Here is a 54495-nt window from a genome sequence, read left to right on the forward strand (position 1 = left end):
GTAATCTCAGTCGCAGCCACGGCACTCTCCTTGTTCAAGGTCAATGTGCCCTGTCCGCCAGCCTGCCAGCTTGTCAACTGCGGCAATGTGCGCCAACGCAATTGAAGTGACCGCGCCGGCCCCGGCGCAAGGGTCGGGATCTGGAACGAACTGGATGAATTCGCCCGCATTTCCGCCAAGCCAGCCGGCCGGCACCCCGCTTCCCGATGACATGGCGATGCTGCGCGCCGCCGCCGAGCTGACTCGCGACATTTCCACCGCCAGGCCCGCGCTCTACTGGCCCGATATGCTGGGCTCGGCCAGCGTGGGCTATGGCGCGCTGGCCGGAGCGATCCTGCTGACCGGCTGGCAGGCCGCCGCCTGCGCCGTGCTGGCCGTGCTGGCGCTCTACCGGGCGCTGCTGTTCATCCATGAACTCACCCACATCCACCGCGATGCCCTGCCCGGCTTCCGGTTCGCGTGGAACAGCCTCGTCGGCATTCCACTGCTTACCCCCTCGTTCATGTATGAAGGCGTCCACACCCTCCACCACGCGCGCACCCGCTATGGCACGGCCGACGATCCGGAATACCTGCCGCTGGCCCTGATGACCCCGCTCTCGCTGCCCGGCTTCATCCTGATCGCCCTGGCCCTGCCCTTCGCACTGCTCTTCCGCTTTGCCGTGCTGGTGCCGCTGGGCGTGGTCATTGCGCCGCTGCGCCGGCTGATCTGGGCGCGGGCCTCGGCGCTCTCGATCAACCCGGCCTTCCGCCGCCGCCCGCCGGAAGGTCTATTCGCCCGCATGGTGTTCTGGCAGGAACTGGGCGGCGCGGCCTGGGCGCTGGCACTGCTGGCCCTGTCCGCCAGCTATGGCTGGCGCCCGCTGCTGACCGGCCTGTGCGTGGTTTCCGCCGTCGCCCTGTTCAACCAGCTCCGCACCCTGGTCGCCCACCTGTGGCAGAACGAAGGCGAGCAGATGACTGTGACCGCGCAATACCTCGATTCGGTCAACGTGCCCCCGCCTGGCATCTGGGCCGAACTGTGGGCGCCGGTCGGCCTGCGCTACCACGCCACCCACCACCTCCTCCCCAGCCTGCCCTACCACGCCCTCCCCGAAGCCCACCGCCGCCTGAGCCAACGCTTCGGCGAAGGCTCCACCTATGCCGGCGCGACCTATCCCGGCCTGTGGATGCTGATCGGCCGGATTGCCCGCAGCACCATGCGCCGGCGCGAGGCGCGGACGATCGCGTGGACGCCGGGCGAGGCTTGAGCGGGGCACCCTTGTTCGGCGCAGTCCGGTTAGCTATATAGTTAGCCAAGGAGGCGCCCATGGCCCAGTTCTCGGTTCACGATGCCAAGACGAATCTGTCCCGCCTGATCGCCGATGCGCTCGCGGGCGGCGATGTGGTGATCGCGCGCGGCAATGTGCCGGCGGTGCGGCTGGTTCCGGTAAACCCGCGCGGACGCCGCCAGTTCGGCGCGCTCAAGGACAAGATCGCCATGGACGCCCGGTTCGACGAGCCGCTGCCCGAGGATGAACTGGCCGGCTGGAGCCTGGGTTGAGGCTGCTGCTCGATACCCATGCGCTGATCTGGTGGCTGGCGGGCGACGCTGCGCTGAGCCCCCGCGCCCGCGAGGCCATCGCGGACGAGGCCAACCCGGTCTTGGTCAGCGCCGCCTCGGCCATGGAAGTCGCCACCAAGCACCGCATCGGCAAGCTGCCCGGCGCGGCCCTGCTGGCGCGGGATTTCGAGAGCATCATCGCGCAGCAGGGCTTCGCCGAACTCCCCATCACCGTCCATCACGCCCGCCTCGCCGGCGGCATGGCCGTTCCCCACAAGGACCCCTTCGACCGCCTCCTGATCGCCCAGGCCCAGGCCGAGGACATGGTGCTGGTCTCGAACGAAGCGCTGTTCGATGGGTTTGCAGTGAAGCGGTTGTGGTAGAGGCGTGCCGCCTGTTTGGGCAGTTTCATCCCGTCAACACAATTTAGCGCAGGCCTCGCAAGAGGTAGCCTTTCCGCGCCCGCCACCGCAACCCAAAAGCAGTCGCAACAACCCAATTTTCACAATCGAGAGGTTCGATCTTAACTTATCGGGCCTAAGTCGAGGACAAGGATTTCAACCGGGTCGACCGGAAGGCGCAATGAATGAAACATACGCTCGCAGCATTTATGTCGGCACTATCCGTCCTGATCGGGCTCTTCGTGGCCTTAATGTACCTTGTCTCACTGCCAACCTTCCGCCCATTCGATTGGTTTGGTGCGGCACCCTACATAATTGGGTCAGTCGTTCTTGCTGTCGGCGCGCAGGAACTGCGCCGCCGCTAAGCATCATTCCTCGGTCCTGATCAGCACCGCCTCGCCAATGCACGCGAACAGCAGGAACGGTGCCCAGGCCGCCACCAGCGGGGGGTAGCCGCCGAAATTGCCGATCGCCAGCGCGGCATTGTCGATCACGAAATAGGCGAAGCCCAGCGCCATGCCGATCACCGAGCGGATCAGGAGCTGGCCTGAGCGGGCGAGGCCGAAGGCGGCGATCGCGCCGAGCAGGGGCATCAGGATCGCGGCCAGCGGGCCGGAGAAGCGGTGCCACCACTTGCCGTCCAGCTCATCGGTATTGCGGCCCGAGGCTTTGAGCGAGGCGATGGTCTTGGCCAGTTGGCGGAAGTCCTGGCCTTCCGGGTCGATCCGGCTCAGCTCCACCTCGCGCGGGGTGATCGTGGGGGCAACGGTGAGCGCGGGAATGGGCCGGCTGGTGGTGGAGGCGACATCGAAGCGCGTGGGCTGTTCCAGCTTCCAGCCATTGCCCACGTGCGAGGCGCCGGGGGAGTGGATGACGGCGGTGATGGTCATCCGCGGGTCGCGTTCGTACCAGGTGATCCCGGTCATCCGCATGGCCGCGCCGGTGCCGGCGATCTTGCGGGCCAGCAGGATATCGCGCCCGTCCTTCAGGTAGACGTTGAGCGCCACCCCGGTGTCCCTGGGGATCGGCCCCCACTGGTTGGCTTGCCAGGCTTTCAGCGTGGCATTGGCGCGGGTCACGAAGGCCTCGTTGAAGACGAAGCTGACCGCGGAAATGCCCATGGCGGTGACCAGCAGCGGCGCCAGCACCTGGTGCGCCGACAGCCCCGAGGCCTTCATCGCGATGACCTCGCTGTTCTGGTTGAGCGTGGCGAGGGTGAGGATCGTGGCCAGCAGCACCGAATAGGGCAGGAACCGCGCAATGAGTTGCGGCGTGCGGAGCGAGACATAGGTCCACAGCTGCGCCTCGCCATTGCCCGGATAGGCCAGGATGTCGCCGCTTTCCGACAAGAGGTCCAGCATCTGGAGCACCAGGACCAGCATGAACAGGATGCCGACGATGCGGGTCGCGAACTGGCGGATCAGGTAGAGCGTGAGCGTGCGCGAAGGGAAGAATTCAAGCTGCATCGCGCAACCCCGCCAGCTTGCGCGCACCCGGATGGCGTCGCCAGAACCGCTTGAGCCACTTGCCCACATTGCCGGCGAACCGCTCCAGCCCGGCGATCGGCTGACCGCCCGGCACATAGGCGAGGCGCCAGTACATCCAGCCGATGATGCCGGCGAAGGCCAGGAACGGCCCCCACAGCGCCAGCAGCGGGTCCATCCGGCCAAGGGCGGCGACCGACTGGCCGTATTCGTTGACCTTGTGATAGGCTACCACCATCACGATCGCCACGAAGACGCCCAGCGGCGAGGACGAGCGCTTGGGCGGCACGGCGAGCGCCACGGCCAGCAGCGGCATCATCAGCATCATCACCACCTCGACCATGCGGTAATTGAAGCTGGCCTGGGTGGAATTACGAAGCGATTGGGAAACCTGCGAATTCCAGCCGATGCGGAGCAATTCGGGCAGGATGTATTCGCGCTCCTTGCCGCCGCGCTTGCGGAAGGCTTCCACTGAGGGAAGATCGATCGGCAGGTCGTGGCGCGAGAAGCTGAGCACGCGGGGCATCTGGCCCGGCATTTCCTGGATGATCTGGCCGTCCGACAGCCGCAGGACCACGGTATCGGGGTTTTCCTTGAGCGCGAGGAAGCGCCCCTCGCGCGCCGAGACCGACAGGACCTGGCCCTGCTTGTCGGCCACGCGAGCGAAGATGCCGAGCAATTGCCGGCCATCCTCGCGGCTCTGCTCGATCCTCAGCGCCATGCGGTCCGCCAGGGTGGTGAACTCGCCCACCTTGATCGAGGCGCCCAGCGCGCCGCTTTGCAGCTCGAAGGTGAGCTGCTCGTAGTAATAGCGCGAAAGCGGCTGGAAATAGCCGACAATCCCGAAATTCAGCACGGCCAGCGCGATCGCGAAGGCATAGGGCATCCGCAGCAGGCGGGTGTAGGACAGGCCCACCGCGCGCATGGTATCGAGTTCGCTGGAGGTGGCGAGCTTGCGGAAGGCCAGCAGGGTGCCGAGCAGCAGGCCGAGCGGAATGGCGAGGCTGGCATATTCGGGCAGCATATTGGCGAGCATCCGGAACACCACGCTCACCGGGCCGCCCATCGAAGCGACGAAATCGAACAGCTTCAGCATCTTGTCGAGCATCAGCAGCATGGCGGCGATCAGGAACACCGCCAGCATGGGCATCAGCACCAGCCGGAAGATATATCGATCAATGGCGGGGATGAATTTCAAACCGGCGGCTCGCCAGACAGTGGCCTCAAAGGCCGTGCCTAGGCCAGCCCCGGCCCCGAGGCAAGGCGCACCGGGCGACATTTCGCCGCGCCCCGCGCAAGGCGCCTGCATGGCACCTGCAACGACAATGCAAAGGGGCTGGGCAAAGGGGCTGGAAATGCGTCGCGGCTCGCGTATCATGCCCTCGGGCGCCGGGATAAAAGAAAAGGCCCGGAAGGATGCATATGGATACAACAATGATCGAGCGGCACGCCGTCCATCGGACGGGGTGGCTGCGCGCGGCCGTGATGGGCGCCAACGACGGGATCGTCTCGACCGCCAGCCTGATCATCGGCGTGGCGGCGGCGGCGGGAAGCGAGGGGCAGGTGCTCCTGGCCGGCCTTGCCGCGCTGGTCGCGGGGGCCATGTCGATGGCGGCGGGCGAATATGTCTCGGTCTCCAGCCAGGCCGACACCGAAGCCGCCGACCTGGCGCGCGAACGCGACGAGCTGGCGCGCCATCCCGAGGCGGAACTGGACGAGCTGGCCGCGATCTACCGGGGGCGCGGGCTCTCCTCCGATCTCGCGCATGAGGTTGCCCATGCGCTGACCATGCACGATGCCCTGGCCACCCATGCCCGCGACGAGCTGGGCATGGCCGATTTCCAGCGCGCCCGGCCGGTCCAGGCGGCCTGCTGTTCGGCGATCTGCTTTGGCGCAGGAGCATCACTGCCGCTGGCGATCGCCTCGGCCCTGCCGCTGGAATCGATGACCCGGGGCGTGGCCCTGTCCTCGCTGCTGTTCCTGATGATGCTGGGCGCGCTGGGCGCAAGGGCCGGGCGGGCCAGCGTGGGCCGCGCGGTGGCGCGGGTCGCCTTCTGGGGCGTGGCCGCGATGGGCGCGACCTGGGCGATCGGCAGCCTGTTCGGCACGGGGATCGGCTAGCGAGGCTAGCCTCGTCCTGACGTCAGGCGCCGTGGCAACGGGCCGGGACGGCCGGGTTGGAGCGCCCCGGACGGTCAGTCACGAGCGGTCAGAACGGAAGGGTCAGGCCTTTTCCAGCGTGCATTGCAGCGGGTGCTGGTGCTTGCGGGCGAAGTCCATCACCTGGTTCACCTTGGTTTCGGCGATCTCGTAGGGGAAGACCCCGCAGACGCCGACGCCCTTTTGGTGGACGTGGAGCATGACCCGAGTGGCCTGTTCGAGGTCCATCTGGAAGAAGCGCTTGAGCACGATGACGACGAATTCCATCGGCGTGTAATCATCATTCAGCATCAGCACGCGGAACTGGCTGGGCTTCTTGGGCCTGGCCCTGGTCCGCGTGGCAAGGCCGACATCGGCGCCGGGGCCAGCCTGGTTGGTGCGCCCGCCATCATCGCCCGGCGGGCCGGCGCGCGACGGGAGCGGCGCGCCCAGCCGGGTTCCCGACGGAATGCCCGACAGGGTGCCCGTCTGGACGCCGGACGGGGCGCCGGACAGGTCAGGCGTGCCGCGAGCGGCGGCGGGGAGATGGGGATGGCCGGGAATCATGTCGGCCCAGAATATCGTATCTCGCGGCCGACACACAAGATGCACCGGCGTCTTTCCTGAAACACGAAAGGCCGGGCGGCGCAATTGCCGCCCGGCCCGTCATGATGGCCGGTCTGGATAGACCCCCTTGTGCCGGGCCGGGAACCGCTGCCCCCGGCCGATGGCCAGGGCGCGCGAGGCCGGCCTGGCAGCCCGTCAGGCGGCCTTGCTGACCTTTTCGACCGCGATCGTCACGCGGCTCGACAGCGGCGCCACGGTTTCGTTGGCGAGCTTGAGGAAGGCTTCGGTGTTCTTCGAGGCCTGGGCAACCAGGCCATCGAACTGCTTGCGGACGAAAGCGCTCTGCAGCTGGAAGAACTCGGTCGGCGACTTGGCGGCGGCGAGTTCCTTGGCGTCGGCGGTCAGGCCTTCGAAGGCGCCGCGGGTTTCGGCCACCAGGGTGGCGCCGAGATCCTGCAGGCCGGCCGAGAGGATCTTGCCCGAAGCGACGACCGCCTCGACGTTGCCCTTGGCGAACTCGCTGGCATCGCCGAGCGCGGCGGTGTTCTTCTCGATGGCGGCCTTGGCCTTGCCCTGGAGATCGGAGAAAGTGGTCTGGATCGCGGAAAGATCGAACGGATTAGCCATGAACGTGTCCTTGAACTGAGCGAACTTCGGCTTGCCCGTGCCGAGCTTCGGGGAGGTGCGGGGCTTGGATTGGGCGCCGTCAACGATCGGGCGCCTGGCAGTGGCCCGGCGAACGGGCTTTGCGGCAGCTTGCGGGGCAAGTGGGGCTGCCGGAATGGGAGCAAGGGCGGGCTTGCGCGCCGCGACGCGCGGCTTGCCTGCCTTGGTCGGGGCCTTCGCGCGGGGCTTGGCCACCTTGGCGGCGACCTTGGCCGGGACGACCTTGGCGGCTTCAGGCTGGACGGCAGCGACCTTGGCTACTTCGGGCTTGGCTGCTTCTGGCTTGCTGGCCACCGGGGCGGCCGGCGCCTTGGCGACCGCAACCGCGGCCGGCGTGACCGCAGGGGCCGCGACGGGGGTTGCAGCCGGGGCGGGGGCGTTGGCGCCAGCCGGCTGGACGGCCGGGATCCCGGCGGCCGGAGCCTGGACTTCGGTCTGAACCTTGGCGTCGTCGGCCATCGCGTGCAATCCTTGACTGGCAAGCCCGGCGAGTCGCACCGCAGCTTCATGTTGCAGTGCACAAATGCCGCACCGCCGCGCGTCTGTCAAGGATTATTGTGCACTGCACAAACAGCCAGGCCCGGCCAGGAACCGGCCGGCCTACGGCGTTTTCACATAGCGGCCGGGCGCATCCTCGATCACCTTGTCGCCCCGCCCGCCGGGCGCGCGCTTGCCCTTGGCTGCGACCTGCCGTTCGCCGAGATCCGCCAGCCAGGCCCGCCAGATGGGCCACCACGAGCCGGGATGCTCCTCGGCCCCCTTGCGGAAGCTGTCATAGTCCGCGCGCTCGGCGGGATTGGTCCAGTACTGATACTTGTTCGCCGCCGGCGGGTTGACCACGCCGGCAATGTGGCCCGATCCGGCGAGGAGGAAGGTCCACGGCCCCTTGAGGTGGCGGGTCATGCGCCAGACGCTTTGCGGCGGGGCGATGTGATCCTCCACCCCGGCCTGGATGAAGCAGGGCACCGCGATCCGGGAGAGGTCGATCGGGGTGCCATCGGCCTCGAGCCGGTCGGGCTGGACCAGCAGGTTGTCGCGGTAGAGATCCTTCAGGTAGGACTGGTGCCAGCGGGCCGGCAGGTTGGTGGTATCCCCGTTCCAGTAGAGCAGGTCGAAGGCCGGGTATTCCTCGCCCAGGAGATAGTTGCGGATCACCGTGTTCCAGATGAGATCGGAACTGCGAAGCAGGTTGAAGGTGGCGGCGAGGTAGCGGCCATCGAGATAGCCATCGGTGGCAAGGCTGTTGATCACGGCGAGCTGGCGATCATCGATGAAGGCCTTGAGATCGCCGGCCTGCTCGAAATCGACCTGGGCGGTGAAGAAGGTGGCGCTGCGGACCTTCCCGCCCTCGCCCCGGCGCGCCAGGATCGCCAGGGTGGCCGCGAGCGTGGTTCCGGCCACGCAATAGCCGATCGCATCGACCGCCGGCACCTTGAGCCGGGCGCGGACCACGTCGATCGCATCGATCTGGGCGCGGATGTAATCGTCCCACATCAGGTCGGCCATGGAGGCATCGGCCGACTTCCACGAGACCATGAACACGCTGATCCCCTGGTCCACCGCCCAGCGCACGAAGCTTTTCTGAGGCGTGAGATCGAGGATGTAGAACCGGTTGATCCACGGCGGGAAGATCACCAGCGGCGTCTCGGCCACGGTTTCGGTGGTGGGGCTGTACTGGATCAGCTGGTAGAGCGGGGTTTCGTGGACGACCTTGCCCGGCGTGGCGGCCAGGTTGCGGCCAAGCTCGAAGGCGCTTTCGTCGGCATGGGTCAGCCGGCCCTTGCCGAGATCGGCCAGCAGGTGATCCATCCCCTTCACCAGGTTCTCGCCCCGGGTCTCGATGATCTTGTCGAGCACGACCGGGTTGGTCAGCGGGAAATTGGCCGGGCTGAGCGCCTCGACCAGAGTGCGCGTGGCAAAGACCAGCTGATCGTGTTCGGCCGGATCGAGGCCTTCCACCTTGTCGGCCAGGCTCAGCAGCTGCTCGGACAGGAGCAGGTAGCACTGGTGGATCAGGGCGAAGACCGGCTGTTCGCGCCAGCGCGGATCGGCAAAGCGGCGATCCTTGCGCGGCAGGCTGGCGCCGGCGCCCTTGGCATCGCCGGCGGCGAACTGGCTCAGCAGGTTTTCCCAGAGCGCGAGGCCATCGGCCAGCATCTGTTCGCGGGTCTGGCCATCGGCCAGCGGCAGGGCGCGGTACCAGCCTTCGACCACGGCGCGCCATTGCTCGGGCTGTTCAAGCCATTGGGCGATCCCCGCGCTGGCCGGGGCCGCCGCCGCGCCGGGGGCCGACCACAGATCACGCAGGCTGCCGGCGAAGGTTTCCCACGGCTTGGCGAGGGCCGCCTGGGGCGAGCTGCCCCAATCGGGCACGGCCAGGTTGCCGAAGGCGGAGAGCACCGACCGGGTCATCTCGCCCTGGATTTCCAGCATACCCCCGAACAGATCGCCCCCGAGCGGATTTCCCGGGGTGGCCGGGGGGGCGGCGGGGTCGTCATGCTTTGCCATCAATTCGTCTCCGCTCGGATCGATTGCCTAGGCATAGCCCGCCCGCGCCAGCCTGCAAGGCCAAGCCGACGCGCCACCGCCAAAACCTGCCCCGGCCATGCCCGCGCCATTTGCCTCGGCGCGCCATTGGCCCTAGAGACTTCGCCTGCGGCGCCGTTGCCGCGATCTAGCTCATGGAAATCTGCCAAGGTCATGGAAGACGAGTTCTACCGCATGAAGCGCCTGCCGCCCTATGTCATCGCCGAAGTCAACGCGATGCGGGCCGCGGCACGCGCCGCCGGGCAGGACATCATCGACCTGGGCATGGGCAACCCCGACCTGCCCCCGCCGGCCCACGTGATCGACAAGCTGTGCGAGGTGGCGCAGAAGCCTTCGGCGCATGGCTATTCGGCCTCGGCCGGCATTCCCGGCATCCGCCGCGCCCAGGCCGCCTATTACGGCCGCCGCTTCAACGTCGACGTGGATCCCGAGACCGAGGTCGTGATGACCATGGGCTCGAAGGAAGGCCTCGCCAGCCTCGCCACCGCGATGACCGCGCCGGGCGACGTGGTGCTGGCCCCCAACCCGAGCTATCCGATCCACACCTTCGGCTTCATCCTCGCGGGCGCCACGATCCGTTCGGTCCCGACCACGCCGGACGAGCGCTACTGGGCCTCGCTCGACCGGGCCATGGCCTTCACCGTGCCGCGCCCCTCGATCCTCATCGTCAACTATCCCTCGAACCCGACCGCCGAGACGGTGGACCTGGCCTTCTACGAGCGACTGGTGGCCTGGGCGAAGGAGAACAAGGTCTGGATCATCTCGGACCTGGCCTATTCCGAGCTCTACTACGACGGCAAGCCGACCCGTTCGATCCTCGAAGTGCCCGGCGCCAAGGACATCGCGATCGAGTTCACCTCGATGTCGAAGACCTTCTCGATGGCCGGCTGGCGCGTGGGCTTCGCGGTGGGCAATGCCAAGCTGATCGCCGCGTTGAAGCGGGTAAAGAGCTATCTCGACTACGGCGCCTTCACGCCCATCCAGGCGGCGGCCTGCGCCGCGCTCAACGGGCCGCAGGACATCGTCGAGGCCAACCGCAAGCTCTACCAGAAGCGCCGCGACGTCATGGTCGAGGCTTTCGGCCGCGCCGGCTGGGAGATCCCCAGCCCGCCGGCCTCGATGTTCGCCTGGGCACCGCTGCCGCCGGCCCTGAAGGACATGGGCAGCCTGGAATTCTCCAAGCAGTTGCTGACCGAGGCCGAGGTCGCCGTGGCGCCGGGCGTGGGCTATGGCGAGGATGGCGAGGGCTTCGTGCGGATCGCCATGGTCGAGAACGAGCAGCGCCTGCGCCAGGCCGCCCGCAATATCCGCCGGTTCCTCGCCAGCAAGGGGGTCAATAGCCCGGCTGCCTGAAGCTGTGGGCCGTTGGGGGGATAACTTTCCGACGCCTCCCGTTGCCCACCCGGCAAACGTTCCGTTAACGATTGCAGCGGCCCGCGAGACTCGCGGCCGGGAGTCGTCGTTACCGGCCACGCTTGCTGGCCGCTGTGCGAGAGTGCGGCAGGATGAGGCAGTTCGGCTGGCTGGGCACTGAGCGCATTCCGCCCGGGCTGGACCTGCGCCGCGATGGCTGGTCGCTGGTCAATCCGCCCGATGACCTGGCCTCTGCCAGCTTCCCGCTGTTGCTGCCCGAGCTGGGCCGGGCCATCGCCATCCGTTCGGTCCAGGTCCGCGCGCGGGTTATCGTCACCGGGATCGCCGATCCGGCCACCCGCGTCCACCTGCTGGCGCTCGACTTCGGCGAGGTGATTGCGCCCGAGGCCGACCTTGCGGAACTGGGCCTGCGGGCGCGGCGGGTGGCCCAATCGCTTGGCGCGCTGCCGCGCCGGCGCGCCCATGGCCCGGTCCTGCTCGACCTGCTCCACCGCGAGGGCTGGGTCGGCCGGCACCGGCTGGGCCTGCACCCGCGCGAGTTCGCCCTGCTCTGGCGGCTGGCGGAAAGCCCGGGCGTGGCGGTTTCGCCGGGCACCCTGCTCAACGAGGTGTGGCACCTGCCGCACCGTCCGGAAACCAACAGCCTGGCGGTTCACGTCTGCCGGCTCAGAGCCAAGCTGGCCGGGGTGGGACTGGCCGACCTGCTGCACACCAGCCCCGGCGGCTACCTGCTCTCACAAGTGCCCGACGAGCCGACCGCAGCCAGGCCGGGCAGCGCCGATCCGGGGGGCGCTGCGGCCAACAATCGCGTTGCAATGCCGGGCGCCTGCGGCTAGGGCGCCGGAACCACGCAATCCTGCGATCTGGCCCGATGGCGGAGTGGTGACGCAGCGGACTGCAAATCCGTGCACGCCGGTTCGATTCCGGCTCGGGCCTCCATCTCCTTTCCCAGTCCTGATCCCCGATTTCGGGGTGCCGTGGCCGCCGCTGGGTTGGCGGGGCGCGGTTCGGTTCAGCTCATCGAGCAGGCGGCCAGCACGGCCGCGGCCAGCCGGTCGAGACCCACGACCTGGCCCGCGCCGCCAGCGGCAATCGCGGCGGCCGGGGTTTCGCCGAAGGTGGCCGAGGCCGGGTCCTGGGCGATCGTGTCGCTCCCCGAATCGCGCAGCAGCTTCAAGCCCTTGGCGCCATCTTCGCCCATGCCGGTCAGCACCACGCCCAGCGCGGGCACGCCGGCCCGGGCCATGGTGCCATAGAGGAGGTTGGCCGAGGGACGCGCGCCTTCCACCGGCTCGCGATCGAGCAGGCGCAGGCGCGGCGGCTGGCCGACCTCGAACACCACGTGGCGCGCCGGATCGCTGGCGATATGGACGATGCCCTGGGTCAGTTGCGCGCCATCCTTGGCCAGCCGCGCGGAAAAGCCGGCCTCCTGGCCGAGCCGGCCGACGAAGGCCTCGACCACGACCGGCTCGGCGTTGAGCACGATCACGGTGGGCGGGCAGTTGGCCGGGTAGGCGGCCAGCACCGCGCTCAGCGCGTCGATCCCGCCGAGCGAGGCGCTCATCGCCACGATATGGCCGTTCCAGGCGAAGGCGGGGGCGGCAGCGGCCTCGGCGGTGCGGCGCGCGTGGTGGGCCTGGCGATCGCGGACATTGCTGTTGGCCGCCGCCAGCACGATCTTGCCGAGCTTGCCCACGGTCTTGGCGAATTGCTCGGGCGTGGCCTTGAGCGGCTTAGGGAAGCACTCCACCGCGCCCAGGTCATAGGCCTTGAGCGAGGTTTCGGTGCCCGCCTGGGTGAGGCTGGAGAGCATGACCACCGGCATCGGCGCGCTGCCCATGATCTCGGCAAGGAATTCGATCCCGCTCATCCCGGGCATCTCGACATCGAGGGTCAGCACGTTCGGCTTCAGTTCGGCGATCTGCCGACGGGCATCGTCGGCATTGGCGGCCGCGCCGACCACCCGGACGTTCTTCGCCTGGTCCAGCACATCGCTGAACAGGGCGCGCATCGCTGCGGAATCGTCGACGACCAGGACCTTGGCTTCATGCATGGCGACCATATTTCCCTTCAATGGTTTGTGCCCGCAGCACTAGCCGCCGGACAATAGCGAACGATCACCGTCCCCTAGGGGAAAGACCGTGGGTCCGGGACAAGCCCGTGTTGGCGGCCCGGCGCTAAACGTCTGGCTGGAAGCAGGGTCGCCGGGCGGCCTTTGCCCCACGACCAGAACCCGGATCGCTCCTGTTCTTCGCGCGAAAGGCCGCCAATGCACACCGTGATCCTCCCTGCTTCGTGCACCCGCACCGCCGCGCAAGCGCTCTTGCCCGAACTTGTCGCGGCGATGAGCCATGGCCCCTTCGCCATCGATGGCAGCGCGGTGAGCCAGGTGGGTCAGGCGGTGCTCCAGCTGCTGGTCAGCGCGCGGCGCAGCGGCGAGGGCGCGACGATCGCCCCTTCGGCGGCGCTGCTCGATGCCGCCATGCTGGCCGGGCTGGCCGGCGAACTGTTTGACGAGGTGACGGCGTGACTCACGAGGAAATCCAGCAGATCTTCTTCGTCGAATGCGAAGAATCGCTGGCCGCCGCCGAAGGCGGGCTGGCCGCCCTGCGCGAGGGCACGCGCGATGATGACACGGTCAACGCCGTGTTCCGGGCGATCCATTCGATCAAGGGCGGGGCGGGCGCCTTCGGCTTCGCCGCGCTCCAGGCCTATACCCACACCTTCGAAACCCTGCTGTCCGACGTGCGCGACGGCACGGTGGAGATCGCCGAGCCGCTGGTGGACCTGCTCCTGCGCGCGCTCGACACGCTCAGCGACCATGTGAGCGCCGCGCGCGAAGGGGGCGAGCCGCCCGCCGATGCCGCGCTGCTGGTCGAGCTGGAACAGGCCCGGACCGGCGCCCCGGCGACTCCCGCAGGGGACGAGGCGGCGCAAGGCGAAGGGCCGGCGGAGGGCGAGGAAGCTGCCGACGATTCCTGCGATGCCGACGAGCTCGGTCTCGACCTCGACGATATGCTCAACGACCTGCTGGGCGCCGGCCCCCGGCCCGAACCCGAGGCGCTGCCGCCAGCCGCGCCCTGGCGGCTGCGGCTGCGTCCGCATGGCGCGGCCATGGCCAATGGCAGCGAACCGCTGCTGCTCCTGCGCGAACTGGCCCGGCTGGGGGGCGAATGCGTGGCCTGCGACACCGCGCGGGTCCCGCAGCTCGAACACCTGCGGATCGACGAGGGCTACCTCGACTGGACCTTCCAGATGCCCGCCACGGTCGAGGAGACCAGCGCGCGCGACCTGTTCGACTTCAACGCCAACGAGTTCGACATGGCGACCGGCCCGGACGATCTGCCGCCCGCCGCCGCCCGCCGCGCCGATGCGCCGGCGGGCCAGGGGCACAGCCCGGCAACCGGCCAGCCCCCGGCCCCGGCTCCTGACCTGGCGGTTGTCCGGCCGGTCGCCGCCCCGCCGGCTCAGACGCCCGCCGAGCCGGCCACGGCGGTTTCCCCGGTGGCCGGAGCCACGGCGGGGGCCGGCCAGTCGATCCGCATCGACCTGGCCAAGCTCGACCGGCTGATCGATTCGGTCGGCGAACTGGTCATTGCCCAGGCGATGATGGCCCAGCGCCTGACCGGCGAGGGACTGGCTGCCGGCGAGGAACTGGCCCTGCTCGAATCGCTGACCCGCGACATCCAGGAAAACGCCATGTCGATCCGCGCCCAGCCGATCGGCTCGGTGTTCAGCCGGGTGCCGCGCATCCTGCGCGAGCTGGCCGCCTCCACCGGCAAGCACGTGCGCCTTGAGGTAATCGGCGAGGCGACCGAGCTCGACAAGACCGTGATCGAACGCCTCGGCGAACCGCTCACCCACCTCATCCGCAACGCGGTGGACCACGGCATCGAGAGCGCCGAGGAACGAATCGCCGCCGGCAAGAACCCCGAAGGCACCCTGACCCTTGCCGCCGAGCAGCGTTCGGGCCGCATCCGCATCCGCATCACCGACGACGGCAAGGGCATCGACCGCGAAAGGGTCTTCGCCAAGGCCGTGGAGAAGGGGCTGATCGCGCCCGATGCCCAGCTTTCGCGCGAGGAGATCGAGAACCTGATCTTCGCCCCCGGCTTCTCCACCGCGGTCACGGTCTCGAACGTGTCCGGGCGCGGCGTGGGGATGGACGTGGTGCGCCAGAACGTGAAGGACCTGGGCGGCCGGATCACCATCGAGACCGAACCCGGCCAGGGCACCAGCTTCATCCTGACCCTGCCGCTCACCCTCGCCATTTCCGATGGCATGATCATCTCGGTGGGCGACCAGACCCTGGTGGTGCCGCTGGCCCACGTGGTCGAGAGCCTGCGCCCCGATGGCGCGGCGGTCCAGGCGATGGGCGCCGACCGGCAGATGCTGAACGTGCGCGGCCGGTTCATCCCGGTGATCCCGGTGGGCAAGGCGATCGGCGCGACCGGCTGCTGCGCCTCGCCCGAAACCGGCGTGCTGATCGTGGTCGACAGCGAGGTGGCGGGACAGGCCGCGCTGCTGGTCGACGACATCTCCGACCAGCGCCAGTTCGTCATCAAGAGCCTTGATGCCAATTACCGCGCGGTAACGGGCGTGGCCGGCGCGACGATCCTGGGCGACGGGCGCGTGGCGCTGATCCTCGATGTCGACGGGCTGGTGGGCGCGGCCTTGCGGGCCAGCGAAAGGCTGGCCGCATGAGCCTTGCCCAGCCGCCCGCCCAGCCCCCGGCCCTGGCCGACGGCCTGCCGGGCGTCAGCCCCGGGGTCTACAATGCCAGCGATTTCCACGCGGTGGCCGAGATCATCTATGCCGAGGCGGGGATCGTCCTCGCCGAGGGCAAGGCCATGCTGGTCTATTCGCGCCTCGCGCCGCTGGTGCGGCGGGCGAACTGCGGAACCTTCGCCAATTTCATCGCCCGGGTGCGCGAAAACGACGAGGACCGGGCGCGCATGGTCGCCGCGCTGACCACCAACCACACCTTCTTCTACCGCGAGGCCCATCACTTCGAGCATTTCGGCCAGGCGGTCCGGCCCGGCCTGGTCGGCGCCCTGGCGCGGGGCGAGGCGGTGCGGATCTGGTCGGCGGGCTGTTCCAGCGGCGAGGAGACCTGGTCGCTGGTCATGACCCTGCTCGGCCCCGAACGGCAGGCCGGCCTGGACCTGGCCCGGCGCAATGTCCGCGTCCTGGCCAGCGACATCGCCGACCATGCGCTGGCCCGGGCCGAGGCGGCGACCTATCCGGCCAGGGACATGGCCCCGGTGCCCGAAGCCCTGCGCCAGGCCTGGACCCGCCCGGCCGGCGACAACCTGGCCCTGGCCGACGAGGCCCGCGCGATCGTGCGCCTGCGCCACCTCAATCTCCAGGGCGACTGGCCGATGCATGGCCGGTTCCAGGTGATCTTCTGCCGCAATGTCATGATCTACTTCGACAATCCCACCAAGGAACGGCTGGTCGAACGCTTCGCCCACGCGCTGGCGCCGGGCGGGCACCTCTACATCGGCCATTCCGAGCGGGTAACCGGCCCGGCCGCCGCCCTGCTCCCCCCCGTCGGCCCGACCATCTACCGGAGGAACACCGCATGATCCGTGTCCTGATTATCGACGATTCGGCGACCATGCGGGCGATCCTGATGTCGCGCCTTTCAGCCGAGCGCGACATCTCGGTCATCGGCACGGCGGCCAATGCCGCCGAAGGGCGCGAGCTGATCAAGCGCTTCAATCCCGACGTGGTCACGCTCGACATCGAGATGCCGGGGATGAACGGGCTCGACTTCCTCGAGAAGATCATGACCCTGCGGCCGACCCCGGTGATCGTCGTCTCCGGCTCGACCCAGGAGGGCAACGAGATCACTGCCCGCGCGCTCGCGCTGGGCGCGGTCGATTGCTATGCCAAGTCCGACCGCTCGGGGATGCTCCAGCTCGATGACAATGGCCGGCTCGCCAATCTCATCCGCGAGGCCGCCCAGGTCCGCTTCAACAACCGCTGGCCGGTTTCGCCCAAGGTGGTGGCCGCGGCCCAGCGTTCGGCCAACAGCCCGGGCGAGACGCGGCTGATCGCGATCGGCTCGTCCACCGGCGGGGTCGAGGCCTTGCAGGTGCTGCTCAAGGACTTCCCCGAAAACTGCCCACCCACGGTGATCGTCCAGCACGTCAACCCGCGCTTCGCCCCGGCCATCGCCCGCACGCTCGACCTGGCGACCGCGGCGAAGGTCCAGTTGGCCGAACCCGATATGCCGCTGCGCGACGGCAACATCTATCTCGCCCCTGGCGGCGATCGCCACCTGACCATCGGCGGGTCCAGCGCCTACTATGCCCGGCTGCGGACCGGCGATCCGATCGCCGGCCACGTCCCCAGCGTGGATGCGCTGTTCCATTCGGTGGCCGAGGTGGCCCGCGCCCGCGCCGTTGGCGTGCTGCTCACCGGGATGGGCAGCGACGGCGCCCGCGGCCTGCTCGCCATGGCCGAGGCCGGCGCCCAGACCATCGCCCAGGACGAGGCCACCTGCACCGTGTTCGGGATGCCCCGGGCGGCGATCTCGCTGGGCGCGGCGGCCATCGTCGCCCCGATCGAGCGGATCGCCCAGCACGTCCTGAGGCAGGCCGCCTGATGATTGCCCCCGCGCTCGATTCCGGCGGACAGCCGCCTGCCGCGCCCATTCGCCGCATCACAGTGCTGCAGGGCCAGGCGCGGGTGAGCGGGCGCGCGGACGACGAGCTGACCACGATCCTGGGCTCCTGCGTGGCGACCTGCCTGTTCGATCCGGTCGCCGGGATCGGGGGGATGAACCATTTCCTCCTGCCCGAACCGCCCGACAGCCACGATCCCGCCCAGGTCGATGTCCACTACGGCGTCTATCTCATGGAAATCCTGATCAACGATATGCTGCGCCACGGCGCGGGCAAGGAGCGGCTGCGCGCCCATCTCTATGGCGGGGCCAACCTGCGCGCCGGCATGGCGCCGATCGGCACGGCCAATGCCGCCTTCGCCCGTTCGTTCCTCGAACGCGAACGCATTCCGCTGCTGCGCGAGAGCCTGGGCGGCACCCAGGCCCGGCGCATCGAATTCCGGCCGGCCACGGGCCAGGTCCGCAGCCGCGTTGTCGAAAACCGCCTCGCCCGCGAGGCTCCGCCCATCCGCCGGCCTGCCCAGGGCAACGGCGAAGTCGAACTGTTCTGACGAAAGCGAGACCTGACCCATGCTCCAGCCTATCCGCATCCTGACGGTGGACGACAGCGCCTCCATGCGCGCCCTGCTCCGCCATGCCCTGGCCGGCAACGGCTTCGACGTTGTCCAGGCCGAGGACGGCGTCGCCGCGCTCGAATGGCTGGCCGGCAACGAGGTCGACGTGGTGATCACCGACATCAATATGCCCCGACTCGACGGCTTCGGCCTGATCCAGCAACTGCGCTCGGGCAGCCGCCACCGCGACCGGCCGATCCTGGTGCTGACCACCGAAAGCTCCGACGAGAAGAAGCTGCGCGCACGCGCCGCCGGGGCGACCGGCTGGATCGTCAAGCCGTTCGATCCCGACAAGCTGATCGCGGCCGTGCGCCGCGTGGCCCACTGACCCCCTCCTCCTGACGCAAAGGTGACCCGATGCCACGCGAATTGATCACGTTTGAAGTCGAAGGCCAGTTGTTCGGACTCGACGTCATGGCCATCCGCGAAATCCGCGCCTGGACCCCGGTAACCCGCCTGCCCGGCGTGCCGCACTATGTGGCCGGCGTGGTCAACCTGCGCGGCACGGTGCTGCCGGTGGTGGACCTGGCCGCCCGGCTCGGCTGGCCCGCCACCGAGGCGACCGCCCGCCATGCGATCATCGTCACCCAGTCGGGCACGCAGGTGCGCGGGCTGATCGTCGATTCGGTGAGTGACATCGTCGCCTTCCCCGACGATGCGCTCCAGCCGCCGCCGGCCCCCTCGGGCGACAGCGTGGTTGCCTTCCTCGAAGGGCTGGTGACCCATGACGATCGCATGATCATGGTGCTCGACCTCAAGACGCTCAACGCCGACGAGGCGGTGCTGGAGGCCGCATGAACCGCCCCGGCCCCGTATTCTCCGTCTCGGGCGCGGTGTTCCTGCCGGCGAATGGCGCCCAGGCGCCCGATCCCCATCTCAAGGAGATGGCGACCATGCTGGCCGAGATCAGCACCCAGCTCGAAGCCCTGGGCGAAGTGCTGTGCCGCGATCCCGAATTCGTCGACCGCCATGTCCAGGCGCTCCAGGCGATCGATCTGATCGCCCAGAAGCAGCGCGCGCTCGCCGATGTGCTGGGCGCCGAATGCCCGACCAGCGCGCTCGCCGGGGTTGGCCTGGAGGAGGTGGTCGGCCGGTTCAAGACCCTGACCCGCAAGCGGATCTGAGCCGCCGGCCGGCGCTTTCGCCCGACCCCCACGAAAAGGCCCGCGCTGCCTGGGAGCAGCGCGGGCCTTTTCGTGCGTGCCGATGCGGTGGCCGGGGGTGCCGCCCCGGCCACCGGCGATCAGAACTCCGCCCAGTCGTCTTCATCCGGCTGGGCCTTGAGCGCCAGGGCACCTCGGGTCGGTGGGGCTTTTGTAGCCGGGCCGGCAGACCGAGCCGAAGCGGGGCGAATGGCCTGCACCCGCCCGCCCTCGCCCGGGCCGCCCAGCCGGAAGCGCGTGACCAGCTCGGCCAGCCGGGCCGCTTCGGTGGCCAGGCTGCGCGAGGCGGCCGTGGCCTCTTCCACCATGGCCGCGTTCTGCTGGGTAACGAGGTCCATCTCGCGCACCGCGCCATTGACCTGACCCAGTTCGACCGACTGTTCGGTGGCGCGCGCGGCGATCGAGGTCACCAGGTCGACCACTTCGCGCACCCGGGTCACGATGCTGTCGAAGGCGGTGCCCGACCGGCTGACCAGGGCGGCGCCCTGGCCGACCTGCTCGCTGGAGGCGCCGATCAGCTGCTTGATGTCGCGCGCGGCATCGGCCGAGCGCTGGGCCAGGGCGCGCACTTCGGTGGCGACCACGGCAAAGCCCTTGCCGGCGTCCCCGGCACGCGCGGCTTCCACCCCGGCGTTGAGCGCCAGCAGGTTGGTCTGGAAGGCGATGCCATCGATCACGTCGACGATCTTGCCGATCTCGGCCGAGCTCTTCTGGATCCCCTCCATCGCCCGCACCGCATCGAGCACCACGGCCGCGCCCTCGATCGCCACGTCGCGCGATTGCTCGACCGCGCCGCGCGCGCCGCCGGCTTCCTGCGCGCCCCGGGCGATGCCCGTGGTCAGCCCATCGAGCGCCGCCGAGGTTTCCTCGAGCTTGGCGGCCTGGTTCTCGGTCCGCCGGGCGAGGTCGTCGGAGGCGTGCTGGATCTCCAGCGCCCCGGTCTTGATCGTTTCCGATACCCCCGCCACCTCGGACAGGGCCTCGGTGATATGCTGGCGCATATTCTCGAAGTCGTCCTCGATCCGGGCGAAGGCCGGCGGCAGGCCTTCCAGCCGCGCGGTGAAATCACCCTCGGCCATCCGCGCGAGGGCATCGGCCATCTTGTCGACCGCCGTTCGCCGTTCGGCATCGGCGTCGTAATAGGCCGAAAGGGCCACGGTCATGTCGTAGAGCGCCAGCTTGACCAGGGTCGCCACCGCGTCGGCGGTGCGGGCGCGCCCGCCCAGGGCGGCCAGCGCGGCGGGGCCGGATTGGATCATGCCGGCCACCACTTCGGCCAGGATGCTGGCATAGCCACCGACATACCACTTCGGCTCCAGCCCGATCCGCGCATGGACCTCGCCGATCATGGTCGCCCGCTGGACATAGGCCGCGCCCGGCTGGCCGCTGAACAGGTGGCGCCAGTGATCGAGCTGCTTGGCCCTGGCCGCCTCCATCCCCGCCCGTGACGAGAATTGCCGGGCGGTTTCGGGCGTGGCGGCGATCTTGTCGTAGAACCGCCCAAGAGCGGCTGGCGCGTGGCGTTCCAGCGCGGCGGCGATCCGCGGGAGCCGCTGCCAGTCCTCGGGGCCGAGGTCGTAAAAGAGCATATCGGGAGCCTGCGCCTCCGATCCGGGAGCCTTCATGCCGATCATTCCTTCACACGCTTCAAGAACGGCCTGATCATAGGCCGCCCCGGCTGAGGGAACGGTTGCGCTGGCGCTTAGGGGGCAACCCTTATCCAGGCTGGGCAGATCTTGCCGCGTTCCAATCCGGCACAGTCCCGAAATGACCGGTGAATAGCCCGCAATGGCGATTGTAACCGGGACTCAGGGCGCGGTATCGGCAGCAGGTCATGTCGCAGACGGCCAATCTCAATCCGCGGATCATCGAATCCCTCTATGTCGAAGGGCTGATGCTCTCCGACGAGGTGCGCGCCGCCTTCGATCCTTCGCGCCGGATGCTGGCCGGCCCCGATCCCGCCGCCGCCATCGCGCTTTCGTGCGAGGCGCTGCGGACCACCACGCGGATGATGCACGCGGTGGCCTGGCTGCTCAACCACCGGGCCTACCTGCGCGGCGAGATCAGCGAGTTCCAGCTGCGCCGCCACGGCCGCATCGCCGTCAGCCTGCCGGCCTCCGAGGCCGGGCGCATGGCCCTGTTGCCGGCGTCGATGCAGGAGCTGATCGGAGCGACCGAGCGGTTCTACGCGCGGCTGGTCCGGCTGGATACCGGCTGGCGCGAACGCGCCCTGCCGGTGCCGGGCGCCCCGGCGATCCAGCGCCTGCGCGACCGGCTGGCCCGAAGCGCCGGCTGATCGCCCAACCTCGACGCCCGACCTCGACAGGGAGGGTCGCACTCTCCATATCCGGCCCATGGACTTTCCCGCCCAGCCCTGGCCGACCGGCCGCGCCGAACAGCTCGAACCGCTGGTGCGGCGCGTGCTGGCGCCCAATCCCGGCCCGTTCACCTTTACCGGCACCGAAACCTACCTGGTCGGCGCCGCCGGCGCCCTGGCGGTGATCGATCCGGGGCCGGACGATCCGGCCCACCTCGGCGCCCTGCTGGAAGCGCTGGGCGATGCACCGGTGGCGGCGATCTGCTGCACCCACAACCACCGCGACCATTCGCCCGCCGCCGCCCTGCTGGCCGTGGCGACCGGCGCTCCGGTGATCGGCTGCGCGCCGCTGGCGCTGACCAGCGCCGGGCCGCGCGGCGATGCCCCGTTCGATCCGACCTATGCCCCCGACCACGTGCTCGCCGATGGCGACAGCCTGTCCGGCCCCGACTGGACGCTGACCGCCGTGGCCACCCCGGGCCACACCTCCAACCACCTGTGCTTCGCGCTGGAGCAAAGCGGCGCGCTGTTCACCGGGGATCACGTGATGGGCTGGTCGACCAGCGTGGTCATCCCGCCCGATGGCGACATGGCCGCCTACATGGCCAGCCTCGACAAGCTCCATTCCCGCGAGGATCGGGTCTACTACCCCGCCCACGGCCCGCAGGTGGACAAGCCGCGCCAGCTGGTGCGCGGCATGATCGGCCACCGCCGCCAGCGCGAACGCCAGATCCTGCGCCTGCTCGGCACGGGCGAGGCGCGGATCGTCGAGCTGGTCCCCCGGATGTACAAGGGGCTGGACGAACGGCTCCATGGCGCAGCGGGGATGTCGGTGCTGGCCCACCTGGTGGAGCTGGAACAGCGCGGCACGGTGGAACGGCGCGACGAGGTGTGGATGCTGCTGGAGGGCTGATAGTGGGCAGGCGCCTCCCGCGCCGATTTCCGCACCGGCCTTTCATCCGCCAGAAACGAAAAAGCCCGCCGTTTCCGGCGGGCTTTTCCTTGTCGGCGATGGAGCCGTGATCAGGCGGCGAGCTTCCGCAGCACGTATTGCAGGATACCGCCGTTCATGAAGTACTCGACTTCGTTGGCGGTATCGATCCGGCACAGCGCGGTGAAGGTGAACTTCGAGCCATCCTTGCGGGTGACTTCAACGTCCACGTCCTGGCGCGGCTGGAGGTTGGCGACGCCCAGAATCGTGAAGGCATCGTCGCCGCTGAGGCCCAGCGAGGTGCGGCTCTCGCCGTCCTTGAACTGGAGCGGGAGCACGCCCATGCCGACCAGGTTCGAGCGGTGGATGCGCTCGAAGCTTTCGACGATCACCGCGCGCACGCCCAGCAGGTTGGTGCCCTTGGCCGCCCAGTCGCGGCTGGAGCCGGTGCCGTATTCCTTGCCGGCGATGACGACCATCGGCGTGCCTTGCGCCTTGTGCTTCATCGCCACGTCGTAGACCGCGCCGACGTCCTCGCCGTAGCGGCTCATGCCGCCCTCGATGCCGGGGACCATCTCGTTCTTGATGCGGATGTTGGCGAAGGTGCCGCGCATCATCACTTCATGGTGGCCGCGGCGGGCGCCGTAGGAGTTGAAGTCCGCCTTGGCGACCTGGTGCTCCATCAGCCACTTGCCCGCCGGGCTGTCGGCCTTGATCGAGCCGGCCGGCGAGATGTGGTCGGTGGTGATCGAATCGCCCAGGATGAGGAGCGGCTTGGCCTCGACGATGTCGTTCACCGGCGCCGGGGTCATCTCCATGCCCTCGAAATAGGGCGGGTTGGCGACATAGGTGCTGCCGGCGCGCCAGTGGTAGGTTTCCGAACCCGTGACGTTGATCGCCTGCCAGTGCGCGTCGCCCTTGTAGACGTCGGCATAGCGGGCCTTGAACATGGCGCGGTCGACGCAGGCGGTCATCGTCTCGTAGACCTCGGCGTTGGTCGGCCAGATGTCCTTGAGGTAGACGTCGTTGCCGGCCGTGCTCTTGCCGATCGGGGTGGTGGTGAAATCCTCCACCACGGTGCCCTTGAGCGCATAGGCCACGACCAGCGGCGGGCTGGCGAGGAAGTTGGCGCGCACGTCGGGTGAGACGCGGCCCTCGAAGTTGCGGTTGCCCGAGATCACCGCGGCGGCCACCAGGCCGTTCTCGTTGATCGCCTTGCTGATCGGCTCGGCCAGCGGGCCGGAATTGCCGATGCAGGTGGTGCAGCCATAGCCGACGAGGTTGAAGCCGATCGCGTCGAGGTGCTTCTGCAGGCCGGCCTTGTTCAGGTAGTCGGTGACGACCTGGCTGCCCGGCGCGAGGCTGGTCTTGACCCACGGCTTGGGCTTGAGGCCCAGCTCATCGGCCTTCTTGGCGACGAGACCAGCGGCCACCAGCACGCCCGGGTTGGAGGTGTTGGTGCACGAGGTGATCGCCGCGATGGTCACGTCGCCATCGCCGATGGTGTAGTCGGTCCCGGCGACCGGCACGCGCTGGTAGGTCTTCTTGTAGGTGTTCGCCATGTCGGCGTTGAACACGTCGTCCACTTCGGGAAGCGAGACGCGGTCCTGCGGGCGCTTGGGGCCGGCGAGCGAGGGGACGACGGTCGAGAGGTCCAGCTCCAGCGTGGAGGTGAACACCGGTTCCACGGCCGGGTCGATCCAGAAGCCCTGCTCCTTGGCATAGGCTTCAACGAGGGCGATCTGGCTTTCCTCGCGGCCGGTGAGGCGCAGGTAGTCGAGCGTCTTGTCGTCGATGCCGAAGAAGCCGCAGGTGGCGCCATATTCCGGGGCCATGTTGGCCAGGGTCGCGCGGTCGGCCAGTGTCAGGCCGGCGAGGCCCGGACCGAAGTATTCGACGAAGCGGCCGACCACGCCGTGCTTGCGAAGCATATTGGTGCAGGTCAGCACGAGGTCGGTCGCGGTCACGCCTTCCGGCAGGGCGCCGGTGAAGCGGAAGCCGACCACTTCGGGGATCAGCATGGAAACCGGCTGGCCCAGCATCGCGGCCTCGGCCTCGATCCCGCCCACGCCCCAGCCGAGCACGCCCAGGCCATTGACCATGGTGGTGTGCGAATCGGTGCCCACGCAGGTGTCGGGATAGGCCACGGCCGCGCCGCTCTGGTCGGTCGAGGTCCACACCGCCTGGGCGATGTTCTCGAGGTTGACCTGGTGGCAGATGCCGGTGCCCGGGGGCACGGCGTAGAAGTTGTTGAGCGACTTGGAGCCCCACTTGAGGAAGTCGTAGCGCTCCATGTTGCGCTCGTACTCGATCTCCATGTTCTGCTCGAAGGCCTTGGGATGGCCGAATTCGTCAACCATCACCGAGTGGTCGATCACCAGGTTCACCGGGACCAGCGGGTTGATCTTGGAGGTATCGCCGCCCAGCTTGGCGATGGCATCGCGCATGGCGGCCAGATCGACCACGCAGGGCACGCCGGTGAAGTCCTGCAGCAGCACGCGGGCCGGGCGATACTGGATCTCGCGGCTCGAGCTGGGGTCCTTCTGCCAATCGGCCAGGGCCTTGATATCGTCGGTGGAAACGGTGAAGCCGCCGTCCTCGAAGCGCAGCAGGTTCTCCAGCAGCACTTTCATCGAGAAGGGCAGGCGCGAAACGTCGCCGATCTTCGCGGCCGCCTTCTTGAGCGAATAATAGGAAAAGTCCTTGCCGCCCACGTTCATCGTGGAGCGGGTGCCGAGCGTGTCCTGTCCGACCTGGGTCATCTGGCTTCAATCCCCCTTGGGAGCTGGCCTGCACATGGCCGGGCGCGCAGGGGCTGCGCCAGTCATGCGAAAGCGGGTAAATGGGCGGGCTGCCGATGCGCGTTCGCAAGCGCAACGTCAAGGGCCGGGCCGGCGATTCAGGCTGGTGGCAATTGCGGATGCGGCGCGCCGCGGGCGCCGATCCCCACGCCAAGGAGAATCAGCGTCAGCCCGCCCAGCGTGGCGAGGGTGACCGGCTCGGCGAACCACAGCCACCCGGTCAGCGCCGACCACGGGAAGGCGGTATATTCGAGCGGCAGCAGGGCTTGCGCCTCGGCCCGGGCATAGGCCCAGGCCAGCAGCATCAGCGAGGCCGAGGCGAACAGCGCGGCCGTGGCGATATCCGGCAGGGCCGCGCCGGCCGGGATGACCATGGCCCGCGGGTCCCAGCCAAGCACCAGACCCGCCGGCACCGCGGCCAATAGCACCAGGGCGACCACCAGGTTCTGCATGGCCGCGATCTCCAGCGGTCCCGCCAGTTGCGCCTGCTGCCGCTGGAGCACCAGGTTCCAGCCATAGAGCACGGCCGAAACGAGGATGGCGGCGATGCCCCAGGCTGCATCGTGGCTGGCCGCCGCATGGCCCAGCCGCCCGGCCGTGATCACGCCGACGCCAAGCAGGGCGACCAGCGATCCGGCGACCGCCTCGCGCCGCAGCCGCTCGCCCAGCATGGCCGCGGCCAGGAACAGCGCGATCAGCGGGGCGATGAAGGAAATCGCGATGGCCTCGGCGAGCGGTGTCCGCACGATGCCCCAGAAATAGGCGCCGGTCATGCCCGCGGCCACCAGCCCGCGCAGGCCATGGAGCCGCAGCGCCGCGCCGCCCGGCCAGCCCTGCCCGGCCGCGCGCCAGCGCCAGGCCGGCCACAGCACCATGGCCCCCAGCGCGCTGCGCGCCAGCAGGGAGGGCAGGACCCCGGTCTCGATCGAGGCCCGCTTCATCAGCGCGTCCATGGTCGCGAACAGGCCGATCGCCACGATCACCGCCAGGACAGGCGCCAGCGGGTGGCGCAGGAAGGCGTGGCCGTGGTTCATCACGCCAACCCGCATACAGCCGATTCAGGCTGGCGAAAGCCGCGATCGGCCAAGGCGGGCAATTGATGATTGCACTGGAACAGGGCATCAGGGCACCAGCGCGCCGGGACGACCACGCCCGGCCAGCCCTTTCTCCCTTGGCCGACAATGGGGTATTCAAGTGACACGGCATGACAAGCTCCGGCGGACGATCCACGGTTTGAGCGCCTGCGCGGCCCTGCTCGCGCTGGCCGGCGCGGCCGCTCCGCTGGCGGCGCAAGGCCCCAGCATCAAGCCCGCTCCGGTCGCCACCACCCCGGCGGCGACCTCCACCCAGGCCCCCGTATCGCCCCCCGCGCCGGGCTCCAGCCCGGCGGCTGGCTCCACCTCGGCGGTCGGCGCCGACAAGGTCGCGGCCCCGGCGGCCGTCCCGCCGCCCGCGCCGGTCACCGAGCCGGTGATGCACTGGAGCCTCGCCGATGCCCAGCAGCTGCTGGAGGTGATCAACGGCATCGGCGCCGAAGGCCTCGCCCCGGCCGACTACAAGCCCGCCGCGCTCAAGGCCGCGCTTCTCGCGGGCGAAGGCCCGGATCTCGATGCGGCGGCCAGCAAGGCGATGGCCTGGCTGATCGAGGACCTGCGCGACGGGCGCACGCCGATGGAAGCCCGCGTCCAGTGGTTCGCGGTTGACCAGGACGTGGAGGTCAACCCGACCGAGGCGGTGATGACCCGCGCGCTCGCCAGCCACGATATCGCCGGCACGCTCGCCGCGCTCGACCCGACCTATCCCGACTATGCGGTGCTCAAGCAGGCTCTCGCCAACACCCCCCGCGCCCAGACCAAGGCCCGCGCCCTGATCCGCGCCAACATGGACCGCTGGCGCTGGTTCAGCCGGGATCTTGGCGAATACTACCTGATGACCAACGTGCCCGAGTTCCAGCTGCGCCTGGTCCGGCGCGACAAGATCGTGCGGACCTATCGCACCATCGTTGGCAAGCCGGGCAAGACCGCGACCCCGCAATTGGCCGAAAAGGTCCAGAACGTGGTGTTCAACCCCACCTGGACCGTGCCGCAATCCATCGTGGTGGGCGAGGGCATGGGCGCCAAGTACGTCAACAACCCGGCGCTCGCCGCGCGCGATGGCTACAAGGTCACCGTCCAGCCCGATGGCATGGTGATCGTGGTCCAGCAGCCGGGGCCGAAGAACTCGCTCGGCATCGTCAAGATCGATATGCCCAACCCCCACGCGATTTACCTGCACGATACCCCGTCGCGCGGCCTGTTCAACAGCCCCAGCCGCGCCTACAGCCACGGCTGCGTGCGGACCGAGCGGGCGCTGGAGCTGGGCATGATGCTGGCCATCCTCAAGGCCGGGAAAACGCCCGAGGAAGTCACCGCGATCAGCACTTCGGGCAAGTATACCAAGGTGCCGCTGACCAGCCCGATGCCGGTCTACATCGGCTATTTCACCATGGCCAAGGACATCAACGGCCAGCTCATCACCTGGCCCGACATCTATGCCCGCGATGCCGCCGTGCTCGCCAGCTTCGCCCAGCCGCGCGCGGTCAAGACCGGCCAGCGCACCAGCAACGAGAAGGTCGAGGCGATCGACGCGCCCGGCGCCTGATGCCTGGGAGCGTCCCCGCGCGGGGGCGCTCCTGCCCCCTTGCGCGACAAATCACGACAAAAAACCCCCGCCCCGGCATAAAAGTGCGACAACCGCGCCCTATATGGGAAAACAGAAGCCGCGGGACCGGTCTTCGCCTTCCCCTCCCTTCCCCGTGTCCGGTCCTGTGGCTTCACCCCATTCTGGCGAATCCGTGGAGAGCCGAAGATGAAGCGTCCCACCAAGCGAATGACCCTTGCCCTTGCGGCGACCGGAATGGTTGCCCTGGCCGGAACCGCCATCGCCCAGCAGCGGATGGGTCTGCACGATCCGTTCGGCAATGCCACGATCACCCGGGCCGAGGCCCAGGCCAAGGCGGTGGAGATGTTCGCGCGGCTGGATGTGAACGGCGATGGCCGGCTCGACGCGGCTGACCGCGTGGCGGCCATGGGCAAGCGTTTCGATGCGATGGACGCCAATCACGATGGCGTCCTGTCGCGCCAGGAATTCCTCGATGCCCACCAGAAGATGATGGGCGGCCACGATGGCCATGACGGTGCCGGCGGCCCCGGTGAACACCGGATGGGCGGCATGGAAGGCATGGGCGGCATGGGCGCAATGCGCGCCATGCACGGCATGAGGATGCTGGGCCGGATGGACACCAATGGCGATCACGCCGTCACGCGTGACGAATTCCTCGCCGGCGCGCTCAAGCGCTTCGATACGGCCGACGCCAATCATGACGGCAAGCTCACCCCCGAGGAACGCCGCGCGGCCTTCCGCCAGGGCATGAAGATGCACCGGCAGCACATGGGCGGCATGGCCGGCCATGGCATGGACCATGAGATGGGCGACCACGACATGGGCGATATGCCCCCGCCCCCGCCGGCCAAGTGACCGGCCCGATCGCCGGCCAAGCGAGAGGTCTCCCGATCCGATGAGCCCCCGGTTCCTGCGCGCGCCGCTGGCGCTGCTGACCCTGGTCCGCTTTGCCGCGCGTGATGCCGACAAGGACGGCGGCGGCGATTGACGCCGCCGCGCCCGCCCCGCAGATGACCGGCATGGCCGACGACACTCCCACCCGCCTGCTGCTGGTCGACGACGAGGCCGCGCTGCGCCAGCCGCTGGCCGAATACCTTGCCCGGCAGGGCTTCGCCGTCCGCGAGGCCGCCAGCGCCGCCGAGGCGCGCCGGCTGCTGCAGGAGGAAAGCCCCGACCTGGTCCTGCTCGACATCATGATGCCGGGCGAGGACGGGCTTTCGCTCTGCCGCCACCTGGTTGAATCGCGCCAGTTGCCCACCATCTTCCTCACCGCCCGGGGCGAGCCGACCGATCGCATCGTCGGCCTCGAGATCGGCGCCGACGACTATGTGGTGAAGCCCTTCGAGCCGCGCGAGCTGGTGGCCCGCATCCGCTCGGTCCTGCGCCGGGCCACGCGCCCTTCGGCCAATCCGGCCACCGCCCCGGTCGAGGAGGAGCTGTTCACCTTCGATGGCTGGACCCTCGATCCGCTGAAGCGCCGGCTGACCGATGCCGATGGGGCGACGGTCGCCATCTCCTCGGCCGAATTCCGGCTGCTGATGGCCTTTCTCGAACACCCGCGCCAGGTGCTGGACCGTGATCGCCTGCTCGAAATGGTCCAGGGCCGCGAGGCTCACCTGTTCGACCGCGCGGTCGACAACCAGGTCAGCCGGCTGCGGCGCAAGATCGAGGTCGACAGCCGCAATCCGCAACTGATCCAGACCGTGTGGGGCGGCGGCTACCTGCTTGCCGCCGAGGTCCGCCGGCGCCCTGGCGCGGCCCGCGCCTGAGCCGCATCATGCGTCACCTCGCCCCCGTCCTGTCGTGGCTCTGGCCGCGCAGCCTGCGCGGTCAGGTGTTGCTGGCGATCGCCCTCACCCTGTTCCTGGCGCAGGGGATCGGCGCCCTGCTGCTCTATCGCGCCCAGCACGAGCGCCTTGAAGCGGCCCTGATCCACACCGCCGCCTTCCGCCTGGCCGGCGCCCTGCGCGACGATCCTGGCCCGCCGCCGCCGCCCGACCGCGCCGATGACGACCATCGCCCGCCCGGCCCGTTCCTGCGTGGGCGCGGGCTGCGGATCGAACGCACCACGGCCTCGCCGCTGGCCGCCGGCGACCTGCGCCGGGCCGAGGACGAAACCGAACTGCACGAAGTGCTGGCCGAGCAGGACCTCGCCCCCGCCCGGCTGGTGGTGTTCCGCCGCGCGATCGCCGACGACGCACCCTCGCTGGCCCGGCTCGCGCGCCGCGCCCTGCGCCATGATCGCCAGCCGGCGCCCGATGCCGTGCTTGTCGCCGCGATCCAGCCGCAAGGCTCGGGGCAATGGCTGGTGGCGCGGGTCTTCGTGCCGCCGGCCGAGCGCGCGCTGCTGGTCACCCTGTTCGCGCAGACCCTGTTCATCTACGCCGCGCTGGTGGGCGCGATGTGGCTGCTGCTGCGGCGGATCACCCAGCCGCTCGCCGCGCTGACCATCCGGCTCGAACGCTTCGCCGAAACCCGCGACCGCGCCGGCCAGCTCGCCGCGGAAGGCCCGGACGACGTGGCCCGCCTGATCGCCGCGCACAATGCGATGGAAGATCGCATCGCCCTGCTGCTGGATGAGAAGGACGTGATGCTCGGCGCGATCGGCCACGATCTGAAGACCCCGCTCGCCGCGCTGAGGGTGCGGATCGAATCGGTGGAGGACGAGGCGGAACGTGCGCGCATGGCTGCGACCATCGAGGACATCACCCGCACGCTCGACGATATCCTCTCGCTGGCCCGGGTCGGCCGGCCCAGCGATCCGGAGGAACGCACCGAACTTTCGGCGCTGGTCCTCTCCGTGGTCGAGGAATACGAGGACATGGGCGAGGCGGTGGACTTGGGCGAAACCGCCCGCGTTGCCCTGATGCTGCGGCCCACCTGGATCAGGCGGGCCTTGCGTAACCTCATCGGCAATGCCCTGCGCTATGGCCGGCGCGCCACGGTGTCGGTGGGCCGCGAAGGCGCGGCGGCGGTGATCCGCATCCGCGACGAAGGGCCGGGCATTCCCGAGGCGCAGATCGCCCGGATGCTCGAACCCTTCACCCGGGGCGATCCCTCGCGCAACAGCGAAACCGGCGGGGCGGGCCTGGGCCTGACCCTCGCCCGCGCCATCGCCGAACAGCACGGCGGCACCCTGGCCCTGGCCAACCTGCGCGGGGCCGATGGCGCGGTCGAAGGGCTGGAGGCGGTGCTGCGCCTGCCGCTGGGCTGACCGGCCCCTAGCGCAGCAGCCCGCCCAGCAGCCCCCGCGCGAAGCGGCCAAGCAGGGCGCCGCCCAGTGCCGTACCGATCGAACCGGCCGCCGCGCTGGCGGCGCTGGCCACCGGCGATCCGCCTGATTTCTTGCCGGTGAGCGAACGGGCCAGCATGGTTCCGGCCGAAGCCGCCGCCGCGCCGAACGCGGCCTTGCCGGCCTTTTCCCACATCGATGGCGTCTGCCGGGGCTGGGCGCGCTGGGCCTCAACCCCCTGTTCTTCCACCACCTGGGCGGCAGCGGCGGCATCCTGGGCCTTGTGCGCCAGGACCTCGGCCGCCGATTCGCGGTTGACCGCGGTATCGTATTTCCCGCCGAACGGGCTGATCGACTGGATGATCGCGCGTTCCTTGTCGGTCACCGGACCCAGCCGCGAGCGCGGCGGGGCCACCAGGGTGCGCTGGACCACCGAGGGCGAGCCGTCCATTTCCAGCGTGGAGACCAGCGCCTCGCCCACCTTCAGCTCGGTGATGACCTGTTCGACCTTCAGCTCGGGATTGATCCGGAAGGTTTCGGCCGCGGCGCGAATCGCCTTCTGATCACGCGGGGTGAAGGCGCGCAGGGCGTGCTGGACCCGGTTGCCAAGCTGGCCAGCCACTTTCTCCGGGATATCAATGGGATTCTGCGAGATGAAATAGACGCCCACGCCCTTGGAACGGATCAGGCGGACGACCTGTTCCACCTTGTCGAACAGGGCCGCCGGGGCATCGTCGAACAGGAGGTGGGCCTCGTCGAAGAAGAACACCAGGCTCGGCTTTTCCGGATCGCCCACCTCGGGCAGGGCTTCGAACAGCTCGGACAGGAGCCAGAGCAGGAAGGTGGCGTAGAGCTTGGGGTTCTGCATCAGCTTGTCGGCGCTGAGCACGTTGATGTAGCCGCGACCCTGTTCGTCGGTGCGGATGAAGTCGTTGATTTCGAAAGCCGGTTCGCCAAAGAACCGGTCGGCCCCCTGGCTGGCGAAGGACAGCAGCTGGCGCTGGATCGTGCCGACCGAAGCCTTGGAAATGTTGCCGTATTTCGTGGCCAGTTCGCTGGCCTGCTCGGCGCAGGCCATCAGCACCTGCTGGAGATCGTCGAAATCGAGCAGGAGCAGCCCCTGATCATCGGCCCAGCGGAAGGCGACCGTGAGCACGCCCTCCTGGGTTTCATTCAGCCCGAGCAGGCGGGAGAGGAGGAGCGGCCCCATTTCCGACACCGTGGTGCGGATCGGGTGGCCCTTTTCGCCATAGAGATCCCAGAAAACCGCCGGATTATCACGATAGGCATAGTCGGCGATGCCCAGTTCCCTGGCCCGCGCCTCAAGCGTGTCGGCGTGCTTGAACTCGTGGCTGCCGGCCATGCAGATGCCTGAAAGATCGCCCTTCACGTCGGCGAGGAACACCGGAACCCCGGCGGCGGAGAACTGTTCGGCCACGGTCTGGAGGGTCACGGTCTTGCCGGTGCCGGTCGCCCCGGCCACCAGGCCATGGCGGTTGGCCCGGCCGAGATGGAGCACCTGCCGCTCCCCGTTGGAGGCCAGACCGATGAAGATGTCGTCCATTGCCGCTCCTTGGCGCTGATTGAGTGCGACCCCGTCCGCCTGCAGGAATGGCCCGCCACGAGGCCTTTTGCAACGGCGCTGCAACAGCTCTACAAGCCGCCGCCTGATGGCCGCACCGCTCCTGCACACCCCCTTCGTCCTGCTGGACGATGCCCGCGGCGAAGGCGCGCGTCCGGCACGGCTGTTTCGCGGCCCCCAAGAGGTCGTCGTCGCCCGCCGCGCCGAGGAGGTCGGCCCCGCGCTCGAGCGGATCGAGGCGCTGTGCGAAACGGGCCTGCACCTGGCCGGCTGCATCGCCTACGAGGCCGGACTTGCCCTTGAACCGCGCCTTGCCGCGCGCACCGCGGCGCGCAGCGGGGCGGGTGGGCCGCTGGTGTGGCTGGGCGCCTTTGCCGAGGTGGAGGAAATTGCGGCCAGCGCGGTGCCCGCCTGGCTGGCGGCGCGGGCCGAGGGGGCGGCCGCGATCGGCCCGCTTGACCCGGCGCTTTCGGCCGGCGCCTATCGGCGGGCCTTTGCCGCGGTGGCGGAAGCGATCGCGGCGGGCGAGATCTACCAGGCCAACCTGACTTTCCCGCTGGTGGGCGCCTGGCGCGGCGATCCGCTGGCGCTTTATGCCGCCCTGCGCGCGGCTGGCGGCGGCGGGCACGGCGGGCTGGTGTTCGACGGGACGCACTGGCTGCTCAGCCTTTCACCCGAACAGTTCTTCGCGCTCGACGGCGAGGCCGCGCGGGTCAGTCCGATGAAGGGCACCCGCGCGCGCGAAGCGGACCCGGTCGCCGATGCCCGCGCCGCCAGCGAGCTTGCCGCCAGCGCCAAGGACCGCGCCGAGAACCTGATGATCGTCGACCTGATGCGGAACGACCTGTCGCGCGTGGCCGTGCCCGGCACGGTGCGGGTGGCCGCGCCCTTCACGGTGGAGAGCTACCCCACGGTCCACCAGCTGGTTTCGGCGGTGAGCGCCCGGCTGGCCCCGGGCCGCACCGCGACCGACCTTGTCCGCGCCCTGTTTCCCTGCGGCTCGATCACCGGGGCGCCCAAGATCCGGGCGATGGAACTGATCGACGGGATCGAGCGCGATGCGCGCGGAGCCTATTGCGGTGCGATCGGCGCGATCGCGCCCACTGGCGATGCCGCCTTCAATGTGGCAATCCGCACCCTGCGCCTGACGCCCGATCCCGGTAGCCCCCGGCAGGGCCGGGCCGTGTTGGGGGTCGGATCGGGCGTCGTGGCCGATTCGCAATGCCTGCCGGAGTGGCGGGAGTGCCTGGTCAAAGGGGGTTTCGTGCGTTCTTCCGCCGCCGGATTCGACCTGATCGAGACCATGGCCTTCAGCCCGGACACCGGCATTGCCCTGCTGGAGCTCCATCTCGAACGGGCCAAGGCGAGCGCCGCCGAACTCGGCTTCAGCTTCGATCGCCACGCGATCCGCAATGCCATCCAGGCCCTGTGCTTCGAGGCCGAGGCGCCGGCAAAGGTGCGGCTGGTGATCGCCCGCAGCGGCGCCTATGCGCTGGAAATCGGCGCGCTGCCCGCCCCCCTGGCCGAGCCGGCGCGCTGCGCGGTGCTGCCGCTGCCGGTGGATGCCACCGACCCGCGCCTGCGCCACAAGACCAGCGACCGCCAGTTCTACGATGCCGCGCTGCGCGCCGCGCGCGCCGCCGGGGCCGAGGAAGCCCTGTTCATCGACGATGCCGGCCATCTCACCGAGGGCAGCTTCACCAACCTGTTCGTGGAGCGCGGCGGCGTTCTGCTGACCCCGCCCGCCGCGCGCGGCCTCCTGCCCGGCGTGCTGCGCCGCTCGCTGCTGGAGGCGGGCCGGGCGCGCGAGGCCGATCTTGGCCTGGCCGACCTTGCCGGCGGCTTCTTCATCGGCAATGGCCTGCGCGGCCTGATGCCCGCCAGGCTCCTTTCCTGACCGGAATCCCGATGACCGGAACCCCATGACCGAAACGATGACCAGCCCAGCCCACACCTCCCTGGCCCTTGCGCGGATCGCGCCGTCGGGCACCACGGCGATGACCGACCGGGCGATGGAACTGCGCGCCGCCGGGCGCGACATCATCTCGCTTTCGGTGGGCGAGCCGGATTTCGCCACCCCGCCCCACGTGATCCAGGCTGCCAAGGCGGCGATGGATGCGGGCGACACGAAATATACCGCCGTGGGCGGAACCGCGCGGATGAAGCAGGCCGCCGCGCTGCACTTTGCCCGCGACCTTGGCATCACGGTGCCCACCGGGCAGGTGACGATCAGCGCCGGGGGCAAGCAGGCGATCTTCCACGCCCTGCTGGCCACGCTCGATCCGGGCGACGAGGTGCTGATCCCTTCGCCGTGGTGGGTTTCCTATCCCGAAATCGTGCGGTTCGCCGGCGGAACCGTGGTGCCGCTGCCCAGCCATGCCGCCGGCGGTTTCCGCATCAGCGCCGACCAGCTGGCCGCCGCGATCACCCCGCGCACCCGCTGGCTGCTGCTCAACAGCCCCGGCAATCCCACCGGGGCGACCTATCCGGCCAGCGAGTTGCAAGCGCTGGGCGAGGTGCTGCGCGCCCACCGCCAGGTGCTGGTGATGAGCGACGATATCTATGCGCCGCTGCGCTATGGCGAAGGCCGGCACGCCACCCTGGCGGTGGAATGCCCGGATCTGGCAGACCGGGTGCTGACCGTTTCGGGCGTCTCCAAAAGCCACGCGATGACCGGCTTTCGCATCGGCGTGGCCGCAGGCCCGGCCTGGCTGATCCAGGCGATGGAGAAGCTGCAATCGCACAGCTCGGGCAATCCCTGTTCGATCAGCCAGGCCGCCGCCGTGGCCGCCTTCGAGGGGCCGCAGGATTTCCTGGCCGACTGGCGCGAGCGCTTCCGCGCGCGGCGCGACCTGGTGGTGGGCGCGGTGAATGCCATTCCCGGCCTTTCGACGCCCGTGCCCGACGGCGCCTTTTACTGCATGGTCGATGCCGCGCCGCTGATGGGCCGCTTCGGCGACGACACGGCGCTGGCGCTCCACCTGCTGGACCATGGCGTGGCGATCGTGGCGGCATCGGGTTTTGGCGGGAAGGACGGCTTTCGCATTTCCTTCGCCGCTGACGAGGCCACGCTGGCCGAGGCGCTGCGGCGGATCGCGGGGGCCGTGGCCTGATGGATTTGCTGGAACATCGCCCCGGCCCCGGTTTGGGACTGGACGACGGATTGGAAGGACAAGTGATGCGTTTCAGGTGGGCTGGTTGAGCGAAATTTCCATCCTGTTCGAGGACGGCGAGGCGCTGGTGATCGACAAGCCGGCGGGCTTGCCGCTGGATCGGCCGCGCGCCGGCGGCATGGCGCTGGAGGACCGGCTGGACGAGCTGAAGCTGGGCTTCCAGCGCCCGCCCGCGCCCGTTCACCGGCTTGACCGCGACACCTCGGGCTGCCTCCTGCTCGCCCGCAATCCCAAGGCGCTCAAGCGCTTTGCCGCCGCCTTCGAGGCGCGCGAGGTGGACAAGCGCTATCTCGGCATCGTTGCCGGGCCGGTGGAAGGGCCGAATGGCGAGAGCGAGGGGACGATCGCGCTCTCGCTCGCCAAGATCAGTTCGGCCGCCGATGGCTGGCGGATGATCGCGGCGAAGAAGGGCAAGCCGGCGGTGACCCACTGGCGCAAGCTGGCCGAGCACGGCGGGCGGACCCTGGTGGAATTCCGCCCGGAAACCGGCCGCACCCACCAGATCCGCGTCCATGCCGCCCATGCCTTTGGCCATGCCCTGCTGGGCGATGGCCGCTATGGCACGAGGGAAGGCGCGACGCGGACCATGCTGCACGCCGCCGACATCGTGGTGACGCGCGCGGGCAAGCCGCCGATCCGTGCCCATGCCCCCACGCCCGCCGACTTTGCCGCCCTGGGCTTTGTCGATCCCGAGGATGGGGCCGCGCCCGACGTTGGGGCCGAGGGCGCCGGGGGGACGCCGGAGGCATGAGCGAGGTCGACGCGGCCGCCGAACAGGCGATCGCGCGCGCCCTGGCCCTTGCCACCGAGGCCTTCATCACCGCGACCGGGCCGGGCGGGCAGAATGTCAACAAGGTGGCGACCGCGGTCCAGCTTCGGGTCGATGTCTATGCCTTGCGCCTGGCGCCCCCGGTGTTCCACCGCCTGAAGGACCTGGCCGGATCGCGGATGACCGCGCGGGGCGAATTGCTGCTGGTGGCGCGCAGGTTCCGCACCCAGGAGCAGAACCGCGCCGATGCGCGCGAACGGCTGGCAGAATTGCTGCGCGAGGCCCATCGCCTGCCGGAAAAGCGAGCCAAGAGCCGCCTCAACCGGGTGGGCAAGACCGCGCGGCTGGAGGGCAAGAAGCGGCGCGGCACGGTGAAGGCCGGGCGCGGCAGGGTTTCGCTGGATTAGGGGCGCTGCTCCCCGCTTGCGGGGCCATGGCGGCGCGCAGCGTTGACCGACGGGGTTGTCCGGCCGGCGGAGCATTGGGGGGAAAGCCCCCTCCACCACCCTGCGGGTGGCCCCCCTTCCCACGAATGGGGAGGATTTATCGGGCCGGGGCGGCCGTTGCCACGCCGATCCGGGGCGGCTTGTCCTGTTCGATCATCTCGGCCGCTTCATCGAGCGCGCGGGCCTCGCCCACGGTGACGCCGCCCTTGCCCGGCGCATTGTCGGGCTTGCCGCAGGCGGCAAGGCAGATGGCCAGGGCGAGGAGCAGGGCGGCGCGCATGGTGCTGGCGGGAGCGGGCCGAGGCCCGCCCCCAAGCCCTCACATCTTCTTTTCGGCCTGGTCGATCGCCTTTTCGGCGCCCGGCTTTTCGGCGCCATCGCCCGCCGCGTTGAAATCGGCGGCGGCGGCGGCGGCGGCGGCGGCGGCATCGTTGGCCTTGGCGCCGGCATTGGGATCGGCGGCCTCGGTGGCGGCATCACCCTTGTCGGGCGAGGGCATGGCGGCGACCGTGCTCATGGTTTCCTCGGCCGGCATCTCGACATTGTCGGGCGAGGCCTGTTCGGTGGCGGTGTCCGAGCTGCCGCAGGCCGCGAGCAGGAGCGTGGCGGCACCAGCGAGAGCGAAGGAAACGGACTTCTTCATGGACAAGGCCTTTCGGATGGGCGGTAATGGCTGGCCTGCTCCCTACCCGAGCGGGGCGCGCGGGCAAAGCCCCCCAGCGGGCAATCCCCGGCGGTGGCGGCTCGGCGCAGTCGCACCTTGCCCTGATATAAAGAAATCTTTATATGGCTTCCCACGATGAAGCTTGAAACCACCCTGCGCGCCCTGGCGGACCTGACCCGGTTGCGGATCATGCGGCTGCTGGCCGACATGGAACTGGCCGTGGGCGAACTGGCCCAGGTGCTGGGGCAAAGCCAGCCGCGCGTTTCGCGCCACATCAAGATCCTGTGCGATGCCGGGCTGGCCGAGCGGCGGCGCGAAGGCTCGTGGGTGTTCCTGCGGATCGCGGTGGATGAAAGCGGCGCGCCGCGCTTGGGCAATGCGGTGGCCCGCCTGCTCGCCGTGGGCGAGGGCGAGGACCCGGCCTTCGCCGCGCAGCTCGCCGAGGACCGCCGCCACCTGGCCGCGATCCGCGCCGCCCGCGAGGCCCAGGCCGCCGCCTGGTTCGCCCGCCACGCCGACGAGTGGGACACCCTGCGCCTGCTCCATTCGCCCGATGGCCCGGTGGAAGCCGCGCTTGCAGAACAGCTGGGGGCCGGGCAACTGGAAGCCTCACAACTGGGCGCGGTGCTCGATGTCGGCACCGGGACGGGGCGCATGGCCGAGCTGTTCGCGCCCCATGCGGCCAGCGTGGTGGCCATCGACAAGAGCCCGGAGATGCTGCGACTCGCCCGCGCCCGGCTCCAGCACCTGCCCGCCGGCAAGGTCGATCTCATCCAGGGCGATTTCACCGCCCTGCCCTTTGCCGATGCCGGGTTCGACACGGTCTTGTTCCACCAGGTGCTGCACTACGCGCAGGAGCCCGAGGTGGCGCTTGCCGAAGCGGCGCGGGTGACGAGGCCCGGCGGGCGGGTGGCGGTGGTGGACTTTGCCGCCCATGCCCACGAGGAGCTGCGAACGCTTCACGCCCATGCCCGGCTCGGCTTCTCCGACGAGCAGATGCTGGCGCTGCTGACCGCCGCCGGCTATGCGCCGGCCCCGCCGCTGGCCATTCCCGGCCCTGGTCCGGGCCAGCCGCTGACCGTGAAGATCTGGACCGCGACCCGCAACCGCGCGTCCGCCAACCCTGCCGCCAAGACCCGAAAGGCCCATTCGTGACCCTCCCTGCCGTTTCCGGCCCGATCTTCGCCGATATGCCGGGCGACATCTCGGTTTCGTTCGAGTTCTTCCCGCCCAAGAGCGAGAAGATGGAAAACCAGCTGTGGGAGGCGATCACCGAGCTGGCGCCGCTCGACCCCAGCTTCGTCTCGGTGACCTATGGCGCGGGCGGTTCCACCCGTGAGCGGACCCATGCTACCGTGGCGCGGATCGCGCGCGAAACCGCGCTGGTGCCCGCCGCGCACCTCACCTGCGTGGGGGCGAGCAAGGCCGAGATCGCCGAGATCGCCGACCAGTACTGGGAAGCGGGCGTGCGCCATATCGTGGCCCTGCGCGGCGATCCGCCGGCCGGCGCCGGCACCCGGTTCGAGCCGCACCCGCAAGGCTATGCCAGCGCGGCGGAGCTGGTGGGCGGGCTGAAGGCGCGCCACGATTTCGAGATTTCGGTGGCGGCCTACCCGGAAGTCCACCCCGAGGCGGTGAGCGCCGAGGCCGATCTCGACAACCTGAAGCGCAAGTTCGACGCCGGGGCCAGCCGCGCGATCACCCAGTTCTTCTTCTCCACCGACGCCTGGTTCCGCTTCATCGACAGGGCGCTGGCCGCCGGGATCACCGCGCCGATCCTGCCCGGGATCATGCCGGTGACCTCCTTCGCCGCGATCCGCCGGATGAGCGCCAACACCCTGATCCCGCCGGAGATGGAAGCCATGTTCGAGGGGCTGGACGAGCGTCCCGGCCCGCGCGCGCTGGTTTCCGCCGTTGCCGCCGCCGACCTGTGCCGCCGGCTCTATGCCGGCGGGGTGCGCGACTTCCATTTCTACACGCTCAACAAGGCCGAGCAGGCCTATGCCATCTGCCATCTGCTCGGATTGAGGCCCAAGCCATGACCACGCTTATCCCGAGTGCCGCCCGCATCGCCTTCCAGGCCGAGGCGGCGAAACGCATCCTCATCACTGACGGCGCGCAGGGCACCGAGTTCCAGAAGATGGGGCTGACCGAGGCCGACTATGCCGGCAAGCTCGGCCTCTCGCACGACCAGAAGGGCAACAACGATATGTTGTGCCTGGCCAAGCCCGAGGCCGTGGCCAAGGTTCACCGCGACTATTTCGACGCCGGGGCCGACATTGCCGAGACCAACACCTTCTCGTCGAACCGGATCAGCCAGGCCGACTATGGCGCCGAGCACCTGGTGCACGAGCTGAACGTGGCCGCGGCGGGAATCGCGCGGGCCATCGCGGACGAATATGCCGCCCGGGACGGCCGCCCGCGCTTCGTCGCCGGCGGGATCGGGCCGACCAACAAGACCCTTTCGCTTTCGCCCGACGTCAACGATCCGGGCTTCCGCGAGATCGACTGGGATTTCCTCGTCGATGTCTACAAGCAGCAGGCCGCCGGGCTGATGGAAGGCGGGGCCGATTTCATCCTGATCGAGACGATCTTCGACACGCTCAACGCCAAGGCCGGGATCATGGCGATCAAGCAGCTTGAGCGCGAGCTGGGCCGCGAGGTGCCGATCATGCTCTCGATGACCCTGACCGACCTTTCCGGGCGCAACCTTTCGGGCCACACCGTGGAGGCCTTCTGGCACGCGGTGCGCCATGCCAAGCCCCTGACCGTGGGGCTGAACTGCTCGTTCGGGGCAACCCAGCTGCGCCCCCACGTGAAGCTCTTGAGCGAGATCGCGGACAGCCTGATCATGGTCTATCCCAATGCCGGCCTGCCCAATGAACTGGGCGCCTATGACGAGCAGCCGGTGACCACGGCGGGCCTCGTGCGCGAATGGGCGGCGGCCGGCCAGGTCAACGTGCTGGGCGGCTGCTGCGGTTCCACCCCGGCGCACATCGCGGAGATGGCCCGCGCCGTGCAAGGGCTTGCGCCACGCCAGGTGCCAGTGCTGGAGCCGGTCACCCGGCTGGCCGGGCTTGAGCCGTTCATCATGGCGGCTTGAGGCCGCCCCCAACCCCGCTCTACACGAACGGATCTTTGATTGTGACCGATACCACTGCCGCCTCCTCCCGCTTCGTCAACATCGGCGAACGCACCAATGTGACCGGCTCGGCCGCGTTCAAGAAACTGATCCTGGCGGGCGACTATGCCAGGGCGGTGGATGTCGCGCGCAGCCAGGTGGAAAACGGCGCGCAGGTGATCGACGTCAACATGGACGAAGGCCTGCTCGACGCGGTCGAGGCGATGACCACCTTCCTCAAACTGCTGGCCGCCGAGCCGGACATCGCCCGGGTGCCGGTGATGGTCGACAGCTCGAAGTGGGAGGTGATCGAGGCCGGCCTGAAGTGCGTTTCGGGCAAGCCGATCGTCAATTCGATCTCCATGAAGGAAGGCGAGGAAGCCTTCCTGGCCTCGGCGCAGAAGTGCATGGACTATGGCGCGGCCGTGGTGGTCATGGCCTTCGACGAGCAGGGCCAGGCGGACACCAAAGCCCGCAAGGTCGAGATCTGCACGCGGGCCTACAAGCTGCTGATGGGCATCGGCTTTCCGCCCGAGGACATCATCTTCGATCCCAACGTGTTCGCGGTGGCCACCGGCATCGAGGAGCACAACAACTACGCGGTCGACTTCATCGAGGCGGTGAAGGACATCCGGGTGGCCTGCCCGCACGTCCACTTCTCGGGCGGGCTTTCCAACCTTTCGTTCTCCTTCCGCGGCAACGAGCCGGTGCGCCGGGCGATGCATTCGGTGTTCCTCTACCACGCGATCCCCGCCGGGCTGGACATGGCCATCGTCAACGCCGGGCAACTCGACGTCTACGACCAGATCGACCCGGCGCTGCGGCTCGCCTGCGAGGACGTGATCCTCAACCGCGATGAGGGCGCGACCGAGCGCCTGATCACGCTGGCCGAAAGCTTCAAGGGCACGGATGCCGTGGCCGAGAAGGCCGCCGAGGAATGGCGCGGGTGGGAGCCGGTCAAGCGGATCGAGCACGCGCTGGTCAAGGGCATCGACGCCCATATCGTGAGTGATACCGAGGAGATGCGCGTGGAAGTGGCCGCGCGCGGCGGCCGGCCGATCGAGGTGATCGAAGGCCCGCTGATGGACGGCATGAACGTGGTGGGCGACCTGTTCGGCGCCGGCAAGATGTTCCTCCCGCAGGTGGTGAAATCGGCCCGCGTGATGAAGAAGGCGGTGGCCCACCTGATCCCGTTCATCGAGGCGGAAAAGCAGGAAGGCGCCAAGGCCAAGGGCCGGATCGTGATGGCCACGGTCAAGGGCGACGTCCACGATATCGGCAAGAACATCGTCGGCGTGGTGCTCCAGTGCAACGGCTACGAGGTGATCGATCTGGGCGTGATGGTGCCGTGGTCGCAGATCCTCGAGCGTGCGGCCCAGGAGCAGGCCGACATCATCGGGCTGTCGGGCCTGATCACCCCCTCATTGGACGAGATGGTGACCGTGGCCGAGGAAATGCAGCGCGCCGAGATGACCATTCCGCTGCTGATCGGCGGGGCGACCACCTCCAAGGTCCACACCGCGCTCAGGATCGATCCGGCCTATGACGGCCCGGTGATCCACGTGCTCGATGCCAGCCGCGCGGTGGGCGTGGCCAGCCAGCTCCTGTCGGACACCCAGGCTAAGGGCTTCGTGGATAGCACCGCCAACGAATACGAGGCCGTGCGCGAGGCGCGGGCGGGCAAGGAAGGCTCGGGCCTGCTGCCGCTGGCCGAAGCGCGCGCCAATGCCTTCGCGCCCGACTTTGCCGACAAGCCCGGCGCCCCCGCCCAGCCGGGCCTGCACGTGTTTGCCGACTGGGACCTGGCCGATCTGGTCAAGTGCTTCGACTGGACCCCGTTCTTCCGCGCCTGGGAACTGGCCGGCACCTATCCTTCGATCCTCAAGGACGAAGTGGTGGGCGAAAGCGCGACCGCGCTGTTCGAGGACGCCAAGGCCATGCTGGAGACGATCATTGCCGAGAAGTGGCTGACCGCCAAGGGCGTGGTTTCGTTCTGGCCGTGTCACCGGGAAGGCGATGATATCCGGCTGGAAGACGGCACCCTGCTTCCCTTCCTGCGCCAGCAGATCAAGAAGAGCCGCACCCGCGCCAATTTCTGCCTGGCGGACTTCATCGATCCTGACGGCGACTGGCTGGGCGGTTTCGCGGTGGGCATCCACGGGATCGAGCCGCATCTCGCCCGGTTCAAGGCCGCTCACGACGACTACAACGACATCCTCCTCAAGGCGCTGGCCGACCGCTTCGCCGAAGCCTTCGCCGAGCGGCTCCACCAGCACGTCCGCACCACGCTGTGGGGCTATGCGCCGGGCGAGCAGCTGACCAACGAGGCGCTGATCCGCGAGCAGTATCGCGGCATCCGCCCGGCGCCGGGCTATCCGGCCTGCCCGGACCACAGCCTCAAGCCGATCCTGTTCGATCTCCTGAACGCGCAGGAAAACGCCGGGATCACCCTGACCGAAAGCCAGGCCATGCTGCCGACCAGCGCAGTTTCGGGCTTCTATTTCGGCCACCCGGAAAGCCAGTATTTCGGCGTGGCGCGGATCGGGCGCGATCAGGTGGAGGACTATGCGGCGCGGCGGAATATCCCGCTTGCCACGGCGGAACGCTGGCTGCGGCCCAATCTCGATTGATCAGCGAAAATCTCCCCCCTTGGGGGAGGAGCCGCCCAAGCCAGCGGGTGGTGCGGAGGCGCAAGCGCCGCACTGGCCGGCCCGCCCCCTCCGTCAGCCTGCGGCTGCCACCTCCCCCAATGGGGGAGGATCGGGAAATCGCACGGACCCTCAGGGCTGCGGGGTTTTCGCCCGGTCGAGGTTCTGCTTGTCGGAGATCAGCGGCTGGCCGCCGGCGGGGCGCACGATGTCGAACAGGCCGGTGGCCTCGAACAGGGCCGGGAAGTTCTTGACCCCATAGTTGCGCGGATCGATCGATGAGACCCGCTTGGCAGCGCTGCCGGCCGCGGACAGCACCGCCCAGCCATCATCGCGCATCGACGCTTCGACCGCGTTGCACAGGATTTCCACCAGCCGGGCATCCTGGCCCAGCTTGCCGGCCGGCTTGCGAGGCTTGGCGCTCGGCCGGGCCGGGGCGTTCCTGGCCGCGGTTTCCGGCGAGGCGGCCGGCGGCTCGACGCCGGCTTCGGTCAGGCTGTCGAGATAGAGGAAGGTGGTGCAGGCGTTGACGAAGGGGTCGGGCGTCTTGCGTTCGCCGAAGCCGAACACGGCGCAGCCCGCATCGCGCAGGTGCATCACCAGCGGAGTGAAATCGGCATCGCTCGACACCAGGCAGAAGGCGGCCGGGCGCTTGGTGTAGAGCAGTTCCATCGCATCGATGACGAGCGCCATGTCGCTGGCGTTCTTACCCGCCGAATAGCTGAACTGCTGGACCGGGCGGATGGCGAATTCGTGGAGCTTGCCCTTCCAGCCCTTGAGGCTGGTGCCCGTCCAGTCGCCATAGGCGCGGCGGACGTTGGCCGTGCCGTATTTGGCCAGTTCGCTGAGGATCGGCGCGATCTTGGCGTGCGATACGTTGTCGGCATCGATCAGCAGGGCGATCGAGGGGCTTTGCACGGGCAGGCCGGCAGGTTCGAACAAGGTGGCCATGGGGCAAGAGTGGACCAGATCGGGCCGGCCAGGTCAATCATGGGTGGTCGGGCGGGGGAGCGGGCCGGTGCCGATTTCACGCAAGTGGAAACAACGCGAAGCGATTTGCGGGCGGGCCGCGATCTGCCATAGGCGGGGGCGTGAGCGACCCGCGCCCCTTTGCCCCCTTCGACGAATCCTGGCTCGATGGTCCCGAGGACGAAATCGACGCCTTGGAGCCGATCATGGCTCCCGCCATGGCCGAGCGGTTTCCTCCGCGCGAGCCGAAGCACTGGGGCACGCCGGAAGAAGCACTGCACGCCACCTTCGGCTTCAACGCCTTTCGCGGAGTGCAGGACGATGTCGTGCGGCGCGTGCTGGCGGGGCTATCGACGCTGGCGGTCATGCCGACCGGCGCGGGCAAGTCGCTGACCTACCAATTGCCGGCGGTGATGCTCGAGGGCACCTGCGTGGTCGTTTCCCCGCTGATCGCGCTGATGCACGACCAGCTGCGCTCGGCCCGGGCCAACGGCATCCGCGCGGCCACCCTGACCAGCGCCGACATGGACCGCGAGGCCACGATCGAGGCCTTCCGCGCCGGCGCGCTGGATCTGCTCTACGTCGCCCCCGAACGCGCCAGCCAGCCCCATTTCCGCGAGTTGCTCTCCCGCGCGCGGGTTTCGCTGTTCGCCATCGACGAGGCGCACTGCGTTTCGGAATGGGGCCACGATTTCCGGCCCGACTATCGCCTGCTGCGCCCACTGCTGGATCTCTTCCCCGAGGTGCCGCGCCTTGCGCTGACCGCCACGGCCGATGCCCATACCCGCGCCGATATCCTCGCCCAGCTTGGCATTCCCGACGACGGGCTGATCGTGGCCGGGTTCGACCGGCCCAACATCCGCTACACCATCACCGGGCGCGACCAGCCGGTGCAGCAATTGAAGCGGCTGATGGCCGACAATCCCGGCCCCGGCATCGTCTATGCCCAGACCCGCGCCCAGGTGGAGCGGCTGGCCGAGCAGCTTGGCGCCACCGGGCGGCCGTGCCTTGCCTATCACGCGGGCCTCGCGCCCGAAGTGCGCGCCGGCAACCAGGCGGCCTTCGTGGCCAGCGAGGACATGGTGATGGTCGCCACGATCGCCTTCGGCATGGGGATCGACAAGCCCGACGTGCGCTTCGTGGCCCATGCCGGCCTGCCCAAGTCGATCGAGGCCTATTACCAGGAAACCGGCCGCGCCGGGCGCGATGGCGATCCCTCGGTGGCGGTGATGCTGTGGGGGGCGGAGGATTTCGTGCGCGCCCGCCAGCGCCTGTCCGAGGTCGATCCCGCGCGCCTGCCCAGCGAACGGGCGCGGCTCGATGCGTTGGCCGCCCTGGTGGAAACCGCCGGCTGCCGCCGCGCGGTCCTGCTGCGCCATTTCGGGGAAAGCCCGCCGCCGGCTTGCGGCAATTGCGACAATTGCCTCGAGCCGCCCGGGGTGACCGAAGCCACGGTGACCGCGCAGAAGCTGCTCTCGGCGGTTTACCGCACCGGGCAGAGCTTCGGCCTAGGCCATGTCGAGAAGGTGTTGACCGGCCTTGCCGATGAACGCGTGGTGGAGCGCGGGCATGACCGGCTTTCGGTGTTCGGAATCGTTTCCGCCGAGGAAGCGCAGTTGATCCGCCCGGTGGCCCGCGCGCTCCAGGCCCGGGGCGCGCTGCTGGCGACCGAGCATGGCGGCCTCAGGTTTGGCGCGGATGCCAAGGCGATCCTCAAGGGCGATATCGCCATCAGCGTGGTCGTGCCGCCCAGGAAGGAACGCAGCCGGCGCCAGCGCGGCGGGAGCGGGGGTGGGGGCGGCGCGCCCAATCCGGTGGGCGATCCGCTGTTCGAAGCCTTGCGCGCCCTGCGCCGCGAACTGGCGCAGGAGGCCGGGGTGCCGCCCTACGTGGTGTTCCACGATTCGGTCCTGCGCGAAATGGCCTCCAGCCGCCCCGCCAGCACCGCCCAGCTATCGGAGTTGAGCGGGGTCGGCACGCGCAAGCTGGAGGCCTATGGCGACGCCTTCCTCGCGGTCATCCGCCAGCATTGAGTGGCGCGTTAGCTTGCCGGAAAGGACGGGGGTGATATCCTCCCGCCCGCAGTGATTGCGCGAAAGGCAGCGGCGATGAACGAAGCACACCCGGCCATGACCAGCAGCCGCGAGCGCGCCGCATGGTCGACCAGCGGCTACCTGATGCTGGTGGTGTTCCTGGCGCTGGCCTTCCTGCTGGTGGTGCGGATCGGCACCTTCAACGGCGAGAGCGGCCAGGTGGGCAGCTTCGTGGGCGGGGTGTTCCTGCTGCCGCTGGCGCTGATCGTGATCGCCAAGGGCTTCTACATGATCCAGCCCAACCAGGCCGCCGCGATCACCCTGTTCGGCTCCTACCGGGGAACGGATCGCAACCACGGGCTGCGCTGGGTCTGGCCGTGGATGGGCAAGACCCGCATTTCGGTGCGCGCCAACAACGTGGTTTCGGAAAAGCTCAAGGTGAACGACCTGCGCGGCAATCCGATCGAGATCGCCACCACCGTGGTCTGGCGCGTGGCCGATACGGCCCAGGCGCTGTTCGACGTGGACGACTACAAGGCTTTCGTTTTCGTCCAGATCGAATCCGCCGTCCGTTCGATCGGCTCGCGCTATCCCTATGACGATATCGAGCACATGGAAGTGACCCTGCGCGGCAGCCACGACCAGGTGAACGCGGAACTGCGCGACGAGCTCAACAGCCGCCTCCAGACCGCCGGGATTACCGTGGATTCCTGCGGGCTGACCCACCTTGCCTATGCCCCCGAGATCGCCGGCGCCATGCTGCGCCGCCAGCAGGCGGAAGCCGTGATCGCCGCCCGGCGCAAGCTGGTGGAAGGCGCGGTCTCCATGGTGGAGATGGCGCTGACCCAGCTTTCGGAAAAGAACGTGGTCCACCTCGACGATGATCGCCGCGCGGCGATGGTGGCCAACCTGATGGTCGTCCTGTGCGGCGAGCGCGATACCCAGCCGGTGGTCAATACCGGGATGGCCTCTTAACGCCTGCCGCCGCACCGCCCCGCGATGGGACAGCGCCGTTGGCGCACTCCCGCAGGCTGCGCGAATCGCGCTAGGCTGCGCCCATGACCATGCGCTTCACCCTCACCACTGCGATTGCCGCGGCTCTCGCCCTCCTTGCCGCCGCACCCTCGCTGGCCCAGCAGGAGGCGGCCTACACCGTGGTCGAAACCGGCCAGCGCTTTGCCCGCCTGCAGGATGCGGTGAACGCCATCGGCGATGGCCTGGGCACGATCCGGATCGCCCCCGGCGACCATGCCGATTGCGCGGTGCAGGAGCGCGGCGACGTGGCCTATGTTGCCGCCACGCCCGGCGCGGCGGTGCTGGCCGGGGTCGCCTGCGAGGGCAAGGCGGCGCTGGTCCTGCGCGGGCGTTCGGCCCGGGTGGAGGGCATGATCTTCGCCGGCATCCGGGTGAGCGACTACAACGGCGCAGGCATCCGCATCGAGCGCGGCAACCTGGCTGTGAGCCAGGCCTGGTTCCGCGACAGCCAGCAGGGCATCCTTTCCGCCGGCGATCCGGCCGGCACGATCACGGTCGACAAGAGCACCTTCACCCGCCTTGGCACCTGCGCGGGCGGCGGCGGCTGCGCCCATTCGATCTACGTGGGCGACTATGGCGCATTGTCCGTCACCCGCAGCCGGTTCGAGGCCGGGCGCGGCGGCCATTACCTGAAGGCCCGCGCCGCGCGGGTGACCATTGCCGACAATTCCTTCGACGATGCCGCCGGCAAGGGCACCAATTACATGATCGACCTGCCCAACGGCGCGACCGGGCAGATCAGCGGCAACTGGCTGGTCCAGGGCCGCGACAAGGAAAACCATTCCGCCTTCATCGCGATTGCCGCCGAAGGGCGGGGCAATTCGTCGGCGGGCCTCGCCATCAGCGGCAATGTTGCCCGGCTGGCGCCGGACGTGCCCTGGCGCAGCGTGTTCGTCGCCGACTGGTCGGGCGATCCGCTGGCGATCGGCGCGAACCAGCTGGGCGAAGGGCTGGTGAAGTTCGAGCGGCGGTGAGATTTGCCTTTGCGGCCATGAGTTCCTAGATCCCGGGGCATCATGCTGCTGACCCTTCCCCGCCTTCTGCTCGCGCGCCTCATCGGCGCCGCGCTGCTGCTGGCGGTGGCGCTGCAGGCCGGGATGCCCTTCGCCGCGCCGCTCCAGCGCACCCACGGATCGGCCTTCAGCGCCACCACCCACGAAGTGGCGCTTGCCAGCCAGCGCCGGGGCGAAGTGGTCCGGCTCGCAATCGCGCCCGAGCCGCGCCTGCCCGCGCTGGTGCCGGCCGCGCCGCTGGTTGCCGCGCTGGCGGCCTTGCCCGCCCCGCGCCCCCGCTCCACCGGCCCGCCCGCCCGCGAGGACATCGCCCGGCGCCCCAGCCCGCGAGCCCCGCCCACCGCCTGAACGGACCCTTTCCGGCCACCATCCGGCCAATCCCGTTCAGGAGTTACCATCATGTCCGAATCCAGCCCCGTCCGCGCCGTCCGGCGCGGCGAAATCGAAGCCATGCTCGCCCGCTATCCGCACCTTGCGCCCGAGGCCATCGCCGAACTGACCGACTGGTTCACCAGCGAGGCCAGCGCGCTCGACGTGGGCCTCATCGCCAGCAACGAGGCGATCGCGGCGCCTTACCGGGCGTTCCGCGCGGCGCACGTCGATCCGCTCAGGGGCCGCGACTGGCTGCGCGGCCTCGGCTTTGCCGCGATCATCGTGGTGATCGGCGCCGCGCTGTTCTGGCGGGCGTTCTGACGACAGGCCCGGCCGCTCCCAGGGGCGGCCGGGCTGGCTAGCTAGTCCAGCAGGTGCCCGGTCCGGTCGCGCTTGGTGGCGAGGTAGCGTTCGTTGTGGGGGTTGGCGGGGAGCTGGTGCTGGACCCGCTCGGCCACCTCCACCCCGCAGGCGGCGAGCGCCTGAACCTTGGCCGGGTTGTTGGTCATCAGCCGGATCGCCGGTACGCCGAGCAGCGCCAGCATCCGCGCCGCCACGGGAAAATCGCGCGCCTCGGTGGGCAGGCCGAGGCGGTTGTTGGCCTCCACCGTATCGAAGCCCATGTCCTGCAGGCGATAGGCGCGCAGCTTGTTGACGAGGCCGATCCCCCGGCCTTCCTGCCGCAGATACAAAAGCACCCCCCAGCCGCCGGCCCGCGCCTCGGCCGCCATGGCTTCGAGCGCGGCGTGAAGCTGCGGGCCGCAATCGCACTTGAGACTGCCCAGGATATCGCCAGTCAGGCATTCGGAATGGAGCCGGACCAGCGGCGCGCGGTCGCCGTTCTGCTCACCGATCACCAGGGCGACGTGTTCGCGCAGGTCGTCCGCCGCGCGGAAGGCGACGATCTCGGCCGCCTCGCAGGCCGCGACCGGCAGGTGCGCGCGGCTGGCGATCACCAGGTGTGCCGGATCCTTCCAGGCGGCAAGATCGGCCGAAGTCACCGCCTGCGCTTCGCCGGCCGGTTCGGGCGATACCAGGAAGGCCGGGAGGATGCCGGCCAGCCGCGCCAGTTCCATGGCGGTGCGGGCGGCTTCGCCGTGGTCGATATGTTCGGCCCGGAACGGCCCCTTGAAGGGGAAGCGCAGATCGAGCGCCGGATCGGCAAGCGCGCGGGCGTGAACCAGATCGAAGGGTTGTGCGCCGCGGATCTGCACCGGCGCCTCGGGCACGGCGGCCTCGCGCTGGTTGGCGAGCTTGAGGGTGACCGCGCGGGCGGCGGAAATCAGCATGGTCGGCGCGGTCACCGCCGGGCCGAACCCGGTTTCCGCCGGGAGCAGCGGCAACACCCCGTCGACCACGACCGGCCAGCCATGGCGCAGCGCATCGAGTGCGAGCGCGAGCCGGCGGGTTCCACTGGTCGTGCCGGGTGGGGTCACAGGGCGAATTCCGTGATCAGCGGCACGTGATCGGAAGGCTGCTCCCACCGCCGGGTTTCTTCCACGAAGCGGTGAGCAGTGGATTGCGCCGCAAGCTCGGGCGAGGCCCACATATGATCGAGCCGCCGCCCGCGATCCTTTTCCTGCCAGTAGGTGCGATAGGACCACCAGGTCCAGTTGCGCTGCGGCGCGGGGATATGCTTGCGGCCCAGATCCACCCAGCCATGGGCATCGGCGAAGCGCTGGAGCGTGGCCACTTCCAGCGGGGTGTGGCTGACCACCTTGAGCAAGGCCTTGTGGTCATAGACGTCGCATTCCAGCGGGGCGATGTTGAAATCGCCGACGATCAGCGTGGGGCGATCGATCCTGTCCGCCCAGCGGGTCATCCGTTCGAGGAAATCGAGCTTCTGGCCGAACTTGGGGTTCACCGCGCGATCGGGAATGTCACCGCCGGCCGGGATATAGACGTTCTCGAGGATCAACCCCTGCCCGGCCCCCAGCAGCTCCACGCCGACATGGCGGGCCTCGCCATTGTCCTGCCAATCGTGCCGGGACACCTCGCGCAAGGGGATCCGGCTGACCGTGGCGACGCCGTGATAGCCCTTCTGCCCATGCACCGCGCGGTGGGTGTAGCCGGCGGCCTCGAACACATCGTGGGGAAACAGGTGCTCGGCGCACTTGATCTCCTGCAGGCACAGGACATCGGGCGCTTCCTGCTCGAGAAACCGCACGACCGCATCGGCGCGCAGGCGGACGGAATTGATGTTCCAGGTGGCAATGGAGACCATGGGCAGGCTTTAGGGACGGCGCGCCGGTTTTGCCAGTGGCATCGGGGACTGCTCCCCCGGCAGGGATATGGCCCAGGAACAGGAAAACCCTCGTGCCGGGGGCAGTGGCACGAGGGTTCCTTTTGCGTTCGTCACGCTTTGACAAGGAAGCGATCCAGAGGTTCGGGCAACAGGGGGGAAACCCGCCTCACACCGCCTTGTCGAGAACCCTTATAGCGATCCCGCATTGCTCCCAAGTGAACGAAAATCGCAGGATTGTAGTCGTTTGTCGCGCGTGGGGGGCAGGGCCGCGACCAGCCGACGATTGTCAGCGACGACCCGTTTGCCGGGGATCGACATACCGGAACTGGCTGTCGGGAAGATCGGCGCCATAGCGCTGCCCGGACAGGCGGATGGTTGTGCGCCGGTTCTGCGAATCAAGCGCAACCCAGCTCACCAGTTCCAGCCCGCCGGGCGCGGCGGCCTTGCGCGCGAAGATCAGGGTGATCACGCCATATTCCGGGTGCCTGGAATCGCGCACCTCGATCGAGACGATCGCGGGATCGAGCGAGGGCTGGAGCGTGCCGAAGCGCTTCACGTCGCGGTTGGGATCGAGCAGCGCGCCCAGCGGCGAATTGCCGATCGGCCAGCGCTGGACCTGGCGCACCTCGTAATCGACCATGGTCAGCGCCTTGCCGTCGCCCACGATCAGCAGGGGCACGCCGGGCTGGTACTGGAAGCGGATCCGCCCCGGGCGCTTGATGGTGAGCTTGCCCGAAACGCGCTGGCCGTTGCGGTCGGTCTGCTGGAAATCGGCCTGCATGGTGGTGATGGCGCGCAGGGCGCCCACCGCGCGGTCAAGGTCGCCCACGGCCTGCGGGGCGGCCTGGGCGGCGGCCGGAGCAGCTGGCAGGGCCGCAAGCGGCACGAAAAGCGCCGCGGAAACCGCGGCGCCCAGCGATCTGCGGAAATGTCCGATCAAGGTGCTCATGCCTCGCTTGTGAGAGAGAAGCATTGAACTGCCCATGAACCCGCCCGGCTTCACGAAACCGGGCCGCGGATCACTTGATCTTGGCTTCCTTGAATTCGACGTGCTTGCGAACGACCGGATCGTACTTCTTGAAGACGAACTTCTCGGTCGAATTGCGCGGGTTCTTCTTGGTGACGTAGAAGAAGCCGGTGTCGGCGGTGGAGACCAGCCGGATCTTGACGGTTGCGGGCTTCGCCATGGCGACGCTTTCCTGAATTACGAGTGATCAAAACGGATCAGGCGGCGCACGAGATCGGCACCGCCCGGCAAGGTTGCGGCCTTTGGTGGGGAATCACCCCAAAGTCAAGGTGAGAGAGTCGGTCCGGGCTGCGGAAAATGGCCTGGCGGGCGTTCCCCGGCGGCACCGGGCGCCCCTGCGGGTGGCGCTGCGCCTAGCCTTCATAGTCCTTGATCGGCTTGAGCAGGCGGTAGCGCTCCTTGTGCGGCTTGCCCTTGAGCGGCTTCAAATCGACCGATTCGGGCGGCACGTCGCAATCTGGCAGGCGATCGAGCAGGTCGCGGATGACGGTCAGCCGCCCGCGCTTCTGGTCGTTGAAATCGACGATGGTCCAGGGCGCGTGGGCGGTGTGGGTGGCGGCCAACATGGCCTCGCGCGCCTTGGTATAGGCCTCGTATTTTTCGCGCGCGGCCAGATCGACCGGCGAGAGCTTCCAGCGCTTGAGCGGATCGTCGCGGCGTTCGGCGAAGCGTTCCTCCTGCTCGTCCTGATCGCAGGCCAGCCAGTATTTGAACAGCGCGATGCCATCGTCGACCAGCAGGCGTTCGAACTCGGGCGCCTGGCGCAGGAAGCGGTCCACCTCCTCCTCGGCGGCGAAGCCCATGACCTGCTCGACCCCGGCGCGGTTGTACCAGGAGCGATCGAACAGCACGATCTCGCCGGCGCTGGGCAGGTGCGCGGCATAGCGCTGGAAATACCATTGCCCGGCTTCCTGGGCCGTGGGCCTGGCCAGGGCCACCACCCGGCACTGGCGCGGGTTCAGCCGTTCGGCGATGGCGTGGATCGCGCCGCCCTTGCCGGCCGCATCGCGCCCCTCGAACAGCACCAGGATGCGGGCGCCGGTGTGCTCGGCCCAGCGGGCGGCGACTTCCAGTTCCTGCTGGAGCGGCTTGAGGAGATCGGCATATTCGCGGCGCTTGAGCTTGGACATGGGCTGGTCCTCCGGCAAGCGCACCATGCGCGCTTGCCGGCGCGAATGCAAAAGGGGGCGGCAGCGCACGCTGCCGCCCCCTGATTGCCCCGCCTCGTGCCGCCGTCAGGCCATCGCCTTGGCGGGCCGTCGTCGAGCCGATTACCGGACCGAGCCCCGACGGAACAGGTTGACGATCGCCAGGAGCACCACGGCGCCGATGAACGAGACCAGCAAGGCGCTGGCGCTGAAATCACCGGACATGATGTTGCCGCCGCCCACCAGCGGATTGAGGATGAAGCCGGCGAGCAAGGCGCCCACGATGCCGACCACCACGTTGAGGAAGACGCCCTGGCTGGCGTCGGTACGCATCACGATGCTGGCAAGCCAGCCGAGGATGCCACCCACGATGATGAGAATGATCAGTCCCATGACGGTTTGATCCTTGTGCTGTTGACTGCTGTCTGCACAGGAAAATCGCCGCGAGGCGCAAGGTTCCCGAACAGTCGCTGCACGGAACAGCCCGCCGGCCTGTCCTTCGCCGGTGCCGCAAGCCCCTGACGGATGTCGGGGGCGCACCCAGACAAGGACTCACCGCGCCAGCAGGATCGCCCCGGCCACGGCCCCGGCCACGATGCGATACCACGCGAACGGTGCGAAGCCGGCGCGGCTGACATAGGCGACGAAGCCCTTGATCACGCCCAGCGCGACCACGAACGACACCACGAAGCCGATGCCGATCTCGCTCCAGCCGACCGGGCCGAGGCCATGCATCAGCGCCTCGCGGTTGTCGTGCAGTTCCAGCACGGTCGCCCCCAGCATGGTCGGCACCGCCAGGAAAAAGCTGAATTCGGCCGCCGTGCGCCGCTCGATCCCCATGGCGAGCGCGCCCATGATCGTCGCGCCCGAACGGCTGACGCCCGGGATCATCGCCACGCACTGGAACAGGCCCACGCCCAGCGCCTGGCCGGTGCGAAGCTGGCCGATGCCGGAATAGGGGCCGGGCTTCGCGGTGCGCTCGATCGCCAGGATCGCGAAACCGCCCGCGATCAGCGCGGCGCAGACCACCAGCGGGCTGCCAAGCAGGATGTCGATGTATTTCTTGGCCGCCAGCCCGATCACCACCGAGGGCAGGAAGGCCACCAGCACGTTCCGCAGGAAGGCGAGGCTGAGCCTTTCCAGCCGCAGCAGCCCCAGGCCCACGGCCCAGAAGGTGCGC

At 69.1% G+C, this 54495-nt stretch carries 55 protein-coding genes and 1 tRNA gene (2 of these 56 only partly in view); 35 read left to right on the forward strand and 21 right to left on the reverse strand.

Annotated features, from left to right (window positions below; genetic code table 11):
• Positions 1-20: the 5' end (the start) of an N-acetyltransferase gene (locus ACFOD9_RS01900; RefSeq protein ID WP_379508389.1), read on the reverse strand. Its footprint begins 1138 nt before the window's first position; the window shows 20 of its 1158 coding nt (coding positions 1-20); it begins with the start codon at positions 18-20; its stop codon lies off the left edge, out of view.
• Between the two features lie 134 nt (positions 21-154).
• On the opposite strand from ACFOD9_RS01900, the gene ACFOD9_RS01905 reads away from it, so the two are divergent.
• From ACFOD9_RS01905 to ACFOD9_RS01920, 4 genes are all read left to right on the forward strand, one after another.
• Positions 155-1249, forward strand: coding sequence for a fatty acid desaturase family protein (locus tag ACFOD9_RS01905; protein ID WP_379508390.1), 1095 nt, complete (start codon positions 155-157; stop codon positions 1247-1249).
• A gap of 59 nt (positions 1250-1308) precedes the next feature.
• Complete coding sequence (locus ACFOD9_RS01910; protein ID WP_379508391.1) at positions 1309-1542, forward strand: type II toxin-antitoxin system Phd/YefM family antitoxin; 234 nt, start codon at positions 1309-1311, stop codon at positions 1540-1542.
• Positions 1539-1925, forward strand: a complete 387-nt coding sequence (locus tag ACFOD9_RS01915; RefSeq protein ID WP_379508392.1) for a type II toxin-antitoxin system VapC family toxin — start codon at positions 1539-1541, stop codon at positions 1923-1925. Before ACFOD9_RS01910 ends, ACFOD9_RS01915 begins: the two co-directional genes overlap by 4 nt.
• A gap of 203 nt (positions 1926-2128) precedes the next feature.
• Positions 2129-2308 carry a hypothetical protein gene (locus ACFOD9_RS01920; protein WP_379508393.1) on the forward strand — a complete coding sequence of 60 codons (180 nt, stop codon included), beginning with the start codon at positions 2129-2131 and terminating at the stop codon, positions 2306-2308.
• Positions 2309-2311: 3 nt separating this feature from the next.
• On the opposite strand, the gene lptG is transcribed toward ACFOD9_RS01920, so the two are convergent.
• Together lptG and ACFOD9_RS01930 are read right to left on the reverse strand one after the other, a co-directional pair.
• Positions 2312-3409: an LPS export ABC transporter permease LptG gene (gene lptG / locus ACFOD9_RS01925; protein ID WP_379508394.1), complete on the reverse strand. Its 1098-nt coding sequence runs from the start codon at positions 3407-3409 to the stop codon at positions 2312-2314.
• The gene (locus tag ACFOD9_RS01930) at positions 3399-4625 is read right to left on the reverse strand and encodes an LptF/LptG family permease (protein WP_379508395.1); all 1227 of its coding nucleotides are present in this window, start codon (positions 4623-4625) and stop codon (positions 3399-3401) included. Before ACFOD9_RS01930 ends, lptG begins: the two co-directional genes overlap by 11 nt.
• 236 nt (positions 4626-4861) lie before the next feature.
• Between ACFOD9_RS01930 and ACFOD9_RS01935 the strand changes: the two genes are divergently transcribed.
• Positions 4862-5548: a VIT1/CCC1 transporter family protein gene (locus tag ACFOD9_RS01935; protein ID WP_379508396.1), complete on the forward strand. Its 687-nt coding sequence runs from the start codon at positions 4862-4864 to the stop codon at positions 5546-5548.
• A gap of 102 nt (positions 5549-5650) precedes the next feature.
• Here the strand turns inward: ACFOD9_RS01935 and clpS are convergent, their stop codons facing one another.
• The 3 genes from clpS to ACFOD9_RS01950 form a co-directional block, all read right to left on the reverse strand.
• Complete coding sequence (gene clpS / locus ACFOD9_RS01940) at positions 5651-6046, reverse strand: ATP-dependent Clp protease adapter ClpS (RefSeq protein WP_379508452.1); 396 nt, start codon at positions 6044-6046, stop codon at positions 5651-5653.
• Positions 6047-6328: 282 nt separating this feature from the next.
• Positions 6329-7258 (reverse strand): phasin family protein, encoded by a 930-nt coding sequence (locus ACFOD9_RS01945; protein WP_379508397.1) that lies wholly within the window; start codon positions 7256-7258, stop codon positions 6329-6331.
• 141 nt (positions 7259-7399) lie between these two features.
• A complete protein-coding gene (locus ACFOD9_RS01950) occupies positions 7400-9307 on the reverse strand; it encodes a PHA/PHB synthase family protein (protein ID WP_379508398.1) in 1908 nt (635 codons plus the stop codon).
• 192 nt (positions 9308-9499) lie between these two features.
• Here ACFOD9_RS01950 and ACFOD9_RS01955 point away from each other — a divergent pair, with 192 nt between their 5' ends.
• The 3 genes from ACFOD9_RS01955 (at position 9500) to ACFOD9_RS01965 (ending at position 11659) form a co-directional block, all read left to right on the forward strand.
• The gene (locus ACFOD9_RS01955) at positions 9500-10699 is read left to right on the forward strand and encodes an LL-diaminopimelate aminotransferase (RefSeq protein ID WP_379508399.1); all 1200 of its coding nucleotides are present in this window, start codon (positions 9500-9502) and stop codon (positions 10697-10699) included.
• A gap of 152 nt (positions 10700-10851) precedes the next feature.
• A complete protein-coding gene (locus ACFOD9_RS01960; protein ID WP_379508400.1) occupies positions 10852-11556 on the forward strand; it encodes a winged helix-turn-helix domain-containing protein in 705 nt (234 codons plus the stop codon).
• 29 nt (positions 11557-11585) lie between these two features.
• A tRNA-Cys gene (locus ACFOD9_RS01965) sits at positions 11586-11659 on the forward strand.
• Between the two features lie 73 nt (positions 11660-11732).
• Here ACFOD9_RS01965 and ACFOD9_RS01970 read toward each other — a convergent pair.
• The gene (locus ACFOD9_RS01970) at positions 11733-12773 is read right to left on the reverse strand and encodes a chemotaxis protein CheB (RefSeq protein ID WP_379508401.1); all 1041 of its coding nucleotides are present in this window, start codon (positions 12771-12773) and stop codon (positions 11733-11735) included.
• Between the two features lie 216 nt (positions 12774-12989).
• Here ACFOD9_RS01970 and ACFOD9_RS01975 point away from each other — a divergent pair, with 216 nt between their 5' ends.
• From ACFOD9_RS01975 to ACFOD9_RS02010, 8 genes are read left to right on the forward strand one after another with little or no spacing between them, the layout of a single operon-like run.
• A complete protein-coding gene (locus ACFOD9_RS01975) occupies positions 12990-13250 on the forward strand; it encodes an STAS domain-containing protein (protein WP_379508402.1) in 261 nt (86 codons plus the stop codon).
• Positions 13247-15424: a chemotaxis protein CheA gene (locus tag ACFOD9_RS01980; RefSeq protein WP_379508403.1), complete on the forward strand. Its 2178-nt coding sequence runs from the start codon at positions 13247-13249 to the stop codon at positions 15422-15424. The genes ACFOD9_RS01975 and ACFOD9_RS01980 overlap by 4 nt, the downstream gene beginning before the upstream one ends.
• Positions 15421-16308 carry a CheR family methyltransferase gene (locus ACFOD9_RS01985; RefSeq protein WP_379508404.1) on the forward strand — a complete coding sequence of 296 codons (888 nt, stop codon included), beginning with the start codon at positions 15421-15423 and terminating at the stop codon, positions 16306-16308. The genes ACFOD9_RS01980 and ACFOD9_RS01985 overlap by 4 nt, the downstream gene beginning before the upstream one ends.
• On the forward strand, positions 16305-17333 hold the full coding sequence (locus ACFOD9_RS01990) for a protein-glutamate methylesterase/protein-glutamine glutaminase (RefSeq protein ID WP_379508405.1): 1029 nt from the start codon (positions 16305-16307) through the stop codon (positions 17331-17333). The genes ACFOD9_RS01985 and ACFOD9_RS01990 overlap by 4 nt, the downstream gene beginning before the upstream one ends.
• The gene (locus tag ACFOD9_RS01995; protein ID WP_379508406.1) at positions 17333-17902 is read left to right on the forward strand and encodes a chemotaxis protein CheD; all 570 of its coding nucleotides are present in this window, start codon (positions 17333-17335) and stop codon (positions 17900-17902) included. The genes ACFOD9_RS01990 and ACFOD9_RS01995 overlap by 1 nt, the downstream gene beginning before the upstream one ends.
• A 19-nt stretch (positions 17903-17921) precedes the next feature.
• Positions 17922-18293 carry a response regulator gene (locus ACFOD9_RS02000; protein WP_379508407.1) on the forward strand — a complete coding sequence of 124 codons (372 nt, stop codon included), beginning with the start codon at positions 17922-17924 and terminating at the stop codon, positions 18291-18293.
• Between the two features lie 29 nt (positions 18294-18322).
• Positions 18323-18763, forward strand: a complete 441-nt coding sequence (locus ACFOD9_RS02005) for a chemotaxis protein CheW (RefSeq protein ID WP_379508408.1) — start codon at positions 18323-18325, stop codon at positions 18761-18763.
• Entirely contained in the window at positions 18760-19089 is a 330-nt protein-coding gene (locus ACFOD9_RS02010; RefSeq protein WP_379508409.1) for a hypothetical protein, read from the forward strand. The genes ACFOD9_RS02005 and ACFOD9_RS02010 overlap by 4 nt, the downstream gene beginning before the upstream one ends.
• A gap of 119 nt (positions 19090-19208) precedes the next feature.
• Here the strand turns inward: ACFOD9_RS02010 and ACFOD9_RS02015 are convergent, their stop codons facing one another.
• The gene (locus tag ACFOD9_RS02015; protein WP_379508410.1) at positions 19209-20753 is read right to left on the reverse strand and encodes a methyl-accepting chemotaxis protein; all 1545 of its coding nucleotides are present in this window, start codon (positions 20751-20753) and stop codon (positions 19209-19211) included.
• Between the two features lie 209 nt (positions 20754-20962).
• Between ACFOD9_RS02015 and ACFOD9_RS02020 the strand changes: the two genes are divergently transcribed.
• Together ACFOD9_RS02020 and ACFOD9_RS02025 are read left to right on the forward strand one after the other, a co-directional pair.
• The gene (locus ACFOD9_RS02020; RefSeq protein ID WP_379508411.1) at positions 20963-21424 is read left to right on the forward strand and encodes a DUF1465 family protein; all 462 of its coding nucleotides are present in this window, start codon (positions 20963-20965) and stop codon (positions 21422-21424) included.
• Between the two features lie 58 nt (positions 21425-21482).
• Positions 21483-22358, forward strand: a complete 876-nt coding sequence (locus ACFOD9_RS02025) for an MBL fold metallo-hydrolase (RefSeq protein WP_379508412.1) — start codon at positions 21483-21485, stop codon at positions 22356-22358.
• Positions 22359-22468: 110 nt separating this feature from the next.
• Here the strand turns inward: ACFOD9_RS02025 and acnA are convergent, their stop codons facing one another.
• Together acnA and ACFOD9_RS02035 are read right to left on the reverse strand one after the other, a co-directional pair.
• Positions 22469-25138, reverse strand: coding sequence for an aconitate hydratase AcnA (gene acnA / locus ACFOD9_RS02030; RefSeq protein WP_379508413.1), 2670 nt, complete (start codon positions 25136-25138; stop codon positions 22469-22471).
• 137 nt (positions 25139-25275) lie between these two features.
• Positions 25276-26211: a DMT family transporter gene (locus tag ACFOD9_RS02035; RefSeq protein WP_379508414.1), complete on the reverse strand. Its 936-nt coding sequence runs from the start codon at positions 26209-26211 to the stop codon at positions 25276-25278.
• Between the two features lie 160 nt (positions 26212-26371).
• On the opposite strand from ACFOD9_RS02035, the gene ACFOD9_RS02040 reads away from it, so the two are divergent.
• From ACFOD9_RS02040 to ACFOD9_RS02055, 4 genes are all read left to right on the forward strand, one after another.
• Entirely contained in the window at positions 26372-27817 is a 1446-nt protein-coding gene (locus ACFOD9_RS02040; RefSeq protein ID WP_379508415.1) for a L,D-transpeptidase family protein, read from the forward strand.
• A 207-nt stretch (positions 27818-28024) separates the two neighbouring features.
• Entirely contained in the window at positions 28025-28693 is a 669-nt protein-coding gene (locus ACFOD9_RS02045; protein ID WP_379508416.1) for an EF-hand domain-containing protein, read from the forward strand.
• A gap of 164 nt (positions 28694-28857) precedes the next feature.
• Entirely contained in the window at positions 28858-29607 is a 750-nt protein-coding gene (locus tag ACFOD9_RS02050; RefSeq protein ID WP_379508417.1) for a response regulator, read from the forward strand.
• 8 nt (positions 29608-29615) lie between these two features.
• Complete coding sequence (locus ACFOD9_RS02055) at positions 29616-31052, forward strand: sensor histidine kinase (protein ID WP_379508418.1); 1437 nt, start codon at positions 29616-29618, stop codon at positions 31050-31052.
• A gap of 7 nt (positions 31053-31059) precedes the next feature.
• Here ACFOD9_RS02055 and ACFOD9_RS02060 read toward each other — a convergent pair whose 3' ends face one another.
• On the reverse strand, positions 31060-32634 hold the full coding sequence (locus ACFOD9_RS02060; protein ID WP_379508419.1) for a helicase HerA-like domain-containing protein: 1575 nt from the start codon (positions 32632-32634) through the stop codon (positions 31060-31062).
• Between the two features lie 106 nt (positions 32635-32740).
• Here ACFOD9_RS02060 and pabB point away from each other — a divergent pair, with 106 nt between their 5' ends.
• The 4 genes from pabB to arfB all read left to right on the forward strand — a co-directional run bounded on the left by pabB (position 32741) and on the right by arfB (position 37001).
• The gene (gene pabB, locus ACFOD9_RS02065) at positions 32741-34549 is read left to right on the forward strand and encodes an aminodeoxychorismate synthase component I (RefSeq protein ID WP_379508420.1); all 1809 of its coding nucleotides are present in this window, start codon (positions 32741-32743) and stop codon (positions 34547-34549) included.
• Positions 34550-34574: 25 nt separating this feature from the next.
• Positions 34575-35765 carry a pyridoxal phosphate-dependent aminotransferase gene (locus ACFOD9_RS02070; RefSeq protein WP_379508421.1) on the forward strand — a complete coding sequence of 397 codons (1191 nt, stop codon included), beginning with the start codon at positions 34575-34577 and terminating at the stop codon, positions 35763-35765.
• A gap of 85 nt (positions 35766-35850) precedes the next feature.
• Positions 35851-36576, forward strand: coding sequence for an RluA family pseudouridine synthase (locus ACFOD9_RS02075; protein WP_379508422.1), 726 nt, complete (start codon positions 35851-35853; stop codon positions 36574-36576).
• Positions 36573-37001, forward strand: coding sequence for an alternative ribosome rescue aminoacyl-tRNA hydrolase ArfB (arfB, locus tag ACFOD9_RS02080; RefSeq protein WP_379508423.1), 429 nt, complete (start codon positions 36573-36575; stop codon positions 36999-37001). Before ACFOD9_RS02075 ends, arfB begins: the two co-directional genes overlap by 4 nt.
• A gap of 136 nt (positions 37002-37137) precedes the next feature.
• Here the strand turns inward: arfB and ACFOD9_RS02085 are convergent, their stop codons facing one another.
• Positions 37138-37320 (reverse strand): hypothetical protein, encoded by a 183-nt coding sequence (locus ACFOD9_RS02085; RefSeq protein WP_379508424.1) that lies wholly within the window; start codon positions 37318-37320, stop codon positions 37138-37140.
• A 39-nt stretch (positions 37321-37359) separates the two neighbouring features.
• Entirely contained in the window at positions 37360-37683 is a 324-nt protein-coding gene (locus tag ACFOD9_RS02090; protein ID WP_379508425.1) for a hypothetical protein, read from the reverse strand.
• A 156-nt stretch (positions 37684-37839) separates the two neighbouring features.
• Here ACFOD9_RS02090 and ACFOD9_RS02095 point away from each other — a divergent pair, with 156 nt between their 5' ends.
• The 4 genes from ACFOD9_RS02095 to metH are packed head-to-tail and all read left to right on the forward strand — an operon-like array spanning position 37840 to position 43455.
• Positions 37840-38859: an ArsR/SmtB family transcription factor gene (locus ACFOD9_RS02095; protein ID WP_379508426.1), complete on the forward strand. Its 1020-nt coding sequence runs from the start codon at positions 37840-37842 to the stop codon at positions 38857-38859.
• A 35-nt stretch (positions 38860-38894) separates the two neighbouring features.
• The gene (metF, locus tag ACFOD9_RS02100; RefSeq protein ID WP_379508453.1) at positions 38895-39746 is read left to right on the forward strand and encodes a methylenetetrahydrofolate reductase [NAD(P)H]; all 852 of its coding nucleotides are present in this window, start codon (positions 38895-38897) and stop codon (positions 39744-39746) included.
• On the forward strand, positions 39743-40807 hold the full coding sequence (locus ACFOD9_RS02105; protein ID WP_379508427.1) for a homocysteine S-methyltransferase family protein: 1065 nt from the start codon (positions 39743-39745) through the stop codon (positions 40805-40807). The genes metF and ACFOD9_RS02105 overlap by 4 nt, the downstream gene beginning before the upstream one ends.
• A 35-nt stretch (positions 40808-40842) precedes the next feature.
• Positions 40843-43455, forward strand: a complete 2613-nt coding sequence (gene metH / locus ACFOD9_RS02110; protein ID WP_379508428.1) for a methionine synthase — start codon at positions 40843-40845, stop codon at positions 43453-43455.
• A 150-nt stretch (positions 43456-43605) separates the two neighbouring features.
• On the opposite strand, the gene ACFOD9_RS02115 is transcribed toward metH, so the two are convergent.
• On the reverse strand, positions 43606-44424 hold the full coding sequence (locus ACFOD9_RS02115) for an NYN domain-containing protein (protein ID WP_379508429.1): 819 nt from the start codon (positions 44422-44424) through the stop codon (positions 43606-43608).
• Between the two features lie 236 nt (positions 44425-44660).
• Here ACFOD9_RS02115 and recQ point away from each other — a divergent pair, with 236 nt between their 5' ends.
• The 5 genes from recQ (at position 44661) to ACFOD9_RS02140 (ending at position 49216) form a co-directional block, all read left to right on the forward strand.
• Positions 44661-46475 carry a DNA helicase RecQ gene (gene recQ / locus ACFOD9_RS02120; RefSeq protein ID WP_379508454.1) on the forward strand — a complete coding sequence of 605 codons (1815 nt, stop codon included), beginning with the start codon at positions 44661-44663 and terminating at the stop codon, positions 46473-46475.
• A gap of 75 nt (positions 46476-46550) precedes the next feature.
• Positions 46551-47450, forward strand: coding sequence for an SPFH domain-containing protein (locus ACFOD9_RS02125; RefSeq protein WP_379508430.1), 900 nt, complete (start codon positions 46551-46553; stop codon positions 47448-47450).
• A gap of 83 nt (positions 47451-47533) precedes the next feature.
• A complete protein-coding gene (locus ACFOD9_RS02130) occupies positions 47534-48484 on the forward strand; it encodes a right-handed parallel beta-helix repeat-containing protein (protein ID WP_379508431.1) in 951 nt (316 codons plus the stop codon).
• A gap of 42 nt (positions 48485-48526) precedes the next feature.
• Positions 48527-48871: a hypothetical protein gene (locus ACFOD9_RS02135; protein ID WP_379508432.1), complete on the forward strand. Its 345-nt coding sequence runs from the start codon at positions 48527-48529 to the stop codon at positions 48869-48871.
• Between the two features lie 51 nt (positions 48872-48922).
• Positions 48923-49216 carry a hypothetical protein gene (locus ACFOD9_RS02140; protein WP_379508433.1) on the forward strand — a complete coding sequence of 98 codons (294 nt, stop codon included), beginning with the start codon at positions 48923-48925 and terminating at the stop codon, positions 49214-49216.
• 41 nt (positions 49217-49257) lie between these two features.
• On the opposite strand, the gene ribA is transcribed toward ACFOD9_RS02140, so the two are convergent.
• From ribA to ACFOD9_RS02175, 7 genes are all read right to left on the reverse strand, one after another.
• On the reverse strand, positions 49258-50331 hold the full coding sequence (gene ribA / locus ACFOD9_RS02145; protein ID WP_379508434.1) for a GTP cyclohydrolase II: 1074 nt from the start codon (positions 50329-50331) through the stop codon (positions 49258-49260).
• Positions 50328-51119 (reverse strand): exodeoxyribonuclease III, encoded by a 792-nt coding sequence (locus ACFOD9_RS02150; protein WP_379508435.1) that lies wholly within the window; start codon positions 51117-51119, stop codon positions 50328-50330. Before ACFOD9_RS02150 ends, ribA begins: the two co-directional genes overlap by 4 nt.
• A gap of 307 nt (positions 51120-51426) precedes the next feature.
• A complete protein-coding gene (locus ACFOD9_RS02155; protein ID WP_379508436.1) occupies positions 51427-52089 on the reverse strand; it encodes a LolA family protein in 663 nt (220 codons plus the stop codon).
• A gap of 70 nt (positions 52090-52159) precedes the next feature.
• Positions 52160-52327, reverse strand: a complete 168-nt coding sequence (rpmG, locus tag ACFOD9_RS02160) for a 50S ribosomal protein L33 (protein WP_379508437.1) — start codon at positions 52325-52327, stop codon at positions 52160-52162.
• A gap of 193 nt (positions 52328-52520) precedes the next feature.
• Positions 52521-53297 (reverse strand): polyphosphate kinase 2, encoded by a 777-nt coding sequence (gene ppk2 / locus ACFOD9_RS02165; RefSeq protein WP_379508438.1) that lies wholly within the window; start codon positions 53295-53297, stop codon positions 52521-52523.
• 141 nt (positions 53298-53438) lie between these two features.
• Positions 53439-53708, reverse strand: coding sequence for a GlsB/YeaQ/YmgE family stress response membrane protein (locus ACFOD9_RS02170; RefSeq protein WP_379508439.1), 270 nt, complete (start codon positions 53706-53708; stop codon positions 53439-53441).
• Positions 53709-53867: 159 nt separating this feature from the next.
• Positions 53868-54495, reverse strand: partial view of an undecaprenyl-diphosphate phosphatase gene (locus ACFOD9_RS02175; protein ID WP_379508440.1) — the 3' portion only. The gene runs 185 nt beyond the window's last position; the window shows 628 of its 813 coding nt (coding positions 186-813); its start codon lies beyond the right edge, outside the window; it ends in the stop codon at positions 53868-53870.

It is taken from the genome of Novosphingobium bradum (assembly GCF_042646485.1).
Lineage (GTDB): Bacteria > Pseudomonadota > Alphaproteobacteria > Sphingomonadales > Sphingomonadaceae > Novosphingobium > Novosphingobium bradum.

Coding starts and splice junctions, on each gene's coding strand:
- ACFOD9_RS01905 (WP_379508390.1), top strand. CDS start 155: ATGAATTCGCCCGCATTTCCGCCAAGCCAGCCGGCCGGCACCCCGCTT.
- ACFOD9_RS01910 (WP_379508391.1), top strand. CDS start 1,309: ATGGCCCAGTTCTCGGTTCACGATGCCAAGACGAATCTGTCCCGCCTG.
- ACFOD9_RS01920 (WP_379508393.1), top strand. CDS start 2,129: ATGAAACATACGCTCGCAGCATTTATGTCGGCACTATCCGTCCTGATC.
- lptG (WP_379508394.1), bottom strand. CDS start 3,409: ATGCAGCTTGAATTCTTCCCTTCGCGCACGCTCACGCTCTACCTGATC.
- ACFOD9_RS01935 (WP_379508396.1), top strand. CDS start 4,862: ATGATCGAGCGGCACGCCGTCCATCGGACGGGGTGGCTGCGCGCGGCC.
- ACFOD9_RS01945 (WP_379508397.1), bottom strand. CDS start 7,258: ATGGCCGACGACGCCAAGGTTCAGACCGAAGTCCAGGCTCCGGCCGCC.
- ACFOD9_RS01950 (WP_379508398.1), bottom strand. CDS start 9,307: ATGGCAAAGCATGACGACCCCGCCGCCCCCCCGGCCACCCCGGGAAAT.
- ACFOD9_RS01955 (WP_379508399.1), top strand. CDS start 9,500: ATGGAAGACGAGTTCTACCGCATGAAGCGCCTGCCGCCCTATGTCATC.
- ACFOD9_RS01960 (WP_379508400.1), top strand. CDS start 10,852: ATGAGGCAGTTCGGCTGGCTGGGCACTGAGCGCATTCCGCCCGGGCTG.
- ACFOD9_RS01970 (WP_379508401.1), bottom strand. CDS start 12,773: ATGCATGAAGCCAAGGTCCTGGTCGTCGACGATTCCGCAGCGATGCGC.
- ACFOD9_RS01975 (WP_379508402.1), top strand. CDS start 12,990: ATGCACACCGTGATCCTCCCTGCTTCGTGCACCCGCACCGCCGCGCAA.
- ACFOD9_RS01985 (WP_379508404.1), top strand. CDS start 15,421: ATGAGCCTTGCCCAGCCGCCCGCCCAGCCCCCGGCCCTGGCCGACGGC.
- ACFOD9_RS01990 (WP_379508405.1), top strand. CDS start 16,305: ATGATCCGTGTCCTGATTATCGACGATTCGGCGACCATGCGGGCGATC.
- ACFOD9_RS01995 (WP_379508406.1), top strand. CDS start 17,333: ATGATTGCCCCCGCGCTCGATTCCGGCGGACAGCCGCCTGCCGCGCCC.
- ACFOD9_RS02000 (WP_379508407.1), top strand. CDS start 17,922: ATGCTCCAGCCTATCCGCATCCTGACGGTGGACGACAGCGCCTCCATG.
- ACFOD9_RS02005 (WP_379508408.1), top strand. CDS start 18,323: ATGCCACGCGAATTGATCACGTTTGAAGTCGAAGGCCAGTTGTTCGGA.
- ACFOD9_RS02010 (WP_379508409.1), top strand. CDS start 18,760: ATGAACCGCCCCGGCCCCGTATTCTCCGTCTCGGGCGCGGTGTTCCTG.
- ACFOD9_RS02015 (WP_379508410.1), bottom strand. CDS start 20,753: ATGAAGGCTCCCGGATCGGAGGCGCAGGCTCCCGATATGCTCTTTTAC.
- ACFOD9_RS02020 (WP_379508411.1), top strand. CDS start 20,963: ATGTCGCAGACGGCCAATCTCAATCCGCGGATCATCGAATCCCTCTAT.
- ACFOD9_RS02025 (WP_379508412.1), top strand. CDS start 21,483: ATGGACTTTCCCGCCCAGCCCTGGCCGACCGGCCGCGCCGAACAGCTC.
- acnA (WP_379508413.1), bottom strand. CDS start 25,138: ATGACCCAGGTCGGACAGGACACGCTCGGCACCCGCTCCACGATGAAC.
- ACFOD9_RS02035 (WP_379508414.1), bottom strand. CDS start 26,211: ATGAACCACGGCCACGCCTTCCTGCGCCACCCGCTGGCGCCTGTCCTG.
- ACFOD9_RS02045 (WP_379508416.1), top strand. CDS start 28,025: ATGAAGCGTCCCACCAAGCGAATGACCCTTGCCCTTGCGGCGACCGGA.
- ACFOD9_RS02050 (WP_379508417.1), top strand. CDS start 28,858: ATGGCCGACGACACTCCCACCCGCCTGCTGCTGGTCGACGACGAGGCC.
- ACFOD9_RS02055 (WP_379508418.1), top strand. CDS start 29,616: ATGCGTCACCTCGCCCCCGTCCTGTCGTGGCTCTGGCCGCGCAGCCTG.
- ACFOD9_RS02060 (WP_379508419.1), bottom strand. CDS start 32,634: ATGGACGACATCTTCATCGGTCTGGCCTCCAACGGGGAGCGGCAGGTG.
- pabB (WP_379508420.1), top strand. CDS start 32,741: ATGGCCGCACCGCTCCTGCACACCCCCTTCGTCCTGCTGGACGATGCC.
- ACFOD9_RS02070 (WP_379508421.1), top strand. CDS start 34,575: ATGACCGAAACGATGACCAGCCCAGCCCACACCTCCCTGGCCCTTGCG.
- arfB (WP_379508423.1), top strand. CDS start 36,573: ATGAGCGAGGTCGACGCGGCCGCCGAACAGGCGATCGCGCGCGCCCTG.
- ACFOD9_RS02085 (WP_379508424.1), bottom strand. CDS start 37,320: ATGCGCGCCGCCCTGCTCCTCGCCCTGGCCATCTGCCTTGCCGCCTGC.
- ACFOD9_RS02090 (WP_379508425.1), bottom strand. CDS start 37,683: ATGAAGAAGTCCGTTTCCTTCGCTCTCGCTGGTGCCGCCACGCTCCTG.
- ACFOD9_RS02095 (WP_379508426.1), top strand. CDS start 37,840: ATGAAGCTTGAAACCACCCTGCGCGCCCTGGCGGACCTGACCCGGTTG.
- metF (WP_379508453.1), top strand. CDS start 38,895: ATGCCGGGCGACATCTCGGTTTCGTTCGAGTTCTTCCCGCCCAAGAGC.
- ACFOD9_RS02105 (WP_379508427.1), top strand. CDS start 39,743: ATGACCACGCTTATCCCGAGTGCCGCCCGCATCGCCTTCCAGGCCGAG.
- ACFOD9_RS02115 (WP_379508429.1), bottom strand. CDS start 44,424: ATGGCCACCTTGTTCGAACCTGCCGGCCTGCCCGTGCAAAGCCCCTCG.
- recQ (WP_379508454.1), top strand. CDS start 44,661: ATGGCCGAGCGGTTTCCTCCGCGCGAGCCGAAGCACTGGGGCACGCCG.
- ACFOD9_RS02125 (WP_379508430.1), top strand. CDS start 46,551: ATGAACGAAGCACACCCGGCCATGACCAGCAGCCGCGAGCGCGCCGCA.
- ACFOD9_RS02130 (WP_379508431.1), top strand. CDS start 47,534: ATGACCATGCGCTTCACCCTCACCACTGCGATTGCCGCGGCTCTCGCC.
- ACFOD9_RS02135 (WP_379508432.1), top strand. CDS start 48,527: ATGCTGCTGACCCTTCCCCGCCTTCTGCTCGCGCGCCTCATCGGCGCC.
- ACFOD9_RS02140 (WP_379508433.1), top strand. CDS start 48,923: ATGTCCGAATCCAGCCCCGTCCGCGCCGTCCGGCGCGGCGAAATCGAA.
- ACFOD9_RS02150 (WP_379508435.1), bottom strand. CDS start 51,119: ATGGTCTCCATTGCCACCTGGAACATCAATTCCGTCCGCCTGCGCGCC.
- ACFOD9_RS02155 (WP_379508436.1), bottom strand. CDS start 52,089: ATGAGCACCTTGATCGGACATTTCCGCAGATCGCTGGGCGCCGCGGTT.
- rpmG (WP_379508437.1), bottom strand. CDS start 52,327: ATGGCGAAGCCCGCAACCGTCAAGATCCGGCTGGTCTCCACCGCCGAC.
- ppk2 (WP_379508438.1), bottom strand. CDS start 53,297: ATGTCCAAGCTCAAGCGCCGCGAATATGCCGATCTCCTCAAGCCGCTC.
- ACFOD9_RS02170 (WP_379508439.1), bottom strand. CDS start 53,708: ATGGGACTGATCATTCTCATCATCGTGGGTGGCATCCTCGGCTGGCTT.